The sequence below is a fragment of the Flavobacterium daemonense genome (assembly GCF_007341385.1).
Classification (GTDB): Bacteria; Bacteroidota; Bacteroidia; order Flavobacteriales; family Flavobacteriaceae; genus Flavobacterium; species Flavobacterium daemonense.
This window is the reverse complement of the sequence record NZ_VJYD01000003.1, coordinates 288,358-346,028: the sequence shown is the minus strand read 5'-3', so window position 1 is coordinate 346,028 and position 57,671 is coordinate 288,358. Positions and strand designations below refer to the sequence as shown.

Genomic DNA, 57,671 nt, shown 5'->3' with positions numbered 1-57,671 from the left:
TTTTTCTCTGTTTACCGAAATAGAATTTGCCGTCAAAGCTCTTCTAGCTTCTCCGTTAGATTTGAAGAAACCTGTTTTTTCGTTTAAAACAGTAATAATATCTAATCCGTTTTCTAAATCAGCTTTTGCGATTTCAGTCTGCGGAACTCCGTCAAAAACTTCTAAAAAAGTAGCTTCGTCTAATTTTTTCAAATCTTCAGAAGTCGAATTTCCAAATAAGATATTTGAAGCCTGAATCGCTTTTTCTAATTCTTCTTTGCTATGAACAAAAATCGTGATTTCTTCAGCCAATTTCTTCTGAAGAATTCTTAAATGCGGCGCCGCTTGGTGCTCAGCAATTAAAGCGTCAATTGTTTCTCTATCTAAAAAAGTAAAGATTTTGATATATTTTTCAGCATCAACATCGGTAGCATTTACCCAAAACTGGTAAAATTTGTAAACTGAAGTTTTGTCAGCATCTAACCAAACATTTCCACCTTCAGATTTACCGAATTTAGATCCGTCTGCTTTTGTGATCAAAGGTGTAGTCAACGCAAAAGCTTTCGCATTTTCACCACCCATTCTGCGAACTAATTCTGTACCAGTGGTAATATTTCCCCATTGATCAGAACCTCCCATTTGCAAAAGACAGTTGTTGTTTTTATATAAATGATAAAAATCGTAACCTTGAATTAATTGATATGTAAATTCAGTAAAAGACATTCCTTCACCTTCTCCACTCAATCTTTTCTTAACAGAGTCTTTCGCCATCATATAATTTACAGTGATTCGTTTTCCAACTTCACGTGCAAAATCAATAAACGAAAACTCTTTCATCCAGTCATAGTTGTTTACCATGATTGGAGAATTTGCTTCTTTTGAATTAAAGTCTAAAAAACGAGACAGAACACTCTTGATTCCCGCAACATTTTTAGCCAAAGTCTCTTCGTTCAACAGATTTCTTTCATCAGATTTTCCAGAAGGATCACCAATCATTCCGGTCGCACCGCCCACAAGGGCAATTGGCTGATGACCAAAATTCTTTAAATGAACCAATAAAATAATCTGAACCATACTGCCTATATGCAGTGAATCTGCCGTTGGATCAAAACCAATATAAGCCGATGTTACCTCTTTTAGCAATTGTTCTTCCGTTCCTGGCATGCTATCATGGTACAAACCGCGCCACTTTAATTCTTCAACTAGATTCTTCATTTTTAATAATATTTTGCGCAAATATAATCAATGGCAATGGCAATATCAAAAAGCAATACTAAATCGGATAGAATAAAGTAAAGAAAGTTTCAACCTCTAATTTTTTTTAGCAAAAAAAATCGAAAATGAGGAAACCCGTAAAAAAACAAATTTTCCTTTTTATACTTTCGGCAACCAAAACCATTTCTATGAAAAAATTTTTACTATTAACATTATTTCTTTATTTCTCAGCAATTAATGCTCAAATATCTTTCGAAAAAGGATATTTTATTTCGAATAATGGAACAAAAACAGCCTGTTTCATAAAAAATATTGACTGGTACAATAACCCTGTCGACTTCAAGTACAAAATTGCCGGCGATGACACTGATATTAAAACAGAAACTATTGCAACTGTAAAAGAATTTGGTGTCGAAAACGGTGCTACATTTAAAAGAGCGACCGTAAAAATCGACCAATCAGACAATCGATTAGAAAATATTTCAACAACAAAAAATCCTGTCTGGAAAGAAGACACCGTCTTTCTAAAAGTATTAGTACAAGGAAAAGCAACATTATACTATTATCTTACTAAAGATTTCGCCAGATTTTTTTATGAAACAGAGAATATTCCAACAGAACAGCTTGTTTTTAAAGAGTATCTTATGGTAGATGATCTAACTGGAGCCGGTACAACCGAAGAAAACAATTATTTCAAACAACAGTTATTTAATAACGTAAAGAATGAAAATACCAGCGAAAATGAAATCAAAAGGCTGGAATACAAAACAGAATCTCTAGTCAAATATTTTTTAAAGTATAACAATGTAGATGCCACTACTATTGAAAAAACCATAAATGATAAAAATAAAGGCATTTTTCACTTAAAAGCATCAGCAGGTGTAAGTTTCACTTCTCTAACAGTAAGTGGAGCAGAAAGTTCTGGATACCAAAGTGCCAAATACGACAACAAAACGCAACCTACATTTGGTGTTGAAGGCGAGTACGTTTTCCCTTTTAATAAAAATAAATGGAGCGCATTCATCGGCTTATTCTATCAAAAATATGAAGACAGCAAAGATTATGGTGTACTTTACAGCGTGAATAACAGCCAACATGTTGAGCATCCATCTACCGTAAAATATTCAGGTTTTAGTCTTCCAATAGGCGTGCGCCATTATTTGTTTTTAAATCAAAATTCAAAAATATTTGTAAATGTGGCTTATGCCGTTACTTTGGGCGGAAAATTTACTTATGAATCAAAATATGTGAATTTAGATGGAAAAGCGCAAGGCAACTTTGCACTTGGTCTTGGTTACAATTTTAAAAACAAAATCAGCACCGAAATTAGATACAATGCTGGCAAAAATCTAGCACACAACTACATGCCTTTTTCTACTGATTTCAGCAGTTTAGATTTGCTATTATCTTACAGCATTTTCTAGTTTTTTATTCTATTGAAAAAGCTGTCAAAATATTTAAACAATATTCTGACAGCTTTTTTATTCGCATTTGAATTCCGAAGAGAATTAAAAACTTTTATTTTTTCCTAAAAAAACCAAAAATGAGGAAACCCGTAAAAAAAATATTACTTTTTATCTAGCTTCGCCGGCATCAAAAAAACAAAAATGAAAAAATTATTACTATCTACTTTATTGCTTTGCTGCACTTTTATTAATGCTCAAATTTCTTTTGAAAAAGGTTACTTTATTTCTAATGACGGAACAAAAACAGAATGTTTTATAAAAAATCTTGACTGGAAAAATACTCCCAAAGACTTTAAGTACAAAACCGATCCGAACGAAAAAGAATTTAAAACTGAAAATATTTCAAATATTCAAGAATTTGGAATCACAAACGAAACAACGTTTAAACGATTTAAAATAAAAATAGATCGCTCAAGCAATGAGTTAAAACAAATGCGCACGCAAAAAGACCCGATTTGGAGTGAAGAAGTTATCTTTTTAAGAGTTCTAGCAAAAGGCGACGCGACTTTGTACAGTTACAGCGATGAAAGTATTACTCGTTATTTCTATGAAACAAAAACGATTCCGACGGAACAGTTTATTAATGTAAAATATATTGAATCTGATAATAACGAAGGAGCCGAAAAAGTTATTGAAAGCAATGAGTATAAAAATCAGCTTTTTAGAAATGTAAAATCGGACAATATCACTGAAAATGACATTCAAAAGCTAACATACAAAAAAGCAGATCTTGTTAAGTATTTCAACAAATACAACAATGCAGTAAACCCAAATGCGGTACAAAAAACCGAAGAAAGTACAACTAAAGGCGCTTTTCATCTAAAAATAGTTCCAGCTGCTAGTTTTGTTTCTTTATCTGCTGATAATGGTGGTAATCCAAATTACAATGTCGATTTTGATAGTAAAACTATTTTTAAAATTGGTTTTGAAGCAGAATATGTACTTCCTTATAATAAAAACAAATGGAGCATTTTTGCTAATCCTTCTTATCAAAAATATGAAAATGAAAAAACATATTTAGTACCAACAGGATTTATATCAATTCCCGATAAAGAGTACAAAGCAAAAGCAAACTATAATACAATTCAAATTCCATTAGGAATTAGACATTATATGTTTTTAAATGAAAAATCGAAACTTTTCATCAATGCCGCATATGTGATTGACTTGGGCGCTAAGGCAACTATAACTTATACTGAAGTTGCTACAAATACGGTAAACGAATTCAAAAGTAATACAGGAGCTAATTTTGCCTTTGGTTTAGGTTACAATTTTAAAGACAAATTTAGTGGTGAACTTCGATTAAACACAAAGAAACAGCTAATGCGTGATTATCTGAATTACACAACAAATTACAGTTCAATAGATTTTGTTTTAGCCTACACTATTTTCTAGATTTTTATCCTATTAAAAAAGCCGTCAGAATATTTAAACGATATTTTGACGGCTTTTTTTCGTTCAAATTCTACAAAAGCTTTGCAACTTTGAGCCTTTGCCTCTTTGCTCCTTTAACCAAAAAACTTATATTTACAAAATGGTATTAGTAACTGGAGGAACAGGTTTAGTAGGCTCGCATTTATTGCTTCATTTAGTTGAAAATGGAGAAAATGTTCGGGCTATTTACCGAAATCAAAGCAACATTCAGAAAACAAAATCGGTTTTTGAACTTTATAAAAAAGGCGATTTGTTTGCAAAAATAGAATGGCTTGAAGCCGATATTCTTGACGTTCCTTCGCTCGAAATTGCTTTTACCGATGTCGATTACGTTTATCACTGCGCCGCATTAATTTCATTCGATCCAAAAGATGAAGACGCACTCCGAAAAACAAATATTGAAGGAACGGCCAATATGGTTAATTTTTCAATTGCACGCGGAATAAAAAAATTCTGCTACGTAAGTTCGATTGCAGCTTTGGGCGATTTAGCTGCACACGAAACTTATATTACTGAAGAAACCGACTGGAATCCTGAAAAACCACACAGCGATTATGCTATTTCTAAATATGGTGCCGAAATGGAAGTTTGGCGCGCCGTTCAAGAAGGTTTGGATATTATCATTGTAAATCCGGGTGTGATTTTAGGTCCAATTCCGAAAACAAAAGAAGTACAACAAGGCAGCGCCGAATTGTATGTAAAAGTGAAAAACGGACTTCCATTCTACACTCTAGGAAGCACTGGCTTTATTACCGTTGATGATGTTGTAAAAATAGCATTCCAATTAATGAAAAGCGACATTAAAAATGAGCGTTTTACTTTGATTGCAGAAAATGTAGTTTTTAAAGACATTCTGGACACGATTGCAACTGTTTTAAAAGTAAAAAAACCGAGCATTCATGCAAAACCTTTTTTAATGAATTCTCTTTGGATGATTGATGCCGTTTTCTCGACTTTATTTTTTCAAAAAAGACGCTTGACAAAAGCAACAGCAAAATCTTCTTATTCAAAAGATCTCTATTCTAATGAAAAAATAAAAACCGCTCTAGGAACGGTTTTTCAAGATGTACATGAGTACATTGTAAATATTTCAAAACTTAATTATTGATCTAAAAGTTTTTCTCTGCTTCGTGGATTTGGAGTTGACGCTGGTGCACTTTTTATCGAATCTTTTGGTTTTTGCGCCGCTTCCTTCTTAGCTTTTTTTGCAGCCTTTTTTTCATCTATTTTAACCAGTGAATCTGCTGCTCTTTGCTGGACTGCCAATCGTTTTCCTAATTCATCAAACATATCTTTGTACGTTTCATAATCAGCAGCGTAATAAATATTGCTTTGCGCAAATTGCAGACTGTCCACTTTGTATTTCTTAAAGATAAATTTCTTCGGATCTGACTCAACAGAATCCAAAGAAAGCGGGTTTTGGTATTTTATTGCCTCCAAAAGAGACAAATCATACATAATATCAACCATTTTTCCTCTGTCAATAAGTCCTTTTGGCTCTTTTACAAGCTCTTTTTTACAGCTTACAGAAAGAAACAAAACCAATATTATAAATACAAAATTCTTCATTTCAGCTTTTTATCTGTCAAACAATAATCTTTTTCCGGCGCGAACATCTTTTACTTTGAAATTGTTGTAAACCATTTCTCCATTCACAAAAGTATGCGTAATTCTAGATTTGAAAGCCATATTTTCAAAAGGCGACCAACCGCATTTGTATAAAATATTATCCGAATTTACACTCCAAGGCAAACTTGGATTTATAATTACCAAATCGGCATAATAACCTTCTTTGATAAATCCTCTTTTTTCAATTTTGAAAAGTTTAGCTGGATTGTGGCACATTTTTTCCACAATTTTCTCCACGCTGATTTTCCCTTGATGATGCGCCTCAAACATTGCTACAACTGCATGTTGCACAAGCGGACCTCCAGAAGGCGCTTTCAAATATGATTGTTGTTTTTCTTCTTTAGTATGTGGCGCGTGATCTGTTGCGATAACATCGATTCGGCCGTCGTTTAATGCTTTCCAAAGTTCAGCACGATCTTCTGCCGTTTTCACAGCGGGATTCCATTTTATGAAATTCCCTTTTGTTTTATAATCTTCATCAGTAAACCAAAGGTGATGCACACAAACCTCAGCTGTAATTTTTTTCTCTTCTAATGGAATTTTATTGGTAAACAATTCCATTTCTTTTGCCGTTGAAAGGTGAAAAATATGAAGTCTTGCTCCGGTTTTTTTCGCTAGCGCAACAGCCTTTGAAGAAGAAATATAGCAAGCTTCAGCGCTTCTGATCAAGTTGTGCGCCGTTACTGGAACATCTTCGCCATATTGCCCTTTAAATTTTGCCAAATTATTCTGGATTGTCGTTTCATCTTCGCAGTGAACTGCAATTAGCATTGGTGTGCTTGAGAATATTTTTTCCAAAGTCGCTTCATTGTCAACCAACATATTTCCTGTTGAAGAACCTAGGAAAATCTTAATTCCAGCAACATTCTTTGGATTTGTTTTTAGAACTTCTTCTAAATTATCGTTTGTTGCTCCCATCATAAACGAATAATTCGCATATGATTTTTGAGAAGCAATCTGATATTTTTCTTCTAATATTTCTTGAGTAACGGCATTTGGAACCGTATTTGGCTGTTCGATATAAGAGGTAATTCCACCCGCAACAGCTGCTCTCGATTCCGATTCAATATCTCCTTTATGCGTTAAACCCGGTTCTCTAAAGTGAACTTGATCATCAATAGCGCCCGGAATCAAATAATTACCTTCGGCGTCGATCACTTTGCAGTCAGAGGTTTTAAGGCTGATGCTGTCTGAAACTTCAACAATTAAGTCATTTTCAATTAAAACATCACCTTCAAAAATTGATCCTTCGTTTACAATTTTAGCATTTTTAATTAAAATCCTGTTCATTGTCTTTTCTTTATAATGTATTGAATAATTTTTTTAATCGAAGAGAAATCACACCAAGAATAGCTTCTTTGATAATGGCATTGCTCATTTTCGAAACTCCTTTAGTCCTATCAGTAAAAATGATAGGCACTTCTGTTATCTCAAATTTACCACAATAAGTTCGATATTTCATCTCAATTTGAAAAGCATAACCAACAAATTTGATTTTGTTCAGATTAATTTTTTCCAAAACCTCTCTTTTATAGCAAACAAAACCGGCAGTTGCATCATGAATTTTCATTCCGGTAATAAACTTAACATAAACCGATGCAAAATACGACATCAATACACGGCTCAAAGGCCAGTTTACCACATTTACTCCTTTTACATAACGCGATCCGATAGCAAGATCAGCGCCTCCAAAATGACAGGCGTCAAACAACTTTTCAAGATCGTTGGGATTATGAGAAAAATCAGCATCCATTTCAAAAATAAAATCATACTGACGCTCCAAAGCCCATTTAAAACCATGAACATAAGCGGTTCCTAAACCTGATTTTTTTGCTCTTTTTTCCAAAAACAATCTCCCAGGATATTCTTCCTGCAAGGCAATCACTTTATTTGCGGTATGATCTGGAGAATTATCATCAATAATTAAAAGATGAAAAGGTTTGTGCTGCGAAAGGACAGCTCTTACAATACTTTCAATGTTTTCAATTTCGTTGTAAGTAGGAATTATGACAATACTATCACTCATTTTTTTCTCGGTAATTTCACCGCAAAAGTAAACTTTTTATAGCATTTGCTTCATAATAAATACATAATAAAACGGTTGAAATATAAAAATTACTAATTTTGTGACACTATGATTGAACACCTTCATCCACGAATTATTGAAAACAAAGATTGGGCAACTGCTTTATTTGTCGTGACCTTTGCTGTTGTTGCCATTACAAAGTCGGCTTACGAAAATAGATTCTCAGAATTCAGCAAGCTGATTTTCTCAGATAAATATGCTAAAATCTATCGTGACAACAACCATATGAAAAGCAGTTTTACTGTAGGATTGTTTTTTGTACAGATTATTTCGTTTGCGTTTTTTATTCAGCTGACGATGCATATTTTTTCGCAAAATTCAAAAAACGCCGCAGATATTGTATTAAAAACAGACTGGCTTTTATTTATTCAGATTGCAACATTTCTATTGTATTTTATTCTAGCAAAATATTTAGTTGAGAAAATTGTAGCAACTTCATTCAATATTGAAGAGTTTGTTGACCTTTTTAATTTGCAAAAAGTTACTTACAGAACGTATATAGGGGTTTTACTGCTTCCAATTAATGCTGTTTTGTTCTATTACGACAATATTCCAACTATTGTACCATTAGCATTGATAGGCATTTCGCTGTGTATTAGCCTATACGCCTATTTTATTTCAATTAAAACGTATCAAAATGCAATAATCAGCAAGTTATTTTATTTTATTTTATATCTTTGCGCTCTTGAAATAGCCCCTTATTATTTTCTCTATTATTGGATAACAAAAGGGAGTGCTTAGAAAATGTTTATAATATGAAAGTGAAAACAATTTTGGTGTCACAGCCTGAACCTAAAGTGGAGAATTCTCCTTACTTTGAGCTCCAACAAAAACACAAAATAAAAATTGATTTCAGACCATTTATTCATGTGGAAGGGGTTAGCGCAAAAGAGATTCGATTACAAAAAATCGATCTTAATCATTACACTGCGATCATTTTAACAAGTCGAAATGCTGTAGATCATTTTTTTAGAGTGGCTGATGAAATGCGTTACAAAGTTCCAGAAGGATTGAAGTATTTTTGTCAATCTGAAGCCGTAGCATTTTACCTGCAGAAGTATGTTGTGTACAGAAAACGTAAAATTTACGTTGGAGCAAAAGATTTTGCAGACTTATCTCCTCTTATCAAAAAGTACAAAGACGAGAAGTTTTTACTTCCTGCATCTGATCAATTAAATGCAGATGCTCCTGTAACGCTAAACAACTTAAAAGTGGATTGGGCACAGGCTATTTTTTACAGAACTGTAATGAGCGACCTTTCTGATCTTGCAGATGTTTATTACGATGTTTTGGCATTTTTTAGCCCAACGGGAATTAAATCATTGTTTAAAAACTTCCCAGATTTTAAACAAAACAATACGCGAATTGCAGTATTTGGAAGCACGACTCAAAAAGAAGCTTTAGACCACGGTTTAAGAATTGATATTCTTGCTCCAACTCCTGAAACTCCTTCTATGACAATGGCTTTAGAAAAATACATCGCCGAAGCAAACAAAGGAAAATAAACCTAAGAAATAAAATATTTAAAATCCAAATTCCAACTAATCACTGGGATTTGGATTTTTTGTTTTTACGAAAATCACTTGCTTGTGACTTCAAACGAAGCAATTTAAAAATTGGAATTTTATTTTCATTTCCTTTTAACTACATTTGATTTCTATTCAAAACCCAAACCACTAAAAATAGTTTCAAATTTTAAGTTATGAAAATTAATTCCCTATTAATTGAAATCGATGGTATCGACAAAGAGATTCTTCGTTATTTAATGGACGATGCCCGGAAACCCATATTACAAATTGCCAATAAAATTGGTATTTCTGGCGCCGCAATTCATCAACGATTAAAAAAACTCGAACAATCTGGCGTTATCTCAGGATCAAAATTTACTGTAAATCCAAAAGTTCTAGGCTACAACACAATGGCTTTTATTGGTGTTTATCTAGACAAAGCTTCACGAAACTCTGAAGCCGTAAAAGAATTAAGAAAAATCCCTGAAGTTTTAGAATGCCACTATACAACCGGCAACTGGTCGGTTTTGATTAAAATCATTTGTCGCGACAATGAGCATTTAATGACGCTTTTAAACAATAAAATTCAAGCTATTGAAGGTGTTTCAAGAACAGAGACTTTTATATCACTGGATCAACAGATTGATAGGCAAATTCAACTTTAGAATTAGAAAATGTGTCAATTTGATAATTAGATAATTTTAAAAATACTTCCAACAAAAAACCCGACAGGTTTTAAAAACCTGTCGGGTTTGATATGAATTATCTAATCGACTAATTTTTCTATTTTATTATACTAAACTGGACTGAAGTCCAGTTTAATTTATATTGATATGCAAAAACAAAACCCAACAGATTTTAAAAATCTATCGGGTTTGCTATAAATTATCTAATTGACTAATTATCTCAATTATCAAATTAGTTAGTTTCTTCTACTTCCAGAATAAATTGAGATATAATACAAAAGCGTTGCAATCGATCCAATTGCAGCAACAACATATGTTCTTGCAGCCCATTTTAAAGCATCTTTTGCTCCGGCTTGTTCTTGCTGTGTCAACATATGTTTATTTTCCAACCAAGCCAAGGCACGATTACTTGCATCATATTCAACCGGCAAAGTTATTATTGTAAATAATGTTGTTGCCGCAAAAATCACAATTCCGATTAATAGTAATTGCGGAAAAGTCCTGATCATTAAAATTCCGGCCAACAAAATCCATTGCACATAATTAGATGCAACGCTTACAATTGGCACTAATTTAGAACGCATTGTCAACCATTCATAACCAATAGAATGCTGTACTGCATGTCCGCATTCGTGTGCCGCAACTGCAGCAGCAGCAGCATTTCGATGATTGTAAACCGCCTCGCTCAAATTCACGGTTTTATCTGACGGATTATAATGATCTGTTAATTGACCTGGAGTTGAAATCACGCGAACGTCTGTAATTCCGTTATCAGCAAGCATTTTTTCTGCGATTTCTTTACCGCTCATTCCGTTTTGGAGTTGCAGTTTAGAATATAATTCGAATTTACTTTTTAGTTTTGAACTTACCAGCCAGCTGAACAACATTATAGCTCCGGCGATAATTAAATATCCACTTCCCATATTTTTATTTTTTTGATTGATTTTTAAAGTTACAAAACCAACCGCAAATTATGAACCATTTTAACAAAATGTCATTTTGACATCAGGTCTAAAGTTTCAAAATAAAAAAAATCCAAATTCCGATCTTGGTTGGAATTTGGATTTTGTTTTTTCAATTTAAACTTATACCAATTGATTATTTACTTCTTCAAATTTTTCAATTAGACTGTTTATTTTTTCCTGTTGTTTTTTAGTTTTTCTTGGATGAATATAAAACCAGTTAAACGCCATCCAAAATAAAGTTATGCCATAGGTTAAACTTGCTGCAAAAACAGTCATTCGACTAGCATATTCAAACATATACAAACAAATTCCAACTGCAAGTAAAGCAAAGTACAAATTCATCAATTTTGTCTGCATGAAATTCTGTTTCTTCTTAATCAAAATAAGGCTTTGCAGATATTCATGGTTAGTCTGATTTGCATCGATGTTTTTATAATTTCCTAATAATTTATTGTAGACCGTTAAATAAATCAACACCCCTAAAATCATCAAAACAATTCCGATTTTTGTCGAAATAAATTGTGGCTGACAATAAGACCATACAAAAATGATTAAAGCACTTGTTGCAAAAAGGAAAATATTTGTAAGCCATAAACAGCGAAGGTTTGTTTTCTTAAATTTACTAACTCGCGCTAGCAAATCGGTCATATCTGGCGGACTTACGGATTGTTTTTTCCATAAATCTTTAAAATCTATATTGTTATCGTTGTCCATTTTCTTTAAATTTTTGAGTCAATTTTTCTTTAATTCTGTGAATTTTCACCCTAACATTTGCTTCTGAAAGTCCCACAATTTTAGCGATTTCAGCTTGTTTCAGTTCTTCTAATTCCAGTGAAATAATAATACGATCCGTTTCGGGCAATTCGGCAATGCATTTGTATAAAAACTGAATTTGCGGTTCGATTGAATGTTGTTTTTCTTCAGAAAGATGAATTGGCAAATCTGATTTTGGGAAACGCTTTTCTTTTTCAATCTGCCTCAAGCAATTATTAGAAGCAATCCTAAAAATCCAAGTTCCAATCGCCGATTCGTTTCTAAAAGTATCCAGTTTCTGCCAGACAATTATAAATGTTTCCTGAGCGAGATCTTGCGCAATGTCATAATCATTGACAAAACCCATGCAAAGCCTGAATATTCGATCCCAATACGTTTTGTAGATTTGTTCAAATTCCATTCTTATTATTTTATAAAATTGCTCAACTGACTTAAATACCAATCTTTGTCATCGTACATTATAAAATGCAAACCTTTGCTCGCATACTGAAAATTGGCTGTTTTTAAGTTTTTATACTGCTCTTCAATAGCAGGTTTTAAATTTATAAAATAAGACTCTAATAAAATTAACGCTGGGCATTTTATCTGTGCGATTTTCGCTCTTAAATCGGTATTTGAGAAATCACAATACATTTGCCCAAATGTTTTTCTGTCTGATTTTACACTCCAATCCACGACCATATCCATTTTTGACGCATCAGCCAAAAGTCTTGGCATTGTTTTTTTCTGCATTTCAAGAAATTGAGCATCAGTCATTCCAGTCATTTGATTTACCATTGCCGTACAGTCATTATTTTCTTTTGATTTAAAAGACGGATCCATCAGCGCCACCATGCAAGGAAGCGCATCAACAACTACAATTTTCCCAATTAATTCTGGATAATCAGCTGCGATGGCAAGCGCCAGTCCGCCACCCATACTATGACCAACAAGAATTGGTTTTACGATTTTATTTTCTTTGATGAAATTGGCAATTTCTGTTTTCCAATTTTCAAATGACGGATTTGGTTGTGGTTTTACGCCGGCGAAACCGGCCATTGTAAGCGTATAACAAGTGAAATCTTTTTCGAATGTTGCTCTTGTTTCATTAAAGACATCTCCAGAAGACGCAAATCCCGGAATAAAATTATGGATTGTTTTCCTTTTCCGGTTTTAAGAACTTCAAAAGGATATTGTTTTGTTTGTGCAAAAACATTTAGACATAATGCTGAGAATAAGAATGCGATAATTAAGATGATATACTTTTTCATTTTTAATAGTTTTAAGTTGTTAATTAAATCGGATCCATGCTTTTGATACGACAACTATTAAAATGTTACAAAAGTTTTATTTTTTTTTATGAAAAAATTTAAAATCCTAGTGTTGGTGCGGTTTTTTAACCGCAAAGTACGCGAAGATTTTTCGCGAGGAACGCTATTTTTTGCTCGCAAAGGCACAAGGTCGCAAAGTTTGTCATTGCGAGGAACGAAGCAACCTCACTAAAATGAGACATAAAATTTGATTAAGCCAATGAGATTGCTTCGTTCCTCGCAAAGACTTATCTGTGCGCTTAAAAAATTTCGTGAAAATTCGTGCAATTCGTGGCAAAAAAAGCATAAAAAAAAATCCCAAACCCCAATCGTAAAATTGGAATTTGGGATTTTAAATATTTGGAATTTATTTGGCTATCCAACCAAATTGATAATTTTTCCGGGAACAATAATCACTTTATTTGGAGTTCTTCCATCTAATTGCTTTTGTGTTCTTTCGTCTTTCATTACGATCTCCTCGATTTGTTCTTTGGTTAAATCCAAAGGCAATTCGATTGTGAAACGCATTTTTCCGTTAAAAGAAACTGGATATTCTTTATTTGTTTCAATTAAGTGTTTCTCGTCAAAAATTGGGAAAGCAACTTCTGAAATTGAAGTTGTATGTCCTAACTGTGACCATAATTCTTCAGCAATATGTGGCGCGTAAGGTGAAACCAAAATCGCCAATGGCTCTAAAATTGCTCTTGAATGACAGTTTTGAGAAGACAATTCATTTACACAAATCATAAACTGAGAAACCGAAGTATTGAAAGAGAAATTCTCGATATCTTCTGCTACTTTTTTGATTGTTTTATGTAGTGATTTTAAGTTGTCTTTTGTTGGTTCGTCGTTGTTTACGATTAAACCATTATCATCAAAATACAATCTCCATAATTTTTTCAAGAAACCAAAAACTCCAGAAATTCCGGCAGTATTCCAAGGTTTTGCCTGCTCTAACGGACCTAAGAACATTTCGTACAAACGTAATGTATCAGCACCATATTCATTACAAATATCATCTGGCGTTACTACATTGTATTTCGATTTTGACATTTTTTCGACTTCGCGCCCAACAATATATTTTCCGTTTTCATCTAAAATAAATTCAGCGTCAGCATAATCTTCTCTCCAAGCTTTAAATTTTGCAACATCTAATTCATCAGAAGAATTAACCATTGAAACATCAGCGTGAATTGGCTGTACTTTCTGATCTGCAATTTTATTTTTAGAAACAAAAGTATTTGTGCCTTCCAATCTATAAACAAAAGCACTAGTTCCCAAAATCATTCCTTGATTAATCAGTTTTTTGAATGGTTCTTCCGTTGGAGCAAAACCTTTGTCTTTTAAGAATTTGTTCCAGAAACGTGAATACAATAAGTGACCCGTTGCGTGTTCGCTACCTCCAATGTATAAATCTACATTTTCCCAATAAGCCAATGCTTCTTTGCTTGCAAATTCATTTTCATTGTGTGCATCCATATAACGCATCCAGTACCATGAACTTCCCGCCCAACCCGGCATTGTGTTCAATTCTAAAGGAAAAACAGTCACATTGTCAATCAACTGAGTACTAACTACTGAACACTTAGCACTGTCCCAAGCCCAAACCGCTGCGTTTCCTAATGGAGGCAAACCGTCTTCTGTTGGCAAATATTTCTCTACTTCCGGCAAAATAATTGGCAAGTGCTGTGCATCAATCATTTTTGGTAATCCATTTACATAATAAACTGGAAACGGCTCACCCCAATAACGCTGACGAGAGAAAACTGCATCACGCAAACGGTAATTCGTTTTCCCAACTCCCTTGCCTATTTTTTGCAATTCGCTGATCGCCGCGTATGTTGCATTTTTATAATTTAATCCGTTTAAGAAATCAGAATTTGCGATTTCAACGTTGTCTTTTGATCCGTATGCAGCTTCAGAAATATCAACATTAGCGAAGATATTTTTGATTTCCTGCATTCCGTTTTGGCCTTTAAAGAAATTAGCAAAAGCATAATCTCTTTCGTCTCCGCAAGGAACCGCCATTACAGCGCCAGTTCCATAACCAGCCAAAACATAATCACCAATCCAAACCGGAATAGCTTCTTTTGTAAATGGATGTTCAGCATAAGCTCCCGTAAACACTCCTGAAATCGTTTTTACATCAGCCATACGCTCACGCTCAGAACGTTTTGCTGTTTTTTCGATATAGGCTTCAACTGCAGCTTTTTGTTCTGGAGTTGTAATTTTAGCTACCAAATCATGTTCCGGTGCCAAAGTCATAAAAGTAACTCCGAAAATAGTATCAGGACGAGTAGTGAAAACAGAAATAGTTTCTGGTTGTTGGTTGTTGGTTGTTGGCACTACATCAAAAGTAACCATTGCTCCCACACTTTTACCAATCCAGTTTCTTTGAGATTCTTTTATAGATTCACTCCAATCGATATCATTTAAACCTTGAAGCAAACGTTCGGCATAAGCAGAAATTCGCATACTCCATTGTGTCATTTTTTTTCTTATAACAGGAAAGCCTCCACGTTCTGAAACTCCGTTTACAATTTCGTCATTTGCCAAAACAGTTCCTAAGCCTGGACACCAGTTTACTTCGGTTTCTGCCAAATACGTCATTCTGTATTGCAACAAGATTTTCTCTTTTTGATCTTCAGAATAAGAGTTCCATTCCTCAGCAGTAAAAATTGCAACGTTGTCGTCGCAAACTGCTTCCACCAATTTATTCCCTTCTTCTTCAAAAACAGAAACAAGCTCTGAAATTTCAAAAGCTTTTCCTTGTTTTTTGCAATACCAAGAATTGAACAATTGGATAAAAATCCATTGTGTATGTTTGTAATAATCAGGATTTGACGTACGCACTTCACGCGCCCAATCAAATGAAAATCCGATTTTATCTAATTGTTTTCTGTAACCAGCAATATGTTTTCCTTCTTTATCAACTCCACCGTCAATATTTACGCGCGTCGTATCTTCTGGACGCTGTCCTGTCTGAATCGCATATTGTTCTGCCGGCAATCCGAAACTGTCGTAACCCATTGGGTGCAAAACATTGAAACCTTGATGTCTTTTGAAACGAGAATACACATCTGAAGCTATATAACCCAGCGGATGTCCAACGTGTAATCCTGCTCCAGAAGGATAAGGAAACATATCGAGAACATAATGCTTCGGTTTTTCAGAGTTGTTTTTTGCTGCAAAAGTTTGATTTTCTGCCCAATATTTTTGCCATTTGGCGTCAATTTCGTTTGGATTGTACTTCATTTCTAAGTGACTAAGATTCTAAGTTACTAAGGTTCTAAGCTTTTCACTAAATTAATTAAGCCGCAAATTTACATTTATTGCGGATTGTAGCAAAGCTATTTCACTGACAAACAAATAAAATAACAAAATACTTATTTTTAATTACGTAAAAATACTTATTTTTGCATTTTAATACTTAGAAAACAGATCACATTGACAGAATATTTTTATCAGAAAAGAATTATTTTTGAATAGTATTAAAAAAATTAAAATGGCTGAGAGTAAAAAATACAGTATCGAAGTCCGTGTTTGGATTGAGGAAACGGAAGGTGCTTTTCTTGGAATTGGCAAAATCTGGCTTTTAGAAAATATTCAAAAAACCGGATCGATTACCAATGCTGCCAAAGAAATGAAAATGGCCTACAGACAAGCCTGGCAATTGGTTGAAGAAATGAATCAGCGCGCTGAAAGTCCTTTGGTAGAAAAACTTCTTGGTGGAAAAGGCGGTGGCGGAGCTCGATTGACAGAAGCCGGCGAGAAAGCGATTTCTGTTTTTTATGAAATTGAAAAACGTATCAAAGAATTTGCTCAAAAAGAAACGCAGAATCTGAAATTTTAATTTAATTATTTAAACACATAGAAACATAGCCTTTAGCAGTTTAAAAAAGGCGTTTCACTAGCATTAATACACATAGCAAATCTATGTTTTAGAAACTAGTTTCTTTTTGTAATCTTTATCAAATCAAAAAAACTATGTTTCTATGTGTTTAAAAAAAACAAAAAACAAAAACATATTTTTTTAACCGTCAGTATTCATTTTAAAACATACTGAAATAACCAAACCAAAAATGAACCAAAAACTATATCTCCTTTTTATTTTTATAAGCCTAAAAAGTTTTTCTCAAACTGAAAATTCTAGAGCAAAACAAGACAGTATTAAAAAAGAAGAATTAAACGAAGTTGTCATAACAGCCTCTCGTCGTGCTGAAAATATTATGCGTTCTCCTATTAGCATCGAACAATTAAAATCGGCGGAAGCCAAAAAAATGGGTTCGCCAAGTATTTATGAAGCACTTAAAAATGTAAAAGGAGTTCAGATTATCACGCCAAGTTTGGGTTTTAAAGTTATCAATACCCGTGGTTTTGCAAATTCAACCAATGTTCGCTTTGCGCAATTAGTTGATGGAATCGACAATCAGGCTCCACATTTAGGCGCGCCAATTGCAAATGCTCTTGGAGCAAACGATCTGGATATTGACAAGATCGAAATTATTCCGGGAACTGCCGCCGCTTTATACGGAATGAACGCCATAAACGGTTTGGCAAATATTCAGACCAAAAATCCTTTTGAATATCAAGGCGCAAGCATTCAGCAATTAACTGGCGTAAATCATGTGGGTAATATTGATCGGTTTTCACCGAAGATTTATTCGCAATTTAATTTAAGATTTGCCAAAGCCTTCAATGAAAAATTCGCTTTTAAAGTAAATGCTTCAACAACCGGAGGAACCGATTGGGTTGCGGACGACAGAACTGATTTGGCTCCAAATGCAAATGCTTCGACAGGTTTGTTTGGTGCAGATAATCCGGCGTACGACGAAGTAAACGGTTACGGAAACGAATCGGCAAACCGAAAAACATTAAACTTAAATGGCAAAAATTATGTTGTTGCCAGAACAGGTTATCGTGAAACGGATATTTCTGATTATGAAATTAAAAATTACAAAGCAGATGTCGGACTTTATTTTCGTCCAAAAGCAGGAAACGAACTTTCTGTAACTTATAAAACAGCTTTAATCAATACGATTTATCAGCGTTCCAACCGTTTCCGACTTGACAATTATACTTTGAATCAATTTGCCGTTGATTTTCATAACCCTGTTTTCCAAGTAAAAGCTTATGCAACAACTGAAAATACTGGAGATTCATACAATATGCGTTCGCTTGCCGAAAATATGGACCGCGCATTTAAATCAGATGACAAATGGTTTGCCGATTATAGTGTCGCTTATAAAAATGCTGTTGCGGGCGGAGCAAGCGTTGCTGATGCACACAGAATTGCCCGAACACAATCTGATGCAGGAAGATTTTTGCCAGGAACTGAAGCTTACGAACAAAAGAAAAACGAATTGATCGATATCAACAATTGGGATATTGGCGCTGCATTGCGTGTGAAATCAACTTTAATTCATAGCGAAGGATTGATCAATTGGGATAAAGCTTTTACCAATTTCTTCGAAAAAATCGACGCAAAACTTTTAAGCGGAGTCGATTACAGAAATTACATTATTGTTCCAGACGGAAACTATTTTATTAATCCTGTTCATGCTGATGAAAATTTAACGTATCAAAAATTTGGCGGATTTACACAATTGACAAAAGATTTCTTTACTTCAAAATTACGATTGGGCGCAACTTTACGAGTTGACAAAGCAGATTATTTTGATGCGAAATTTACGCCTCAGTTTACAGCAGTTTATTCGCCAAAAGAGAGTTTAAACTTTAGAGCTTCGTACCAAAACGGATATCGTTTTCCCAGTATTTTCGAAGGTTTTTCCAATGTGAATTCCGGCGGTGTAAAGCGTGTTGGCGGACTCCGAATTATGTCTGATGGAATTTTTGAAAATTCATACACAAAAGCTTCAATCGATCAATTTCAAGCGCAAGTAAATACAGATGTCAATACAAATGGTTTAACTCAGGCACAAGCTATCGAAAAAAACAAAAACACAATTCAGAAAAACCCATATACGTATTTAGAACCTGAGTTTGTAAAGTCTTTTGAAGCTGGTTTTAGAGGAATTACATTAAATCGAAACCTTTTTATTGACGCCGATTTCTATTATAACTCCTATAAAAATTTCATTGCTCAGGTCGAAGCGAGTATTCCAAATACTACAGATCCTAATTTGATTCCGACAGCCTTATATTCAAAAAACAGCCAAAATCGCTACAGACTTTGGACAAACTCAAAAAGTAAAATCTACAATTACGGAGGAAGTTTAGGCTTAAAATATCGAATTAATGAAATGTTCACCGCTTTAACCAATTTGACGTACACCAAACTCGACAGAACCGATGATAAAGACGGTTTAGAAGACGGTTTCAACACTCCGGAATTTAACGTAAACGGAACTTTAATGGCGCAGAATATCTGGAAAAATCTTAGCACGAGTGTTACCGCGCGTTATCAAAACCATTTTGATTATGTTTCGTTTTTAGTAAGTGGTACCGTTCCTGCCTATTGGTCGATGGATGCGCAGGTTAATTATTACTTCAAAAAAAGTGGCATTACAACAAAACTCGGTGGAACCAATATTTTGAACAAACCGTATACATCAATTTTGGGTGGACCATCAATTGGTGGTTTATATTATTTATCTTTAGTTTGGGAAACGAAGAAACTTTAAATACATAATTAATTTTAACACATAGAAACATAGTTTTTGTTTGCGTAGAAAGGCGTTTCACTTATTTTAAATACATATAGTAATTCTATGTTTTAGAAACTAGTTTCTTTTTAAACTCTTTTGTACATATTAAACCTATGTTTCTATGTTTTTAAACAAAACAGACAACAACAGCTTAAATCATTTCTTAAATATGAAAACTAAAAATTATATTCTCATTCTCCTGATTGCATTTTCGTGTATCAAGTGTAATTCTTCTAAAAAAGAAGAAAAAATCTCAACTGAAAAAACTTCGCAAATCAAAAATCACAAACACGAAACTCTTACTGCAGAAGACAGTTTGAAATTAGTAAATCACGAAATTGAAGTAAAAGGTGATGTTGAATTTCCGCAAAAACTAACCGTAGATTCTCTTAAAAAAATGAAAGTTGTTGAAATTGACAATTTTAAAATAACCGGGAAAAACGGAGAAATCAAAAGAGAAATTAAAGCCTGCAAAGGAGTTCTTTTGAGAGATATTTTAGAAAAAGCAAAAATCAAACAAGAAGATCATAAAGACCGAAATTTTTATATCGTAGCAAGAGCTTCAGACGATTATAAAGCTACTTTTTCGTGGGCAGAAATTTTCAATAATCCAACAGGTGACAATGTTTTTATTCTTTTTGAAGAAAATGGAAAACCAGCTAAAAACGGCGAAATGATTGCTATTTGCAAAAACGATATTAAAACTGGACCAAGACATGTTTATTGGTTAAAAAGCGTAGAGGTTTATAAAGTTGAGTAAAGGTTCTGAGGGACTAAGTTTTTTTTCACGCAAAGTCGCAGAGTCGCAAAGTTTTAATATTGATTGAAAAAACTTTGCGACTCTGCGACATTGCGAGATTAAATCAGCTTTTTTGGAAACTTTGCTAAAAATTTGCGCGCTTTGAGGTTAAACACAAATTTATTCAATATGGAATTGTACATTTATAGTATAAAAGTTCGTTATTAACTTTAAATAAAGAAATACTTTATTATTTTTACCACATAATTTAAGCAAACTATGAGTTCTAACTTTGATAAATTTCAAAAACGCAGGTTAATTTCCTCTTATTTTTCGGTAGTATTAAGTGTATTCTTGGTTTTATTCCTTTTGGGAGTACTAGGATTATTCATCATTAATTCTAAAAAACTGGCCAACGATTTTAAAGAAAAAATCGCCATGACTGTTTTCTTTAAAAATGAAGCAAATGACAGCGTTATCAAAGCTTTTAATACTGAATTAAAAAGAGCTCCTTATGCAAAATCTTTTGTTTATGTTACAAAAGAAAGAGCCGCAAAAGAACATACCGATATTATTGGAGAAGATTTCCTTACCTTTTTGGGAGAAAACCCATTATTGAATTCATACGACATTCACCTAAAAGCAGATTATGTAGAAAGAGACAGCATTTCGAAAATCGAAAGCCGTTTACGTCAAAATACCATGATTGAAGATATAGTTTATGACAAACAATTGGTGAATTTGGTTAACGACAATATCAAAAAAGTAAGTATGTGGATTTTGATTATCAGTGGTTTCCTTGCGATAATCGCCGTTTTATTAATCAATAGTTCATTACGTTTATCAATACATTCAAATCGTTTTATCATCAAAACCATGCAAATGGTTGGAGCAACAAAATCGTTTATACGTAAACCATTTGTAATGCGCAGTGTAAAATTAGGAATGTTAGGAGCTGGATTAGCCATAGTTGCATTGATCGGACTTTTGATTTATGTCGAAACAAATTTCCCAGGTTTAGGAATTTTAGAAGACAAAGCCTTAATCGGATTGGTTTTATTGGCCGTTTTCGGATTGGGAGTTTTGATTACTTGGGTAAGTACGCATTTTGCAACACAACGTTTCTTAAACTTAAGAACAGACGATCTTTATTAATTTTATCCCGAAGCCTCGGGAGTAGACTTTAGATTTTAGATTTAAAAAAAAAAGCCTTTGACTTCGTTCAGGCTGATAAATAAAAAAAGATGAAAAACAATATTAAAAAAGGAAAACAAGACAATCACGAATTTCTTTTTGACGGCATCAACTACAAAATTCTATTGATTGGAATTGCTGTTATCGCATTAGGATTTATTTTAATGTCTGGCGGAGGAAGTACTGATCCGAATGTTTTTAATGAAGATATTTTTAGCTTTAGACGTATCCGTTTAGCTCCAACAACTGTTTTACTTGGTTTTGGAATCACGATTTATTCTATTTTCAAAAAATCTAAATAAATAGATTGTAGATTTAAATTGAAATCTTGAGTGCAGCGAAAGGGACAATCTGAAATCTAAAATCTAAAATCTAAAATTCTCCATGAATACATTACAAGCTATAGTTCTTGCCATTATCGAAGGAATTACTGAATTTTTACCTGTTTCTTCGACAGGCCACATGATTATTGCCTCTTCTTTTTTTGGAATCGCGCATGAAGATTTTACCAAACTTTTTACCATTGTTATTCAGCTTGGTGCTATTCTTTCAGTTGTCGTTTTATACTTTAAACGATTTTTTCAGACGCTTGATTTCTACTTTAAACTTTTAGTTGCTTTTATTCCTGCTGTAGTTTTGGGATTATTATTAAGCGATTTTATCGATGGTTTATTAGAAAACCCAGTAACAGTTGCAATTTCGCTTTTAATTGGAGGATTAATTCTATTAAAAGTTGACGATTGGTTCAACAACCCAAATACCGCTGAAACTTCACAAGAAATAACGTATTTGCAAGCACTAAAAATTGGATTGTTCCAATGTATTGCTATGATTCCGGGAGTTTCTAGAAGTGGCGCAAGTATTGTGGGAGGAATGTCTCAAAAATTATCAAGAACAACTGCAGCCGAATTTTCGTTTTTTCTTGCAGTTCCAACAATGCTTGGAGCGACAGTAAAAAAATGTTATGATTATTATAAAGCTGGCTTCGAATTATCGCACGATCAAACCACGATGTTAGTTATTGGAAATGTAGTTGCTTTTATCGTAGCACTTTTAGCGATTAAAACTTTCATTGGATTTTTGACTAAAAACGGTTTCAAAGTTTTTGGTTATTACCGAATCATCGCCGGAATCGTTTTATTACTGATTCACTTTTTCATTCACCCGCTTACCATAATATAATGACACCTGAAGAATATTTAAACGGACAAGTTTTATTGATTGACAAACCTTTAAAATGGAGTTCGTTTCAAGCTGTCAACAAATTAAAATACCTTTTAATTAATAAAGTCGGGCTTCCAAAAAAGTTCAAAATCGGCCATGCCGGAACTTTAGATCCTTTAGCAACAGGTTTGCTATTGATTTGTACCGGAAAATTCACCAAAAAGATTTCAGAGCTTCAAGGTCAGGCAAAAGAATATACGGGGACATTTTATATTGGAGCCACAACTCCATCATACGATCTAGAAACCGAAATTGATCAAACTTTTCCAACAGAGCATATTGATGAAGCTTTGATTCAGGAAACCGTAAAACAGTTTTTAGGAGAAATTGATCAAAAACCACCTATTTTTTCGGCTATCAAAAAAGATGGTGTTCGCTTGTACGAGCATGCACGAGCTGGAGAAACCGTTGAAATTGCCAGCAGAAAAACCACAATTCATGAATTTGAAATTACTCGCATCGCTTTGCCCGAAGTTGATTTTAGAGTAGTTTGTTCTAAAGGAACTTATATTCGTTCACTCGCTTATGATTTTGGAAAAGCAATGAACACAGGTTCGCATTTAACCGTTTTACGCCGAACAAAAATTGGCGACTACGATGTTAAAAATGCGATCGACATTACTTTATTTGAAGAAAGCTTAAAGTAACATGCATAAAAAAGCACATTACAAATTTTCGTAATGTGCCAAGCTCGTCAATCAAAGTACAGTTGTTCCATACTTATTTCCCTTGAGTTAATAGTGAGGCACATTTTTCCCTCCAAATAAAAATTGAGAAAAGAAATCATAGAATCTTTCGAATAACTTTTTCATAATAGTGTATTTTTTAATAGTTAAACATTAAATAAACACCAATAAAAAGAGTAAATCAGAAAGTTAATAATAGAAGTGGGATAGTGTCACTAAGTTACGAAATTTTGTACGAAATAAAAATTTAAAGCCTGTTTTTTAACATCTTATTTAGTTTATTATCAACACGTTATCAACAATTATTTTACTAAATACTTCCCCACGAAATGGTTATTACAATCGGTTATACTTAATGTTTTCCATGATTTCGACCAGTTCTTCCTGAACTGAAATTCCTTTATCCGCTAAATACCACAACTGAAGATCGGTTTTTATTTTTTCGTCGATTGGCCCAACTTCTCTTTTATGTTTCGCCATTAATTCGGTTGCTCCTTTTGGTCTTGGTCCCCAATCGGCTCTGACTATTCCGGCTTCTTTGCAAATCACGATCACTTTTGGGATTGCTCTTCCTCCGTTTGTCAAATAATGATTCATCAAATCATCGTTTTCATCACGAAAAACAATACGGAGATCGATTTTTTTATCCGAAGCATGCGCCATTTTATTTAAAATTGGAAGAATTTGAGCAGCATCTCCGCACCAGCCTTCAGAAATAACCAGCCAGATATAATGATTATTGAGCTGTCGCAGTTTTGAGATTAAATCTTCAGAAACCTGAATCGTTTTTTCCAGTCGATTCATTCTCGCTTCATTCAGTTTTGTATAATTTGTCAGACTATCCGACTGTTCACTTCCTGTCGATTTTCCTTCTGATAATAAATCGGTAACTATTTTTCGATATTCAGCATAGGAATGACTATTAAATAATGCTTTTGCTACGATGCTTTTCATAAATAATTATTTTGCTTAGCATAAATTTACGGATTTCTGAAGATTCATAACTGACTTTTATCACTTTTGATATAAAAAAATCCTAAAATCCTTTATAGATTTAAATTCAAGGCGCGATTATTTTTTTGTAAACATTATTTTAAAAAATCAGAATATGTCTATATTTGCACAAATTAACGCAACACAAACATGAAATATAAAAGAATTCTTCTGAAACTTAGCGGCGAGGCCTTAATGGGTGATTTACAATACGGTATTGACCCAAAAAGATTAGGCGAATATGCAGATGAAATCAAGCAGATTCACGACAAAGGAGTAGAAATTGCTATCGTAATTGGAGGAGGAAATATTTTTAGAGGAGTTGCTGGTGCAAGTTCTGGAATGGACAGAGTACAAGGTGACTACATGGGAATGCTTGCTACTGTTATTAACGGAATGGCTTTGCAAGGCGCACTTGAAGACAAAGGAATGAAAACGCGTTTGCAGACTGCTTTGAAAATGGAATCTATTGCAGAGCCATATATCAAAAGAAGAGCTGACCGTCACTTAGAAAAAGGAAGAATCGTAATTTTTGGTGCAGGAACCGGAAATCCATATTTTACAACGGATACCGCTGCAGTTTTAAGAGGAATAGAAATCAATGCTGATGTTATCCTGAAAGGAACTCGCGTTGATGGAGTTTATGATTCTGATCCAGAAAAGAATGCTTCAGCAGTAAAATTCGACTTCATCTCTTTTGATGATGTTCTAAAAAAAGGATTAAACGTAATGGACACAACCGCGTTTACTTTAAGCCAAGAAAACAAATTGCCAATCGTTGTTTTTGATATGAACAAAATTGGAAATCTTTTGAAAATCTGCGAAGGCGAAAACATCGGAACTGTCGTAAATATATAGTCATCAGTAACGGTTTACAGTCACACAATACGACTTTAACTGAAAACTGAGAATGAAAACTGAAAACTAAAAAAAATGAGTGAAGAAATAGATTTCATATTAGAAAGTACAGAAGAATCAATGAATGGTTCGATTGCGCACTTAGAAAAAGAATTTCTAAATATTCGTGCAGGAAAAGCTTCTCCAGCAATGCTTGGAGGTGTTTTTGTTGATTACTATGGCGCTGCAACACCACTTTCTCAAGTATCAAAAATCAGTGTTCCAGATGCGAGAACAATTACTTTGCAACCGTTTGAAAAAAACATGTTGTCAGCAATTGAAAAAGCAATTATGGTTGCAAATATTGGTTTCAACCCAATGAACAATGGTGATGTAATTATCATCAGCGTGCCACATTTGACAGAAGAACGTCGTCGTGATTTAGCAAAACAAGCAAAATCTGAGGCTGAAGATGCTAAAATTGGTATCCGTAATTCTCGTAAAGATGCCAACAATGACATCAAAAAATTAGAGAAAGAAGGAACTTCTGAAGACATCTGTAAATCTGCAGAAGAAGAAGTTCAGAACTTAACGAACGCTTTCACTAAAAAAATTGATGAGTTATTGGCTGCAAAAGAAGCCGAAATCATGAAAGTGTAATTCGATATAACAGAAAATAAAAAATCCGTTTGGTGTAATTTTGCCAAACGGATTTTTTTATTGCTATTTTTGCATACCAAATTGATATTCTTTTCGTTTTTGAAACTATAACCCGCTGTATGAAGCTATTTTGTTTATTGACTTTGTTTTTCACGCTTACTATTCAGGCGCAATTTCAAATAAACGGAATTGTAACAGATTCAAACAACAAACCACTTCCGTTTGCAACCATCACAACCGCCGACAATAGCAACACAATAACTGATGTTGACGGGAAATTTGAGTTTAAGCTCACTTCAAAAACCACCACTTTTGCAGTTTCGTACATTGGATTTCAAACCAAAATCGTTGCCGTAACAAGCAATAAAAAATTTTACGTCGTTTCGCTTTTGCAAAAAACAGACGATTTGCAAGAAGTTGTGGTTTCGGCAGAAAATCCGGCTTTGACAATCATTAAAAAAGTTATTGCGAATAAAAACAAAAACAATCCGCAGAAAAAACTCAGCAGTTTTGAGTACAAAACGTACAACAAGCTGATTGTAACGGCAAATCCAGATTCGATTGACGGCCGAATCGACACTTCGGCAGCCTACAAAGATTTCAATAAAAGAGTAATCAACGTTGATTCTTCTGATTATAAGTTTAAAGAAATCATCAGCAAACAACATTTGTTTCAAACGGAGAAAGTTTCGCAGTATCAATTTGGAAACAACAAATTAAAGGAGACCATTCTCGGAACAAAAATGGCAGGTTTTAAACAGCCTGTTTATGAAATTATTGCTTTCAATTTGCAGTCGATTTCGATTTATGATTCAAAATATGAATTATTCGAAACCAAACACCAAAGTCCGATTGCCGACAACGCATTTTCAGATTATAATTACAAACTTCTTGACACAGTACCAATCAAGGGTCGAAATACCTTTATGATTTACTTTAAAAACAAGAAAAGAAAAATAAATGCTTTAGAAGGTGTTCTGTATATTGACCAAGAAAATTTTGCTGTTGCGAAAGCGGTAATGCGAATTAAAGCGGTTTTGGACATTAGCGGTATTCACGAATTTGAATATGTGCCGGAGGAAAAAATCTGGTTTCAGAGCAATACTACTTTTAAAATTGTAAAAGGAAAGAACGACGATGATATTAAAATTCTAGGCGGAACCATTCAGTTTGATGGTGATGTTGAAGACAATTTTGAGCGAAGAAAAAAAGTAGCGTCTGATTTTACCTATCTGCTTTCTGAAAGCAATAATTTTGATATTCATTACAATACAAATCCGCCAATAAAAAACCCGTCGCTTTATATCGAAATTAAAGATGACGCCAATAAAAAACCGGAAGAGTTCTGGAATCAATACCGAAAAGAAGCTTTAGACTTAAAAGGACAGCGAACTTATCAATTAATAGACAGTTTATCGCTAAGCAAAAGGATTGAAAAACGCTTGGGTCTTGGTCGAAAAATCATAAACGGTTATCTTCCAATTGGGCCAATTGATTTGGATTTAAAAAAAATCGTCAGCTATAATAATTATGAAGGTTTCAGATTAGGATTGGGTGGCGTAACCAACGATCGATTTTCAAAACTTTTCAGAATTGAAGGTTATGGTGCATATGGAACAAAAGACGGCGTTTTTAAATACAATCTTGGAACAGGAGTTTTAGTAGACAAAAATACTAACACATGGTTAAACGGCTCTTATACAGATGATGTACGAGAGATTGCAAGTACCGTTTTTGCCGTGGATAAACGCGTTTTTAAAATTTATGATCCGAGGCCAATCAACATTAGTACTTTTTACAAATACATTGCTTGGAAAGCGAATATTCAAACCAAAATTATTCCGAAGACGGAAGCGGTTTTTGAATTGGCTAGAACTTATGTAGAACCAAAATTTGATTATTTATACAATATAAACGGAAGGCTTTATTCGAGTTACATAATGACAACTGCAATGGCTTCAATTGTTTGGGCGCCATTTAGTGATTTTATGCAAACGCCAACTGGAAGAACAGAATCAGAGAAAAGGTTTCCTCGATTTACTTTTCAATTCACGCAGTCTTTGCCAAATGTCTTAGACAATGATTTTACATTCAGCAAAATAGATTTTAAAACTGAGTATGAAAAAAAATACTTAAACGGACAAAAAACAAGTTTGCTGCTCCAAGGCGGTTATGCAATGGGCAACGTGCCGATTACACATTTGTACAACACTATGCCAAACAACTTGACAAAAGAAACCGTTATTCAGCGTATTACTTTTGCCGGAAGAAATAGTTTTGAAACCATGTATTTTAATGAGTTTTTCTCAAGTCAATACGTTTTCTTTCAAATAAAACATGGTTTTGACCGAATAAGGATCATGAAAAAAGTACGTCCTTCTTTAGTTTTAGTAACAAGAATGGCTTGGGGAAATATGGAAAAACCTGAACAGCATGTTGGCCCGGATTACAAAACTTTAGACAAAGGTTATTTCGAATCTGGAATTGAATTAAACCGTATTTTCAAAGGTTTTGGTCTTGGCGGATTTTATCGTTACGGACCTAACCAATTGTTAAAATTTGAAGATAATATTGCCGTTAAGATCTCTTATGTTATTGATTTGGGGCTTTAAGGATAAGCTCTAAATTTAAAATTCCAATTTACGTACTGCTTGTCATTTCGACCGAAGGGAGAAATCACACTTGTAACTCGACAAAGATTGGCGATTTTCTTTGCGGAATTTCTTGTGTGATTTCTCCCTTCGGTCGAAATGACAAAAAATAAAAAATCCCAAACCCCAATCAAAAAATTGGAATTTGGAATTTTTATATTGAGATTTTTAAAACTATTTACGGCTTCAAAATCAAAACAGATGGCGTATTGTTCAGCCAAGTGCTTTGAGATTCGATCAGTTTTTTCCAGCTGTCTAAACTTATAATCATTAAATTCTGGTTTTCTAAAAACTCTTTTTTAATCGTTCTGTCGTGCATAATCATAATGTGATTTGGCGCAATTTGCTCGATTGAGCGAATCGTTTCTTGAATTTCACGTGTATTTTTCACTTCTCCGCTTGCATCAAGAACTGTAATCTGCGAACCATTATTATTGATTAGTTTTTTGGCGTATTCAATTAAATAAGCATCTTCTTTGCTGAAAACCGGCATAAAAACCTGATCAACTTCTTCTAAATCTTTATCAATAAAAATCCCGACTGGCATTTTGCTTTTCGTAATAATATGGCGTGTTCTTTCATCAAAAGGCGAATTTTCAAACAAACCTTCTTTCCCAGTAAACTTATCAATCAAACGATCTGGATTTACAATTCGGGTTGTGAAACCAAGAATCTTTCCCAATAAAGTTCCTTCAAAAATAGATTGACCTAAACCAACCAGTAATAAATCATATTCACCTTGATTTGCAGTGTCAATAATATCAGCATCAATATCATTTGTTACTTTAAAAACACTCAACATGTTTTGATTCAGCTTTTTTGATTCTTCAATAACAGGAACTAGCATTTTACGTTCATGATCTTTAACATCAAATGAGTGAATTTCTGTACTTAAAGACAAATGCATTGCCGTTACAATCGAATTATCGCCTTGTTTTTTAACCAAACTGTTTGCAATTTTCAGCAGTTTTTTTCCTCTTTCGGGAGTTGCAAATGAAAGCAGAATCTTGTATTTGCTTTTTGTTCCAATTTCCTCTGGAACCGCCGTAACTTTATCTTTAAAAATAAAATTTATAAAGTCTAAGGCAGGTCCGGTCATGAAAGTCGTAATCAACGCCATGATCACCATCATGGTAAAAATCTCTGTCGATAAAACGCCTAAATCATAACCAATATTTAAAACGACTAACTCCATTAATCCACGTGTATTCATTAGAGCACCTATCGCCAAGCTATCTTTCCAGTTTTGACCAACGAATTTCGCTGCCAAAGCACTTCCAAAGAATTTACCAACAACAGCCACAATAATAATAAGACCCGTAATTTTCCACAAAGCAGGATCATTCAATAATCCAATTTGTGTACGCAAACCAGTAAACACAAAGAATAATGGCAGAAGAACAATTATGGCAACGTCTTCTACTTTTTCGATAAAAATATTTCTGAATTTACTGTTTTCCGGCATAATTGCTCCAGCCAAAAAAGCGCCAAATAATGCATGAATTCCAATTAATTCGGCAGCATATGCAGAAAACAAAAGTGTTAAAAAGAAAATTGCAACAACTGGTTTATTTAAACTTTCTCTTGTAGAATTTAAATCCCCGACACGTTTTAAGAATGGACGAACAATTTTCAACATGATAATCACATATAAAATTGCCAGACCAATTACATAAAGCGAACTTGCCAATGAGCCTGCTTTTACAATCGCAATTACTACAGCCAAAATACACCAAGCCGTAATATCATCTGCGGCGGCACAAGTAATAGCGATAGTTCCTAATTTTGTTTTTTGAAGACCTCGCTCCTGCACTATTCTTGCCAACACAGGAAATGCCGTTATACTCATCGCGATTCCCATAAACAATCCGAATGAAGAAAATGCAACGCCTTGAGGAGCAAAAGTTCCGTAAATAAAATAAGCCAGAGTCAAACCTAAAGCAAACGGAATAACAATACTCGCGTGACTTATTACAACTGCATCGTGCGCTTTATTTTTCAAAACCTTCAAATCCAATTCCATTCCGATCACGAACATGAAAAGAATTAAACCGATTTGGCTTAAAAACTGAAGATTTCCTAAAGATTCTTTTGGGAATAAAGCTGCTGAAAACTCCGGAAAATACATTCCTACCAAAGAAGGCCCAAGAACAATCCCGGCAATCATTTCTCCAATTACAGATGGCTGTCCGATTTTTCTAAAAAACCATCCAAACAAACGTGCAACCAAAATAATAGTTACAATTTGCGCCAATAATATAGCAAGCGGATGCTGTAAGTTTTCGACCATTGACTGGAGAAAATCGTTCCAATGGTTGCTTTCGATTTTTTTCGCTACTACATTTCGACCTGCTTCAAGCGAAGCTCCTTGCGAAATTATCCAATAAATCAAAGTAGTAAAACCGCCAATAACCGTAATGTAAAATAAGGAGTTTTTAAAGTTATTCATAACCCATTTTTTAAAATTATGGAACAAATATCAGAAGTCAATTTTACGTGAAAAAGCAATTTTGCAGCTAATTTTAAATCTATGTAATAAGTCCGTAAAACTTTGTAATAAGTTATAATTTCACCTTTTTCAAAAAGTCAGAACGGTACGTTTCGCTTAAAATCAAGCTTGCGTTTTTATTGTTTTCTTCCAGATGATGGAGCACAATTTCGTTGTGATTAAAAAATTTTATCGCTTTTACGGCAACAATTTCTTTTTTATTAACTCGGCAAAAATCAGCTTCTGGTAATTCCTTTAAAAGCGTATCGAATTTTATGTTTTTTAAATTCAGAAAACTTCCATCCGTCAATAAAACTGTTTTATCACGGCTATCACTGATTGCCGTTTTTATGTACTGAATCTGATTAAAATAAAGCAATATTTTACCTTTATCCGTATTCAGCTGCAGGAATTTTTTTCCTGTTTCTGGTTTAACAAAACGTTCCAAAGCTTTAGAAATTGCTTTTTGCAGACGTTCTAATTTTACTGGTTTTGTAATATAATCAACAGCGTCGATATTAAAAGCGTCAGCAGCATATTCCTTGTAAGCTGTGCAGAAAATAACGAGTTTATTTTGCAGCATTTCTGCTAAATGCAGACCATCGATTCCCGGCATTTCAATATCTGAAATTAACAAATCAAATTCGAGATCTGGAATATCAGAAAGAAACTTTTCAGGATTATTGTACGTTTTCACGATTTCCAATTCAGGAATTTGCTCGCAAAGCATTTTTAGGTACGTCAATCCCGGAAGTTCATCGTCCAGAAGCAAGCATTTCAGTTTTGTATCCAAGTAAATCTATTTTTAAATGAGCAATATAAACATCGTTTTCAACAAACTTATCGAGTTTAAAATTGTTCTTGTAAATAATACGCAATCGATGCTCTAAAGTTGCGTGGCCGAAACCGCTTCGTTCCTTTTTTAATACTTTCTTGTCTGAAATTTTATTCGAAACCGTCATAAAAAAAGCATTGTCTTTAAACTCAAAAACAACCGAAATAAAAGCATCGGCACTTTGCAAATCGGCATGTTTGAAGGCATTTTCAATCAAATCAATTGAAATCAATGGAGCCAATAATGGCTGATCATATAATTTGTCTTCTTTGTTGATATTCGTTTTGATCTTTAATTCAAAAAGCGGACTGATTTTGATTTTATTGATTTCGATTAAATTCAGCGCAAAATCAATTTCTTCTTTGGCTGTGACGAATTTCTTTTTGCTTTCGTATAAAATATAATCCAAAACGTTCGCCAATTTATCCAACGCAAAATAAGTTTGATACGCGTGCGACTGAATCGAATTTAAAATATTCTTAAACAAATGCGGATTCAATTTTGACTCTAAAGTTTCCAGCTGCAAATCATTGACTTTTACTTCGAGCGCATAAAAACTTTTTTCGGCGTCATCTTTTGCCTTTTTTGCCTGCATCAACAAATAAACCATAAAACAAATTATGACAACAAGCATTAAAAGAATGGCTAAAAAAATAAAAGTCGTGGTATTGTTTTGCTGCATTTTTTAAGAATTAAAAAAATGATTTGATTTCCCTAACATCATTCGATTTGAATAATCCATACATGGTATCTAACTCAGTTTCTGTCATTAACCTTTTATCAACTACTAATATTGCTCGAGCAAGTGTTTTTTCGCCTATAAAAACAAAATTCTTGCTAACTTTATAATTTGAAAATTTTATCCAATTTATTCTCATGTAAAGGTCATAGCTTTTATATTCCACATTATCTTTATCAAACTGAATCGCGTATTCATTTCCTGTTTCTAGAAATCTATTGGCAACTTCCATCGACTTTCTAAAAAAAACTCTTTTTGTAATAAAATGAAAACGGAATAAAAGAAACACAACTACAAACATTACAACTCCAATAGATTCCGAAATATGACGGTTTGAATATGTATTGAATGTAAGTATCTGAACATTTGATTCAGAATGAATAGACTCTCCTTTAGTAAATTCTTTAGAATGCACAGCACCATAAACTGATAGAAAAATACTAAACACAAGCAAAATAGTGAGAATAATCATTCTCCTCTTTGATGTCATTTTCCAAAAAACTTTGTTCGATTCTAGAGTACTTTCATACGCATTTTGGCATTTTATCTCCATTTAAACAAATTATAAATTAATGACTAGAAACAAATTTCAACCCAATAATTGAAGCAATCAAAGTCGTCAGGAAAAATATTCTCCAGAAAGCTGCCGGTTCTTTAAAAACAAAAATTCCGACTAAAACAGTTCCAACGGCTCCAATTCCTGTCCAAACTGCGTAAGCCGTTCCAATTGGCAAAACCTGTGTCGCTTTATATAATAAAATCATACTGATTGAAAGACATACAAAAAAACCAATCATCCAATACGTTGATACAATTCCTGTTGTTTCTTTTGCTTTACCAAGACATGATGCAAATCCTACTTCAAAAAGTCCGGCAATAATCAATAAAATCCAATTCATTTTCTTTTTCCTTTTAAATTAACTGCAAATATGAGAAAAGCTTACGACTAAACCTTAGAAAATAAGAAATTTATCACAAGTAAACAATTGCAAAATTGTGTTAACATTGCGTAAAATACAATCGATTGTTTACGATTTTGAGGCATTTTCACTACATTTGCAACCATTTTTAAAGAATTTATGAAAAACGCTATTCAAGTTGGCTTTTGGGAAAAACTTGCCCGAATCATACTTAAAAACCGAATTACGATTTTAGTTATTGTTGCGGCCTTGACAATTTTCCTTGGTTTTCAATGGAAAAACCTTTCTATGACGTACACCGAAGCTAACTTGCTTCCTAAAAACCATATTGCAAATAAGAATTATCAAAAATTCTTGGACAAATTTGGTGAAGAAGGAAATCTAGTTGTAATTGGTTTTCAGGATCCAAAATTCTTCACGCCGAAAAACTATGCGGCTTGGAATGAATTGATGACAGGTTTGAAAAAATCGAAAGAAGTTGATTTGGTTGTTTCGCTAAATGATTTGAAAAAACTTGAAAAAGATACAGTAAATGAAAAGTTTGTTCTCACGCCTTTTATCGATCAAAGCAAAGCTGTTGATCCAGAATATCTAAAAAAAATAGAATACGATTTATTTCACAATCTTCCTTTTTATGAAGGATTGCTTTTTAATAAAGAAACCAAAAGTATTCGTTCGGCAATTTACATCAACAAAGCACTTGTAAATACACCAGAAAGAAAAACATTTATTCTTGAAAATCTGGTTCCGAAAATCAATAAATTCGAACAAACAACCGGAATTGACTTGAAAGTTTCTGGAATGCCATACATCAGAACAATTAATGCAGATGATATGAAAGGCGAAATTGGATTGTTCATTGGAGCAGCTTTATTGACTGTTTCTCTGATTTTCTTTTTCTTTTTCCGTTCGTTCCGCGCGACATTTATTTCGATTTGTATTTTGATTGTTGGTGTAATCTGGTCCTTCGGAACATTGGGATTATTCCATTATAAAATCACGATTTTAACGGCTATTATTCCGCCATTAATTATCGTAATCGGAATCACGAATTGTATTTTCCTGATCAATAAATATCAGCAAGAAATCAAATTGCACAATAATCAGGCAAAAGCGTTGCAACGTATTATTTCAAAAATTGGAGTTTCGACTTTAATGACGAATTTAACTACGGCAATTGGTTTTGCAACGTTTATGATTACCGGAAATGATTTGCTTTTTGAATTTGGTTTGGTGACTTCAATCAACGTAATTTCCGTTTATTTATTGACGCTTTTAATTGTGCCAATTGTGTACAGTTTCATGTCGGTTCCAGGAGAAAAACACCTTTATCATTTGACCAAAACGTACATTTCGACATTGTTGAATGTTGTTGAAGACTTGGTTAAAACAAAACGTAAATTCGTTTATATTGTTTATGGCGTACTTTTGATTTTCAGCGTTATCGGTGTTTCGCAAATGAAAGTTTCGGGAAGTTTGATTGGTGAAATGCCAAAAAGCGCTTCTTTCTTTAAAGATATTTTATTTTACGAAAAAGAGTTCAACGGTGTAATGCCACTTGAAATCATGATTGACACCAAACATAAAAAAGGTGTCATGAAAGCGTCGACGATTCGTAAAATGGATGAACTGCAAACTACCATTGCAGAAATTCCAGAATTGGCAAAACCGGTTTCGATTGTGAATTTGGTTAAATATTCAAAACAGGCTTTCTATAATGGAAATCCTGAATATTACCAATTACCGACATCACAAGAGCAGACTTTTATTTTGAGTTACGCTAAAAACGCGACCAAAAACAGCAAAGAAAACTTAATGAAAGCTTACGTTGATTCGACTGGACAATATGCTCGAATCACAACTTTCATGAAAGATATTGGAACAGATGAAATGGCGAAAGTCGAGAAAAAACTAAACTCTAAAATTGCCGAAATTTTCCCGAAAGATCGCTACGAAGTTACCGTTACCGGAAAAGCATTGGTTTTCCAAAAAGGAACATCTTACTTGGTTGACAACTTAATTGAATCATTGATTTTTGCGATTGTTGTTATTGCGATTTTGATGTTGTATTTATTCCGTTCGTTCAAAATGGTTTTGGCGTCGGTAATTACGAATATTTTACCGCTTTGCATTACGTCTGGATTAATGGGTTATTTCGGAATTCCTTTAAAACCTTCAACTATTTTGGTATTTAGTATTGCGTTTGGAATTTCGGTAGATAATGCGATTCAGTTCATGGCGAAATACAAACATGATTTGATTCAAAGCAACGGAAAAGTAAAAAGATCGGTTTTCAGTGCCTTGAGAGAAACTGGAATTAGTACTTTTTATACTTCTGTGGTTTTGATTTTAGGTTTTGCGACTTTTACGTTGTCAAGCTTCAGCGGAACGATTGCACTTGGAGGATTAATTTCATGCACTTTGGCTTTTGCGATGTTTGCGAATTTGGTTGTATTGCCTTCATTAGTTTTGACTTTTGAGAAGAAGAAAACTAAGAAAGAGGAATTGGAGAATTTGGATAAGTAAAATATCAAATATGCTAGGTCTATTTACAGCAATAATTCCAATTGTCTTTGGAATAATTTTAAAATCCTCAAACAGAGAAGATTTAAAATCTCTAAAAAAGTATTGGCTATTTTTAATTATTGCGGGAAGCATATTATTTATTTTAAGATTATATGATTTCTTAAAATAACTATTTTCACAATATTGTCATTTCGACGAAGGAGAAATCTTCGCAAGTAGCTCCGCACTGCAATTCCAAACTTTGTCGAGTTTCTTATGAAGATTTCTCCTTCGTCGAAATGACAAAAATGAGAGAAAAACTAAATTTATAAAATGGTTCTCCTGAAAACTAGTGCCCTAGCCCTGATCGAAGCGGCATCCTTTCTATTTTTTCTTTAAAAATAGAAAGATACAGCGGAGAGCAGGAATCAGCTTCAAAAATTAATTATTATCGTTTATATTTGCAATTCGATATAAAAAAAACTGGTTTTATTAAATCTAAAATCAGCAATCTATAAATCTAAAATTAAAATGAGACACACAAAGGTTAAAGACTTATTAAACAGTACGACGACGCTACAGGAAGTGAATGCAAAAGGATGGGTGAGAACTTTTAGAAATAATCAGTTCATCGCGCTTAATGACGGTTCTACAATTAATAATATTCAATGTGTTGTTGATTTTGAAAATACACCGGAAGAGACTTTAAAAAGAATCACCACTGGAGCTGCAGTTTCTGTAATTGGAACTTTGGTTGAAAGCAAAGGTGCAGGTCAGAAATACGAAATTCAGGTTACAAAACTTGAAATCCTTGGAGATTCTGATGCTGAGAAATTCCCAATGCAACCTAAAAAACACTCTTTAGAATTTTTACGTGAAAACGCTCACTTGCGTGTACGTACAAATGCTTTTGGTGCGATTATGCGTGTGCGTTCGGTTTTATCTTATGCGGTTCACAGCTATTTCCAACAAAAAGGTTTCGTATATGTAAACACACCAATTATCACTGGAGCTGATGCTGAAGGCGCTGGAGAAATGTTCCAAGTTACTTCTTTGCCATTGGATAATCTTCCAAAAAATGAAGAAGGAAACATCGATTTCAAAAAAGATTTCTTTGGAAAACACACGAACTTAACGGTTTCTGGACAATTAGAAGGGGAAACTTTTGCAATGGCTTTGGGTCAGATTTATACTTTTGGACCAACGTTTAGAGCAGAAAATTCAAACACTTCTCGTCACTTGGCAGAATTCTGGATGATCGAACCTGAAGTTGCTTTCAACGATCTTGACGACAACATGGATTTAGCTGAAGATTTTATTCAGTATGTAATTAAATATGCTTTAGACAACTGTCAGGATGATTTGAAATTCTTAGAAGGAAGACTTCTTGAAGAAGAAAAATCAAAACCACAGGCTGAAAGAAGCGAAATGGCTTTGTTAGAAAAATTGAACTTCGTTTTGGAGAACAACTTCAAACGCGTTTCTTATACAGAAGCAATTGATATTTTAAGAGATTCAACTCCAAATAAAAAGAAGAAATTCCAATATTTAATCAACGAATGGGGAGCTGATTTACAATCAGAACACGAACGTTTCTTGGTTGAAAAACACTTTAAATGTCCGGTAATTTTATACGATTACCCAGCAAACATCAAAGCGTTTTACATGCGTTTGAACGACGATACAGAACCAGGTAGAGAAACGGTTCGCGCAATGGACATCCTTTTCCCTGGAATTGGAGAAATCGTTGGTGGTTCTGAAAGAGAAGAGCGTTACGATGTTCTAGTTGAGAAAATGGAAAAACTAGGAATTGATAAAGAAGAATTATACTGGTATTTAGACACCAGAAGATTTGGATCAGCAACTCACGCAGGTTTCGGTTTAGGATTTGAGCGTTTGGTATTGTTTGTAACAGGAATGACAAACATTAGAGACGTAATTCCTTTCCCAAGAACTCCTGGAAGTGCGGAATTCTAAAAAAGTTTAATCGGTTAATCGTTCATTCGGTTAACCGATTTTCACAAAGAAACGAATTGACGATTAAACAAATAAACGATTAAACAGTATAAATGCTAAAGCAATTTTTAAATTTAAAATTATCACAAAAATTATCTCCACAGCAAATTCAGCTGATGAAGTTAATTCAATTGCCTACGCAAGCTTTTGAACAGCGTTTATTAGAAGAAATGAACGAAAATCCGGCTCTGGAAGCTGGAAAAGAAGATGAATACGAAGCCGATGAATTTGCCAATGAAGACTACGACGATTATGATGATGCAGAATCAGACAGAATCGAAGCAGACGACATTAATATTGATGAATATCTAAGCGACGACGACACGCCTGATTATAAAACTCAGGTTAATAATTATAGTGATGATGAAGAACGCGAAACGCCTTTTGCTTCGCCAATCAGTTTTCATCAGGATTTGATCAATCAACTGAATACTTTTATTTTAAACGATGAAGAGCGCGAAATCGCCGAATTCCTTGTTGGAAGTATTGATGATATGGGTTACATCCGAAGAAGCGTTCCAGACATTGTAGACGATATGGCTTTTACTCAGGGAATTTATACTGATGAAGCAATGGTCGAAAAAATGTTGACTGTAATTCATGAACTTGAACCTTCAGGAGTTGGAGCGCGTGATTTGCAAGAATGTTTATTATTGCAATTGAAGCACAAAACACCAACAGAATATGTTGACTTAGCGATTGATATAATCGAAAATCAGTTTGATGCTTTTACGAAGAAACACTACGATAAACTTTTACAGAAATACAGTGTTTCGAACGAACAGCTTAAAAAAGCGATTCACGAAATTGAAAGATTAAACCCAAAACCGGGCGGTTCTTTCACTGGAAATAATAAAGTTACCGAAAATGTTGTTCCAGATTTCGCTATCAGAATTGTAGACGGCGAATTGGAATTGACTTTAAACGGAAGAAATGCTCCTTCCCTGCACGTTTCTAAAGATTATCAGGAAATGATGCAGACGTATAAAGATTCTCGCGACAAATCTACTGCGCAGAAAGATGCAGTTCAATTTATCAAACAAAAACTGGATTCGGCTAAATGGTTTATTGATGCGATCAGACAGCGTCAGGAAACTCTTTTTGTAACCATGAATGCGATTATGCATTATCAGGAAGAATATTTCTTAGATGGCGATGAAACCAAACTAAAACCAATGATCTTAAAAGATATTGCGGATATGGTTGGTTTGGATATTTCGACGATTTCACGTGTGGCAAACAGTAAATATGTTGAAACGCCATACGGAACCAAATTGATTAAAGAATTTTTCTCTGAAGCGATGAAAAATGATCAGGGCGAAGATGTTTCGACTTTGGAAATCAAGAAGATTCTTAAGAATACTATTGAAGAAGAAGATAAAAAGAAACCGCTTCCAGACGATCAATTGGCCGAAATCTTAAAAGAAAAAGGCTATCCAATTGCGAGAAGAACGATTGCAAAATATAGAGAACAACTAGACATTCCAGTAGCGAGAATGAGAAAGAAGATTTAGGTTTTTCATTTTAAACCATATGAGAAATATAAGTTCATTTAAAAAAGAATGCCCGATAAACTTTGATTTATCGGGCATTTTATTTTTTGCTTTTATTAGTAAACTGGACTGAAGTCCAGCTCTAAAATATAGATCGAACCTTTGGCTCTTTTGTAGTTCCGAAGGAACGAACTATTTTGCAGGGCTGGACTTCAGTCCAGTTTACGTTTAGGTTTAGGTATAGAAGAGTTTATAAAAACAACAAACCCGACAGGTTTTAAAACCTGTCGGGTTTACCAACGTATATTGTTTTTTTTATTATTTATATTGATCTGGCAATATTTTCACATTAAACAAAAACATCTTCTTTTTGTCGCTGTAATTATAAACCAAAGTATAATCATTATCTCTAAAAACCTGAAGTCCGGGATTTGCTTTTGCAGTACTTAAAAGACTTTTTTGAATTTCGACTTGAATTACATTTACCTCAGCGGTCGCCTTTTCAACATTCAGCAATGTCAAATTATATTGAACCGTGCGGTCTTCATTCAAACTCACACTATCCAGACGAATTCCATCTTGAATTGTAAGCGGACAGTTTTTATTATATTTTGAAACTAAATCTACGATTTCAGTTTTTACTTCACTTCGATTTTCAGAAAGATAAAATTGAAAAAAAACAGCCAAAAGAGTGGCAATTCCAATACCTGCAAATAATAAAATATTTTGTTTTTTACGACTTTCTTTTTCCTGCATAACTTATAAATCTTAGTAAAATTGAAGTTTATTTTTCTTGTATTTTCTTCATTGCATTAAAATAGGCCGCTCTGCTTAGCGGTTCATATTCTTCGGTTTCGCCAAGCATAACCAACTTGTCATTATCCGTTTTTCTGAAACTGTAATTCGCCAGATTTCCTGTTCTCGTACAAACCGCGTGAACTTTGGTAACATACTCGGCCGTTGCCATAAGTCCCGGCATTGGCCCAAAAGGATTTCCTTTAAAATCCATATCCAATCCGGCAACAATTACACGAATTCCCTGATTAGCCAGATCATTACAAACCGTAATAATTTCATCATCAAAAAACTGAGCTTCGTCAATTCCTATCACATCACAACCTTGGGCAAGAATGGCAATATTAGCTGCTGCTGGAACGGGCGTTGAACGAATTTCGTTGGCATCATGAGATACCACCATTTCGTCATGATAGCGGGTATCAATAGCGGGTTTGAAGATTTCGACTCTTTGTTTGGCAAATTGGGCGCGTTTTAATCTGCGGATTAACTCCTCGGTCTTACCCGAAAACATTGATCCACAAATAACTTCAATCCAACCAAATTGTTCTTTGTGATTTACTGTATTTTCGAGAAACATTTTGTATTTTTCTACCTTTAAAAATGAATAGTTTTTATTACTTTGTACTGGCAATAAATTGACGCAAAAAATCGCTGTTTTACGTTTTTTCAAAAGTAGAAAATTTTTATCAAATCGGAGATTGGTAAATGCTTATTAACAGAAATAAAAAGATATCGTGTCGATTTCGTCCTGCAATAAAGACATTCAGTTACAAAATATATTAAAATACCCCTATTCACTATAATTTCAACAGTTATGAAAAAAAAATTGGAAGCCGATTTAATCAGCATTGCACATCGAATTTTAAAGCTTAAAAACAAATCCGATATCAATCAATTGTATCTTGAAACGCAGAAATTATACGAGAAATTAGCGGTCTTAAAATTTGTAGAAGAAAATTTCGACGGAGCAAAGCCCACAATCAGCCACAGCGAAATCAATTCTGAAATCGAGAGTATTTTCGAAAAAGAAGAAACTGCTCCTGCAGAAATCAAAGCTGAAACTCCAGTTGCAATTGAAGAAACACCTGAACCAGCAATTGTTGAAGAAATAACGGCAGAAGCTCCAGAGGAAACAACTCCAGAACCAATTGAAGAAGAAATTCAGGAATCAATTGAAGAACCTGTTGTTGAAAAAGAAGAAGAAACGGAAGCCGTTAAAGAAACTGAAAGTACAGAAAGTGATGAAGATCTAATTATTGAAAAAATCAAAGAAGCTGTTTTTGAAGCCAAAAAAACAATCGAAGCAAATGATCTTTCATTTAAAACAATCAGCGATACAAACCCAATTCCGGATTTCAAGCCCGCTTTTGAATTAGAAAAACCAGCAGAAAAAGAAGAACCAAAAATTGAAACTTCATCAAAAGCAACTCCAATTCCGATTGCCTTTGAGGATTTCGGAATCAATTATGCCGATGCTCAGTTTGTAAAAGTGGATAGTTTTGAAGCCGTTTCTCCAACTCCAACGCCAACATTTGATTTTGAAGAAAAGAAAATTGTTGAAACTGCCGTTTTAGAAACGCAAGCAGAACCAAAAGTGGTTACTTTAAATGAAAAACTGGCAAAAGGTTTTCATATTGATTTGAATGATAGAATTGCTTTTACAAAAAATCTTTTTGGAAACAGCACTGAAGATTACAGCCGAGTTTTAAATCAGTTACTGACTTTTGACACTTATGGTGAGGCGCAGGAATTTATCGAAAACATGGTAAAACCTGATTATAACAATTGGGAAGGAAAAGACGATTACGCTGAACGTTTCCTTGGAATTATAGAGAAGAAATTCTCATAAACACGAATTTCACAGATTTACACTAATTTATATTCGTGAAATTTTAGCACTTTAATTATTCGTGTTAATTCGTGAAATTAGTGTTATAAATAAATAACTATGTCAAAATTATATATCGTTCCAACGCCAATTGGCAATCTTGAAGACATGACATTCAGAGCCATTCGGGTTTTGAAAGAAGTCGACTTGATTTTGGCTGAAGATACTAGAACAAGCGGAAAATTATTGAAGCATTTTGAAATTGGCACGCACATGCACAGCCATCATATGCACAATGAGCACAAAACCACCGAAAATTTAATTGCACGTTTAAAAGCTGGTGAAACTATCGCTTTAATTTCAGACGCAGGAACTCCAGCAATTTCAGATCCTGGTTTTTTATTGACACGCGCCTGTGTTGAAAATAAAATTGAAGTCGAGTGTCTTCCAGGCGCAACGGCTTTTGTCCCTGCACTTGTAAACAGCGGACTACCAAATGACAAATTTGTTTTTGAAGGATTCTTGCCTGATAAAAAAGGACGTCAAACCCGATTTTTGGCTTTAGCTGAAGAAACCAGAACAATGATTTTATACGTTTCTCCACATAAACTCGTTAAGACTTTAAGTGAATTTATTCAATATTTTGGAGAGGACAGACAAGTTTGTGTTTCGAGAGAATTATCAAAATTACATGAGGAAAATGTACGCGGAACGGCAAAAGAAGTTTTAGCACATTTTGAAAAAACAGCACCGCGCGGTGAAATTGTAGTAGTCGTTGCAGGGAAAACAATAACAAAAGAACCTAAGAAAAGTAAATTTTCTAAGGATGAAGAAGAATAAAAAAAATCTTGACAGTTTTCACCATTTGTCACATCGAGCGGAGTCGAGATGCGCAATTGGTTCTCGACTCCGCTCGAACTGACAATAGAATATATTATAAAAAATCAAACAATAACATGAGCATTCAAGCCTTTTTAGAAAAAGTAAAACAAACTCCAACACAAATCACATTTCCTGAAACTATCGCAGTAATTGAAGAAAATTACAACTTTACTCCAACCGCTTTTCAAAACGGAACACAGCACAATGCTGCCGGAGAAAATTCAGGTTCTTGTAAATTGTTTTCATTCGCAAAATTGCAGAATTTAAGCAAAGAAGAAACTTTAGCCTGTTTCGGCGCTTTTTATTTTGAAGAAGTATTAGGAGATCCAAACGGAACAAATCACCAAAATATTAGAAACTTCATCAACTTAGGCTGGGATGGAATTCAGTTTGAAGGAAATGCTTTGGAAGCGAAATAATTTTAGATTTTAGAGTGTAGATTTTAGATTGCTGAAATCTACACTCTTAAAAACTTTGTCAAAGTTTGAAACTTTGACAAAGTTAAAAACCAAATATTTCTACTGATCACACTATTTATCAGGATTGAACAGAAAAAACAAACACATAGAAACATAGATTTTTGTTTGTGAATAAAAGAAATTAGAAAGAAACTCGTTTCTAACACATAGAAAACTATGTGAATTTATACAAGTGAAACGCCTTTTTTAAGTTTCCAATAAGCTATGATTCTATGTGTTTAAAAAAAATTACCTATCCAGATTAAACGATTTTTGGTTTTTCCAATCTAAAATCTAAAATCTAAGATCTAAAATCTACAATTAAAAAAATGCGTTGGACCTTAAAACCAAAACCTTCTGAAGAGAAAATCAAACATTTGGCGCAAGCCTTGAATGTAGAAGATTTTGTAGCAACACTTTTGATTCAGCGTGGCATTGAAACTTTTGAAGATGCCAAAAATTTCTTTCGCCCTTCATTAGAACATCTTCACGATCCATATTTAATGAAAGATATGGACAAAGCAGTTTCACGAATAGAACTGGCGATTGAAAATCAAGAAAATATTCTGGTTTTTGGTGATTATGATGTTGACGGAACAACTGCGGTTTCCTTGGTTTCGGCCTATTTAAAATCACATTATCCAAATATTGCAACTTACATCCCGGATCGATATGACGAAGGTTACGGAATATCCTATAAAGGAATTGACTACGCAGACGATAACGGAATTTCGTTAATTATCACACTAGATTGTGGCATCAAATCCATTGATCACATTGCTTACGCGAAAGCGAAAAATATTGATTTTATTATTTGCGATCACCACCGTCCAGGAGAATTTCTTCCTGATGCTGTCGCGATTCTCGACCCAAAAAGAGAAGATTGCTCCTACCCTTATGATGAATTATGCGGTTGTGGCGTTGGTTTTAAATTAATTCAGGCTTTAGGTAAAAATCGAAATGAAACTATTCACGATTTGGTTCCGTATTTGGACTTAGTCGCGACAGCAATTGCCGCCGATATTGTTCCGATCACGGGAGAAAACCGAGTTTTGGCTTATTTTGGACTACAAGTAATTAACAGTGAACCAAGACCGGGAATCAAAGCACTTGTTCATCAGGTAAAAAAGAAAGTTTTAGACATTACCGATGTTGTTTTTATTATTTCTCCAAGAATTAATGCTGCCGGAAGAATCAAACACGGAAATCATGCTGTTGAATTATTGACGGAATTTAATTTTGAACAAGCACAGCAATTTGCTTCAGAAATTGAACAATATAATGCCGACAGGAAAGATTTAGATAAAAAAATTACCAAAGAGGCTTTTCAGCAAATTGTAGAAAATAATGAAGAAGAACGTTTTTCTACCGTCGTTTTTCAAGAAGATTGGCACAAAGGCGTTATCGGAATTGTGGCTTCACGATTAATTGAAACTTATTATCGTCCGACTTTGGTCTTTACTAAAAGCGGCGATAAATATGCAGCTTCGGCTAGATCTGTAAAGGGATTTGATGTTTATAATGCTTTAGACGCTTGTGCAGAACACTTGGAACAATTTGGAGGTCATATGTACGCAGCCGGAATGACGCTGAAAGCAGAAAATTATCAGACATTTAAAGACGCTTTTGAAAAACAGGTTTCAGAAACAATTTCTCCAGAAATGCGAACTCCGGAAATCGAAATTGATGCCGAGATTAATTTCTCTGATATTACTCCAAAACTCATTCGGATTTTAAAACAATTCGAGCCTTTTGGCCCACAGAACATGACGCCAGTTTTTATGACTTCGGATGTAAAAGATACGGGTTATGCCAAAACTTTAGGCTCTGAAGATGAACATTTACGACTTTTCGCTAAACAATCTTCGACTGACGGAATTGCAGCAATTGGCTTTGGACTCGGAAAAAAATTAGATATAACAAAAAACCAAAATTCGTTTCAGTTGGCTTACACAATTGCCGAAAATGAATGGAACGGAAATATTTCAACACAGCTTATGCTGAAAGACATTAGAACAAATGGAAGATAAATCAAGCAAGCCAGATCCATATCAAGCGCTTCGTTACAGAGAATTCAAAGTTTATTTATTACTGCGTTTCGCCATGGTTTTTGCCTGGGCAATGCAGTTCATCGTAATCGAATGGGAAGTTTACAGCTTAACCAAAAACCCACTTTCGTTAGGAATTATTGGTTTAATGGAAGTTATTCCTGCTGTAGGAATGGCATTATTTGCCGGACATATTGTCGATCAAAAAGAAAAGAAAGGGTTATTGGTAAAATGTATTCTTGGATTTTCGGTAATTAGTTTCGGATTATTTTTATTGACTTGGCCAAAAATCGTTGGTGATCTAGCTCCAACAGTTGTTTTATATTCCATTTATGCTTTGGTCTTTTTAGGTGGACTGGTTAGAGCATTTTTAGGTCCAACTACTTTCGCTCTTCAATCCCTGATTATTCCTAAAAAAGCATATCCCAATGCTTCTACTTGGAGCAGTTCGGTTTGGCAAATTGGAGCCGTTATGGGACCAGCACTGGCTGGATTTTCAATTAATTGGATTGGTGTTCACTGGTCAATGTGTCTCGTTTTCGGGTTCTCACTTTTGGCATTAGTTGCTTTATCGCAAATCAGTGCAAAACCAATTATTAATCCGAAGATCGGAGAATCAATTAAAGACAGTCTTACAGAAGGTTTAAATTTTGTATTTAAGAACCAAATTGTCTTGGGTGCTTTATCGCTTGACATGATTGCAGTGCTTTTTGGAGGTGCTGTAGCGTTATTGCCCGTTTTTGCTCAGGATATTTTAAAAGTCGGTTCTGAAGGATTTGGAATATTAAGAGCCGCGCCAGCCGTTGGATCTTTTATTACAATGCTTGTTTCTGCTTATGTGCCTTTATATAAAAATGCGGGGAAAAAACTTTTAGTCGCCATATTCGTTTTCGGATTATCAATCATTTTATTTGGTCTTTCAACATCATTCTGGCTTTCGGTTTTTGCTTTATTCTTAAGCGGACTTGCTGACGGAATTTCGGTAGTAATTCGCCAAACCATTTTACAACTCAAAACTCCCGATCATATGCGTGGGCGTGTTGGCGCTGTAAATTCAATTTTTGTTGGATCTTCTAATGAATTAGGTGCTTTTGAAAGTGGAGCAACTGCCAAATTAATGGGAACTGTAACATCAGTCGTTTTTGGCGGAAGCGTTACACTTTTGACTGTTTTAGGCTTTGGTTTCATCTCTCCTACTTTTAGAAATTTAGATCTTAAAAAAGATATGGAAGAACACCATAATCAGGAGTAATGAAACAATTACTTCTGATTACCACTTTGATTACATCCATTTTCCTAAATGGACAAAATCTTTATATCAAAACCTATGGAAATGAAAAGAATAAACCACTAATTTTCATTCATGGTGGTCCCAGCAGCAATTCAACATTATTTGAAGCAACAACAGCTCAAAATTTGGCTGATCAAGGCTTTTATGTAATTGCTTATGATCGTCGAGGCGAAGGAAGATCTAGCGATCCTAATGCAAAGTTTACTTATGAAGAAGCTTTTCAGGATCTAAATTCTATCTATGAAAAATATCACTTAAAAAAAGCAGTTTTGCTTAGTCATAGTTTTGGTGGCTTAGTTGCAACACTTTACACAAATAAATATCCGCAAAATGTTAGCGCCTTAGTTTTGGCTGGAGCGTTATTTTCTCAACAGGAAACTTACGATCATATTTTAGAAACGCTGAAGAAAAAATACAACAATGATTCTCAGGAATTAAAGAAAATAAATATCGTAGAAAATCTGAATAAAAATTCTGCCGAATATAGAAAAGGCTGTTTTGATTTGGCAAGTGAAAACAACTTTTTTAAGATGCCGAATCCGACTTTAGATTCTAAAAAATTATATGCTGATTATGAGGCTGGGGAATTTTTCAAAACTAATATTCGGAATAAAAATGCGCCTTTGCTTTTCTATCAAAATGAAAAACAAAACAACATTGACACTCAACCTATCTTAAAGAAAATTAAAGCTGCCGGAGTTCCAATTTTTGCTATTTACGGAAAAGAAGATGGTATTTTTTCACCAAAACAAATTACTTCCATTAGAAATTTAGTTGGTGAAAACAATTTTTCTCTTCTCGAAAATTGTTCGCATTATTTATTTGTCGACCAACAAAAAGAATTTCTTTCCAACCTAAAACAATGGTTAAAATAATTTTTAACAAAGACCATCAAAAACCAATCTAAACAGCTAAAAATCAATTATTAACAGGATTTTTTAGCTTTTTTTTATGCTTTTATTAGTCATATATTAATAGAAACAGTGCGTATCTTTGCCGTCTAAAAAAATTGCCATGAACGACATCGAACAGATATACCGAAACGATTTTGGAATTTCATTTTATTGGAAAGAAGGCAACGAAGTAATATCAGATAAAATCCAGTTGCTTTTTAAACAAATGGGATTTTATTTTTCAGTTGAAGAATTAAATGAGTTTCACGACATAATTGAAGACTGTGTAACAGATCACAGTGATAAAAATACGCAAGGTTTAAAACACGCCTTCGATAAATTTTTATTGAGAACACCCTATGTTGCAATAGATTTAGAAATATCATCAAATGAATTAAGCTCAATTAAAGACTTAGTTGATGGTTCATTATTTCGACTTAATCTTAATGAATATATTTACGGTTCTGGCATGAACTAGCATATTTCAACCTCTCTTACTTAACAAATCCAAGCTTTTTTCTACATGTTGATTATGTGATCTGAATGAAAATATTTCTCAAATTTTTATGATTTTTTTATTTAGAATTAATATAAATAATATTTATATTTGTCTGAATAAAAAGATTTACGATGAGAGAAATAGAACAGATATATCATAATAATTTTGGGATAGCTTTTTATTGGAAACAAAATAATCAAACCATTCTGGACAAAATACAACTGGTTTTTAAGGAAACAGGTTTTTATTTTACAATTGCCGAAATGAATCAGTTTTGCGATTTGATTGAAGACAGCTTAATCGAAAACGCTTGTTGTGAAGCCTGCGAATTAAAATATTCCTGCCACAAATTTTTATTAAAAACACCTTGCCCTTCTATAGATTTAGCCGTTTCTATGACCGAATTAAAATCGATTAAAGATTTAGTCGAAGGTTCTCTTTTCCGAATTGAATTAGATGAATATGTTTACGGCCCAGGCTTAAATTAAGAAACATTCTAAATATTTTAACAGCATTTTTTCATTATTGAAATATATTTTGATTTTCTTCAAAAAAAAGTATATTTACGGCAATGAAAAAAACACGCATTCTTTTTGCCCTACTCTTTTTGGCAGTTTGTTTTACCAGCTGCAAAAATTCATCTGACGACTATATTGATCCGCGAGGTACTGATTATGCGGGTTCTGAAAGTTGTATTCAATGCCATCAAACACAATATGATATGGCTTTTAAAAGTTCGCATTTTAAAGCTACTGCTCCCGCAATTTCAGGAAATGTTTTAGGAGAATTTGATAAAGGCGACCACACTTTTATTTATGATAAAGACACCAAATTGGTGATGGAAAAACACGGTGACAGCCTTTTTCAGGTTTTGTATAAAAACGGAAAAAAAGTCGAGGCACATAGTTTTGATATTGTTTTTGGAATTAAACATGCCCAAACTTCGGTTTATTGGCGAAATAACAATACGTATGAACTACCGCTTTCTTACTACAGTGCAATTCATAATTGGGCTACTAGTCCGGGATTCCCAGCTGACAAACCTTATTTTGACAGAATGGTAGTAAAAGATTGCTATTCCTGCCACGCCTCAAATGCGAGCAGCCGAAGCGTGAATCAAAATTCTACCGAAAGAAACATGATGTCTATGGATGTGGAAGATATCATAAGAAAGGAAACAATTGTTTACGGAATTGACTGCGAAAAATGTCATGGTCCGGCAAAAAAACATGTTGAATTTCATTTAAAAAACCCAAATGTAAAAGTTGCCAATAGCATTACTAGTTTTAAAAACTTAAACAGACAGCAAAGATTGGATGCTTGCGCTCTTTGCCACGCAGGAAATGACGGAATGAAATTGAAATCGCGTTTTGATTTCAAACCCGGAGATAATTTAACAGATTATTACAGAGCAACCAGAAGCGTTACAGACACCGCACAATTTGATGTTCACGGAAATCAGTTTCGATTGATGGCGCAAAGCAAATGTTTCATGAATAGCGAAAAAATGGATTGCATCACCTGTCATAACCCACACGAAAATGCGTCAAAAAATATGGCTTCATACTCAAAAATATGCATGAGCTGTCATCAGGATTTGAAACATACTGATAAAACCTTAAAAACAATGTCGGGAAGTTTATTAGCCGAAAATTGTGTGGAATGTCATATGCCTAAAAAAGCATCGGGAGCAATTAAATTTCAGCTTTCAAACAGCAAACAATTAGGAAATTACATCTTGAGAACGCACAAAATCGGAATATATCCGGCAAGCGTTAAATAAAATTTTTTCTTTAAAATTTGGAGAAAGGCAGTTTTAACTAATTTCAGCAGTATTATTTGCCTTTCCAACTTTGGATTTGTGACTTTGGACTTTGGACTTGTGACTTTCGACTAACCTCTATTTCTCGAATTTCTTAAGTTCAAAATTTTCGCCGTCAAAAACGCCATATGTAAAATAACCAATCCAATCGCCTAGATTTACGTAATTAGAATCTTCGCCAACCGGAATAATCATTGGTAAATGACGATGTCCAAAAATGAAATAATTGTAGTGTTTGGTTTCGAGTTTTCGTTTGGCATATAAAACCAACCATTCGTTTTCTTCGCCAAGAAATTTTACATCTTCATCACCAGAAATCAATTTGTTTTTAACCGATAAGTATTGTGCTAAACTTACGCCAACATCTGGATGAAGCCAGCGGAAAAGCCATTTTGAAAACGGATTAGTAAATACCTTTTTCATTCTTTTATAACCTTTGTCGCCAGGACCTTTTCCATCTCCGTGGCCAATTAGAAAGGTTTTTCCGTTAAAAGTAAATTCTTTATTATCATGATAAACCGGAATATTCAATTCGGTTTCAAAATAATCATTCATCCAAAGATCATGATTTCCGACAAAGAAATAAATCGGAATCCCGCTGTCGCGAATTTCAGCCAGTTTGCCTAAAATTCGAACAAAACCTTTAGGGACAACTGTTTTATATTCAAACCAAAAATCAAATAAATCTCCCAGTAAAAAAATCGCTTCCGCATCTTCTTTAACCTCATCAAGCCACGCCACAAATTTCTTTTCGCGCGGTAAACTTAATTCTGGAGTAGGCGCACCAAAATGCTGATCTGAAGCAAAATATATTTTTTTCATTTAATGTGAGATGTGAATTGTGAGATGTAAGATGTGAAATGAAAAAGCATTTTACAATTTACTTTTCACATTTCACTTTTAACTTTTTTACAAATTATCAGAAGCGTACCATTCGGCAAAAGATGACTCAGTTTCTTGAAGTTTTAGTGAGAAAAGAGAAATTCCTTTTGGAAGTCTTGCCACAATTCTTTCCGCAAAATCAACCACCATATTTTCGCTTGTTGGCTGATAATCTACTAAAATTACGTGGTGTCCACGGTCTTTCAATTCGTTTGCCAATTCGATATGCGGTGTTGTTTGATTAAAAACCGTTGCATGATCAAACTGATCGACGATTTCTTCTTTTACAATTTTCTTTAGATCCGAAAAGTCAATCACCATTCCGAATTTCACATTCGATCGATCTGTAATTGGCGAACCAATAACTGTTACCGACAATTTATAACTGTGTCCGTGAACGTTCTTGCATTTTCCGTCGTAACCGTACAAAGCGTGCCCGGTTTCGAAACTAAATTGTTTTGTAATTCTGATATTACTCATCGATGTTTAATTTTAAGCTTGCAAATTTACAAATTAATAACCGTTTTCGTCTCTTTTTTTAGCGCGCATATACATCCACAAAGCAATTCCGCCCAAAATCAAGAACGGAATAAAAGATCCAATCACCACACCAATCTGATAAGCACTGTCTGGCGCGTTTTTAATTTTCTCAGCAACATCGACTTTTTGAAATAATGAAATGATATACATATTCTAAAATTTGATTTAAACACATAGAAACATAGATTTTAGCTTTGTAAAAAGGCGTTTCACTAGCATTAACAAACATAGCTATGTGTGAAAACTTGTTTTTTAATTTTCTATTTTCAGAATTTAAAAGCTATGTTTCTATGTGTTTAAATTTATTAGTAAACCTTATTTTTTAAACTGCATCAAAGCATTTCTGCTGAAATCCGACAAAACAAGTTTTCCTGTAATTGTCGCGCGTTCAAACAGAAGCGATTCCCAATTTTCAGTGCCTTCCCAAATGATTTTTTTCATTTCGTATAAAGCTTCAGGATTATAGGAACTCAATTTTTCAGCAAAATTATTAACCTCCCAGTCAAGATTAGCAGCATCACATAAAACAGAATATAAGCCTTTATTAAAAGCCCATTCAGCAGTTTTCCATTTTTCAGGAGCCAATGTCATTTCTGCCATAGCTGTTTTACCGATTTTTCGAGAAACAGCAGGTTCAATCACAAACGGTCCAATTCCGATAGCGAGTTCAGATAATTTTACATCACTCAATATTGTCGCAAAAGTGTAATCGCAAGCCGAGATAATTCCGACTCCGCCTCCAACTGCTTTTCCTTGAACGCGTCCAATAATTAATTTATTGCAATTGCGCATCGCATTCAGCAAATGAGCAAAACCAGAGAAAAATTCTGTCCCCTGTTCTTCATTTTCTACTTGCAAAAGTTCATCAAACGAGGCACCAGAACAAAATGCTTTTGCTCCTTCGCTTTTTAAAATTATAACCGAAACATTTTCATTTCGGCTCAACGAATTAATTTCAGCCGTAAGGCGATCCAGCAATTGACGCGGAAAAGAATTACTGGCAGGATGACCAAATTGAACGGTTGCAATAGCATTATTAAAAGAAGTTTCCAGACTTCCGTTAGTATTTTCTAAACTCATAAAAAACAGATTTAAAAGTAAAGTTACGCTTTTGCAAAATAATACTCCAGAAACTCCCCGAAATTTGTTTTTTGAAATTTATTTGACTTTATTTGTTAACGCTTTGGGGGATTAGCTCATTTGGCTAGAGTACTTGCCTGGCAGGCAAGGGGTGACCGGTTCGAATCCGGTATTCTCCACAAAAATAAAAACCCTTGTAAATTAAACTTACAAGGGTTTTCATTTTTATACAATCTTGTCATTTCGAGGAACGAGAAATCACACTAGAAACTCCGCAAAGTATGTCGCCAATCTTTGTCGATTCCCGAGTGTGATTTCTCGTCCCTCGAAATGACAGACCTATCTTTACTTTTCATTCGCCGCATCATCTGCATCCACTCTATCTTTCTCAGCTTTCTTGAAATCGTTATTCAGCAAATTTTCCAATTTTTTCTTTTCTCTTAGATTTTTTCTGATTGTGAACACAACCAAAACAACGACCAAAATCGCTACAATTCCTATTATGTTCCAATTAACATCCATAATTTAAATTTTACCCAAATATAAGAAATTAAATCATCACCTACATTATCAGAATGTTAAGCGTTATTTTTTAGGAATTTGCAGCAGAAATTTTGTTTTCAAAACACCTTTTCTCCCGCTGTCCACTTTATCTTTTCCCTGCTAAAGAAGCAGGAAAAAGGATGCCGTTCCCATCGGGGCTAGAATAGACTTTTTTGTTTTTTGAAGACCTTTTTTTGATTTAGATTGTAGAATTACTTAGCACAAATTATAAATCTGCGATATCAAGATGGGGCGCATTAATTTGAAAGTTTTTTTGCCCTAAATTAACTATTAAGCAATTTTCATGGTGTTTCAGAATCCTATTTTAAATAAAAAACAAAAATTTAACCTTAAATTGACAATTAATCAAAATACTGTTATTACTTTTGCAAAAAATTTAAATACAATAAGAGTCTAAAGAAGACTGAAGCACATTAAAATCTTTACAAAACAATAAGTATCTGTTTTTGAATTAAGTATCCTTTTTAAATATTTCTGAATTAGTAACCCGAAATTATAAGATAGAAAATTCATATTATAGATAAACACCAAAAAAGCTATAACTTTTGTTATAGCTTTTTTCATTTAAAACCTTACCTAATCAAAAACCCCATCCTAATACTTCCATAAAAATACCCTGAATTCGTATCAATTCCAGGATCTTTCAATTCTCGACCTCGGTATAAAAAAGAATATGAAATATTGAATTTGTTGTGGCGGTATTTTAAGCCAAATTCAGCATTGAAACGAAGTGGTTCCAGATCAAAAGTAATTGGACTAGTATTGCTGAACATGCTTCCTTGAATCGTGGCATCATAAAACTGATAATTCACGCTCGGCATGGCGTAAAAATAGAATTCTCTAATTTCATACTGCGGTTCTGAACTTACGGAAGCATCATGTAAATTGGAATCATAAATAGGAAGCAATTTCTTAAATCCAATTCTAGTAAGAAATCCGGTCGAAACTCCCGTAAAAATAGTTCCTAAATTAGCTTCGGACTGAAAGTGTAGATCTATAAAATCATTGTGTTTGCTCAGAAACAATTTCTTCGAATACATAACATGCGCCTGAACAGCAAAAGCATTATGGAGCTGATTTTCCCAACCATATACTTTTTTATAGCCAACAAGATGATGAAAACTTTCCTGAGTTTCGCGTCCAAAAGCATTTGGACCCATATAGCCCATCTGAAAATCAGTTTTTAAAACCGATTCGCTTTGGTAAAAAAAACTGCGTCCAGCTTCTGCAAAAAGATACCCCGTAAACGGACGGTCGTTAATATCAACAGCCGTTTCATTGATAAACCTCGGATTGTAAATATATTGTCCGAGGCGAAATTCGGTTATTTTTTTATTGATTTTTTCGTTTTCATTCTTTGATAAATAACGGTAAAAAAGTTCTAAACCGTTCGTGTAATACATATCATTTTTAGACGATGTGTATAAATCATTATCAGAAATAAATCCAAATTCTTTTGTATTTCCCTGTCCGAAAACCAAAGTTGTTGCCAGCAGAAAAACCGCAAAAAGGACAATTTTATTTCCCATCATAATTCAGTTTGCCAACATAACGCATTTCGCGAACAATTCGTTCTTTTCGTCTGTTGATATAGCTAGAAGAACCTGTAGCTTTAAATTTCCTAGGATTTGGAAGGATTGCAGCAATTCCCGCGGCTTGCATTGGCGTTAAACTCGAAGCGTCGCGTCGGTACCAATGTTCTGTTGCCGCATAAGCGCCATAAACACCGTCACCCATTTCGATACTGTTCAAATACACTTCCATGATTCTTTCTTTACCCCAAATTATTTCGATCAAAACAGTAAAATAAGCTTCTAAACCTTTTCGCAAATAGCTTTTCCCTTGCCATAAAAAAACGTTTTTAGCAGTTTGTTGCGAAATGGTGCTTCCACCGCGAATTCGGCGACCACGTTCATTGCTTTTATATGCTTTTTGAAGTGCTTTAAAATCAAACCCGTTGTGCGTCAAAAAAGTTCCATCTTCACTGGCGATTACCGCTTTTTGAAGATTCTTCGAAATTTTGTCAATTGGTTCCCAATCATGGTCGAAATAAACTTCTTTTCCGCCCAATTTATTTTCAATCGCACGAATCACCATCAAAGGGGTAAAAGGTACCGGCACATATTTAAAAACAATAACCGATCCGATTGATAATCCAAAAAACCACAACATTGCTTTAATGAAAAACCATTTGACTTTTTCGCCAAAGGTTCTGTTCGTTTTCTTTTTTGTTGCTGGTTTAGCTTTGCCCGCTGCCGGTTTTTTTGGTGCTGGTTTTTTGGTTACTGCCATTATATTAAATCTGCTAATTCTGTTCCTATTAAACTTCCTATCGCCACTCCCATTCCGCCTAAACGCACGCCGCAGCACACATTTTCAGAAAGCTGCGTCACAACAGGATTCTTACTATTCCCGACTCCCATGATACCGCTCCAACGATGCGCAATCTGGAAATCCTGATTTGGTAAAATTACATTTTTCAGCAAATCTTCCAATTTATTTTGAATAATTTTCGTCTGTCCAAATTCAGTTGTCGTTTCTTCTTCAAAATCAAGATTTCGGCCCCCGCCAAGTAAAATTCGGTCGCCAATATTTCTAAAATAATAATAACCTTTATCTAAGTGAAACGTTCCTTTAATGTCTAAATTGTGAATGGGTTCGGTAATTAAAACCTGCGCTCTAGCCGGTTTTACAGCTCCATTTGTCAAAGATCCGGCAAAACCGTTTGTTGCAAAAAGCAGTTTTTTGGTTCTAAAACTAAAATCGTTTAAAACAACTTCGACATCATTTCCTGAATCTAAATAAGAAGTTACGGTTTGCTGATTTAAAATTAAAATATCTGCCGAAATTGCTTGCTTCAATAATTCCTGCATCATATTTCCGGTATCGATCTGCGCTTCAAACGGATTAAAAATTAGATATTCCTGAATGTTTTCAAAACCAAAACGATCCACTTCTTTCGAAAAAACATCAGCCTTAAAAAGTGGTTTTAAAACTTCATTTATAAACGGAATTTTCGAAATACATTCTGAAAAACCAGATTCATCATCTTTTAAAAATAATTCATAACCTCCATATGGTTTAAAATCAATTGTCGCATCTCCAAGTCTTTTCCTTAGCAATTGCAAACCTTTCCACCGTTTTTCGATAAGTGTCACAACATCAACTTCAGAATGCGTTTTTAAATCATCCATAATTTCCGAAAGGCTTCCGAAACAAGCAAAACCAGCATTTTTTGTACTTGCACCTTGTGGCAACATTCCGCGTTCTAAAACCAGAATTTTAGCCGCAGGAAATCTTTCGCGCAAGCGCAATGCTGCTTGAAGACCAACAATGCCACTTCCAACAATGGTGTAATCCACATTGGTAAACCAATTTTTTATTTCCCAATAACTTAATTCCATCGATCAAATTTTTATAAAAATAATGATTTTTTACTCACCACGACTCGAGCGATAGCGAACAGACGAAGTAATTCATGAATTTTTTATTTTCAAAGTTTATCAAAAAAATTCGTGAATTCGTGGCGGAAAAACGGCATAGAATTTTAACAATAAATTGGAATTTGGAATTTAACAGATTGGAATTTAAATGTTGTATTTTTAGCTCCACAAAAAATAGAATTTTTATTATGAAAAAAGTAGTAGTAACAACCTTAATAATGATGAGTTTAAACGCTATCGGACAGAATGTGATGTCACCGGAATTGTTATGGAAATTGGGAAGAGTGACACCACTCGGACTTTCGAAAGATGAAAAAAATGTTGTTTTCAAGGTTTCAATACCTTCCATAGAAGAAAACAAATCGAATTCTAAACTTTACACAATCCCTGTAAATGGTGGAACAGCGACTGAAATCAAAGACACAAAAGAGATTTTAAAAGACAAAAATATTTCGCCAGACGGGAAATTTTTAGTCTATAATGACGAAGTAAAAATCGAAAGCGTTTTAGGAAAAGATTTTTATCCAAATCTGACAAAATCAGATGCTCAAATTTATAATGGTTTAGATTACCGTCATTGGGACACTTGGAACGAAGGAAAATTTAACCATGTTTTTTATAAAGAAAACAAAGATGGCGCTAAAGGAATTGATATTTTAAAAGGTGAAACTTTTGATTCTCCACAAAAGCCTTTTGGTGGTGACGAAGATTATATCTGGTCGCCAGACGGAAAAAGCATTTTGTATGTGTGCAAGAAAAAAGCCGGAACTGACTATGCAATTTCTACAAACACAAACATTTATGAGTACAATTTAGAAACTCAAAAAACGATAAACAGAACCGAAGATAATTTAGGTTACGATACTGCGCCGCAATTTTCTCCAACAGGAAATTTAACTTGGTTGCAAATGAAACGTGATGGTTATGAAGCTGATAAAAACGACATTATTGTTGATTTTAAGGG

At 34.1% G+C, this 57,671-nt stretch carries 55 protein-coding genes and 1 tRNA gene (2 of these 56 only partly in view); 30 read left to right on the top strand and 26 right to left on the bottom strand.

Annotated features, from left to right (window positions below):
* Positions 1–1,194 carry the 5' portion of a tyrosine--tRNA ligase gene (tyrS, locus tag FND99_RS05990; protein WP_144337060.1) on the bottom strand. The gene continues 102 nt to the left of window position 1, outside the view, so the window shows 1,194 of its 1,296 coding nt (coding positions 1–1,194); it begins with the start codon at positions 1,192–1,194; its stop codon lies beyond the left edge, outside the window.
* Between the two features lie 188 nt (positions 1,195–1,382).
* On the opposite strand from tyrS, the gene FND99_RS05985 reads away from it, so the two are divergent.
* The 3 genes from FND99_RS05985 to FND99_RS05975 all read left to right on the top strand — a co-directional run bounded on the left by FND99_RS05985 (position 1,383) and on the right by FND99_RS05975 (position 5,202).
* The gene (locus FND99_RS05985) at positions 1,383–2,618 is read left to right on the top strand and encodes a porin family protein (RefSeq protein WP_144337059.1); all 1,236 of its coding nucleotides are present in this window, start codon (positions 1,383–1,385) and stop codon (positions 2,616–2,618) included.
* A gap of 183 nt (positions 2,619–2,801) precedes the next feature.
* Complete coding sequence (locus FND99_RS05980) at positions 2,802–4,055, top strand: PorT family protein (protein WP_144337058.1); 1,254 nt, start codon at positions 2,802–2,804, stop codon at positions 4,053–4,055.
* Positions 4,056–4,194: 139 nt separating this feature from the next.
* Positions 4,195–5,202 (top strand): NAD-dependent epimerase/dehydratase family protein, encoded by a 1,008-nt coding sequence (locus FND99_RS05975; RefSeq protein ID WP_144337057.1) that lies wholly within the window; start codon positions 4,195–4,197, stop codon positions 5,200–5,202.
* Here the strand turns inward: FND99_RS05975 and FND99_RS05970 are convergent.
* Genes FND99_RS05970 through FND99_RS05960 form a run of 3 tightly spaced genes read right to left on the bottom strand, consistent with a single transcriptional unit; the run spans position 5,196 to position 7,749 of the window.
* Positions 5,196–5,663 (bottom strand): DUF4296 domain-containing protein, encoded by a 468-nt coding sequence (locus FND99_RS05970; RefSeq protein ID WP_144337056.1) that lies wholly within the window; start codon positions 5,661–5,663, stop codon positions 5,196–5,198. The two genes, FND99_RS05975 and FND99_RS05970, sit on opposite strands and share 7 nt — an antisense overlap.
* 9 nt (positions 5,664–5,672) lie before the next feature.
* Entirely contained in the window at positions 5,673–7,013 is a 1,341-nt protein-coding gene (locus tag FND99_RS05965) for a dihydroorotase (RefSeq protein WP_144337055.1), read from the bottom strand.
* Between the two features lie 10 nt (positions 7,014–7,023).
* Positions 7,024–7,749: a polyprenol monophosphomannose synthase gene (locus FND99_RS05960; RefSeq protein ID WP_144337054.1), complete on the bottom strand. Its 726-nt coding sequence runs from the start codon at positions 7,747–7,749 to the stop codon at positions 7,024–7,026.
* Between the two features lie 108 nt (positions 7,750–7,857).
* On the opposite strand from FND99_RS05960, the gene FND99_RS05955 reads away from it, so the two are divergent.
* From FND99_RS05955 to FND99_RS05945, 3 genes are all read left to right on the top strand, one after another.
* Complete coding sequence (locus tag FND99_RS05955) at positions 7,858–8,550, top strand: DUF4271 domain-containing protein (protein ID WP_144337053.1); 693 nt, start codon at positions 7,858–7,860, stop codon at positions 8,548–8,550.
* 14 nt (positions 8,551–8,564) lie between these two features.
* Positions 8,565–9,314 carry a uroporphyrinogen-III synthase gene (locus FND99_RS05950; protein ID WP_035653304.1) on the top strand — a complete coding sequence of 250 codons (750 nt, stop codon included), beginning with the start codon at positions 8,565–8,567 and terminating at the stop codon, positions 9,312–9,314.
* Between the two features lie 197 nt (positions 9,315–9,511).
* A complete protein-coding gene (locus FND99_RS05945) occupies positions 9,512–9,982 on the top strand; it encodes an Lrp/AsnC family transcriptional regulator (RefSeq protein ID WP_144337052.1) in 471 nt (156 codons plus the stop codon).
* A 257-nt stretch (positions 9,983–10,239) separates the two neighbouring features.
* On the opposite strand, the gene FND99_RS05940 is transcribed toward FND99_RS05945, so the two are convergent.
* The 6 genes from FND99_RS05940 to leuS form a co-directional block, all read right to left on the bottom strand.
* The gene (locus FND99_RS05940) at positions 10,240–10,926 is read right to left on the bottom strand and encodes a zinc metallopeptidase (protein ID WP_144337051.1); all 687 of its coding nucleotides are present in this window, start codon (positions 10,924–10,926) and stop codon (positions 10,240–10,242) included.
* Between the two features lie 162 nt (positions 10,927–11,088).
* Entirely contained in the window at positions 11,089–11,682 is a 594-nt protein-coding gene (locus FND99_RS05935; RefSeq protein WP_144337050.1) for a hypothetical protein, read from the bottom strand.
* The gene (locus FND99_RS05930; RefSeq protein WP_144337049.1) at positions 11,669–12,142 is read right to left on the bottom strand and encodes an RNA polymerase sigma factor; all 474 of its coding nucleotides are present in this window, start codon (positions 12,140–12,142) and stop codon (positions 11,669–11,671) included. Before FND99_RS05930 ends, FND99_RS05935 begins: the two co-directional genes overlap by 14 nt.
* A gap of 5 nt (positions 12,143–12,147) precedes the next feature.
* Positions 12,148–12,864 (bottom strand): alpha/beta fold hydrolase, encoded by a 717-nt coding sequence (locus FND99_RS05925; protein ID WP_246074185.1) that lies wholly within the window; start codon positions 12,862–12,864, stop codon positions 12,148–12,150.
* Positions 12,759–12,992, bottom strand: coding sequence for a hypothetical protein (locus FND99_RS20285; RefSeq protein WP_246074181.1), 234 nt, complete (start codon positions 12,990–12,992; stop codon positions 12,759–12,761). The genes FND99_RS05925 and FND99_RS20285 overlap by 106 nt, the downstream gene beginning before the upstream one ends.
* A gap of 414 nt (positions 12,993–13,406) precedes the next feature.
* Positions 13,407–16,286: a leucine--tRNA ligase gene (gene leuS / locus FND99_RS05920; protein WP_144337048.1), complete on the bottom strand. Its 2,880-nt coding sequence runs from the start codon at positions 16,284–16,286 to the stop codon at positions 13,407–13,409.
* Between the two features lie 250 nt (positions 16,287–16,536).
* Here leuS and FND99_RS05915 point away from each other — a divergent pair, with 250 nt between their 5' ends.
* The 7 genes from FND99_RS05915 (at position 16,537) to truB (ending at position 23,503) form a co-directional block, all read left to right on the top strand.
* Positions 16,537–16,884: a winged helix-turn-helix domain-containing protein gene (locus FND99_RS05915; RefSeq protein ID WP_144337047.1), complete on the top strand. Its 348-nt coding sequence runs from the start codon at positions 16,537–16,539 to the stop codon at positions 16,882–16,884.
* Between the two features lie 229 nt (positions 16,885–17,113).
* Positions 17,114–19,675: a TonB-dependent receptor plug domain-containing protein gene (locus FND99_RS05910; protein ID WP_144337046.1), complete on the top strand. Its 2,562-nt coding sequence runs from the start codon at positions 17,114–17,116 to the stop codon at positions 19,673–19,675.
* Positions 19,676–19,820: 145 nt separating this feature from the next.
* The gene (locus tag FND99_RS05905; RefSeq protein ID WP_246074180.1) at positions 19,821–20,459 is read left to right on the top strand and encodes a molybdopterin-dependent oxidoreductase; all 639 of its coding nucleotides are present in this window, start codon (positions 19,821–19,823) and stop codon (positions 20,457–20,459) included.
* 258 nt (positions 20,460–20,717) lie between these two features.
* Positions 20,718–21,593: a cell division protein FtsX gene (locus FND99_RS05900; RefSeq protein WP_144337045.1), complete on the top strand. Its 876-nt coding sequence runs from the start codon at positions 20,718–20,720 to the stop codon at positions 21,591–21,593.
* Between the two features lie 89 nt (positions 21,594–21,682).
* Positions 21,683–21,934: a DUF3098 domain-containing protein gene (locus FND99_RS05895; protein ID WP_144337044.1), complete on the top strand. Its 252-nt coding sequence runs from the start codon at positions 21,683–21,685 to the stop codon at positions 21,932–21,934.
* A gap of 82 nt (positions 21,935–22,016) precedes the next feature.
* Entirely contained in the window at positions 22,017–22,814 is a 798-nt protein-coding gene (locus FND99_RS05890) for an undecaprenyl-diphosphate phosphatase (RefSeq protein WP_144337043.1), read from the top strand.
* Positions 22,814–23,503: a tRNA pseudouridine(55) synthase TruB gene (truB, locus tag FND99_RS05885; RefSeq protein WP_144337042.1), complete on the top strand. Its 690-nt coding sequence runs from the start codon at positions 22,814–22,816 to the stop codon at positions 23,501–23,503. Before FND99_RS05890 ends, truB begins: the two co-directional genes overlap by 1 nt.
* A gap of 375 nt (positions 23,504–23,878) precedes the next feature.
* Here truB and FND99_RS05880 read toward each other — a convergent pair whose 3' ends face one another.
* Complete coding sequence (locus FND99_RS05880) at positions 23,879–24,496, bottom strand: thioredoxin family protein (protein ID WP_144337041.1); 618 nt, start codon at positions 24,494–24,496, stop codon at positions 23,879–23,881.
* A 189-nt stretch (positions 24,497–24,685) separates the two neighbouring features.
* Here FND99_RS05880 and pyrH point away from each other — a divergent pair, with 189 nt between their 5' ends.
* The 3 genes from pyrH (at position 24,686) to FND99_RS05865 (ending at position 28,644) form a co-directional block, all read left to right on the top strand.
* Complete coding sequence (pyrH, locus tag FND99_RS05875) at positions 24,686–25,393, top strand: UMP kinase (RefSeq protein WP_111425130.1); 708 nt, start codon at positions 24,686–24,688, stop codon at positions 25,391–25,393.
* A 75-nt stretch (positions 25,394–25,468) separates the two neighbouring features.
* Complete coding sequence (frr, locus tag FND99_RS05870; RefSeq protein WP_144337040.1) at positions 25,469–26,032, top strand: ribosome recycling factor; 564 nt, start codon at positions 25,469–25,471, stop codon at positions 26,030–26,032.
* Positions 26,033–26,151: 119 nt separating this feature from the next.
* On the top strand, positions 26,152–28,644 hold the full coding sequence (locus FND99_RS05865; protein ID WP_144337039.1) for a DUF5686 family protein: 2,493 nt from the start codon (positions 26,152–26,154) through the stop codon (positions 28,642–28,644).
* Between the two features lie 217 nt (positions 28,645–28,861).
* Here FND99_RS05865 and FND99_RS05860 read toward each other — a convergent pair whose 3' ends face one another.
* The 5 genes from FND99_RS05860 to FND99_RS05840 form a co-directional block, all read right to left on the bottom strand.
* Entirely contained in the window at positions 28,862–31,132 is a 2,271-nt protein-coding gene (locus tag FND99_RS05860) for a cation:proton antiporter (protein ID WP_144337038.1), read from the bottom strand.
* A gap of 112 nt (positions 31,133–31,244) precedes the next feature.
* Positions 31,245–31,964 carry a LytR/AlgR family response regulator transcription factor gene (locus tag FND99_RS05855; RefSeq protein WP_144337037.1) on the bottom strand — a complete coding sequence of 240 codons (720 nt, stop codon included), beginning with the start codon at positions 31,962–31,964 and terminating at the stop codon, positions 31,245–31,247.
* The gene (locus FND99_RS05850) at positions 31,927–32,688 is read right to left on the bottom strand and encodes a sensor histidine kinase (protein WP_144337036.1); all 762 of its coding nucleotides are present in this window, start codon (positions 32,686–32,688) and stop codon (positions 31,927–31,929) included. The genes FND99_RS05855 and FND99_RS05850 overlap by 38 nt, the downstream gene beginning before the upstream one ends.
* Before the next feature lie 10 nt (positions 32,689–32,698).
* Positions 32,699–33,217, bottom strand: coding sequence for a hypothetical protein (locus FND99_RS05845; protein WP_144337035.1), 519 nt, complete (start codon positions 33,215–33,217; stop codon positions 32,699–32,701).
* A 97-nt stretch (positions 33,218–33,314) separates the two neighbouring features.
* A complete protein-coding gene (locus FND99_RS05840) occupies positions 33,315–33,644 on the bottom strand; it encodes a DMT family transporter (RefSeq protein ID WP_144337034.1) in 330 nt (109 codons plus the stop codon).
* Positions 33,645–33,824: 180 nt separating this feature from the next.
* On the opposite strand from FND99_RS05840, the gene FND99_RS05835 reads away from it, so the two are divergent.
* From FND99_RS05835 to rpoN, 3 genes are all read left to right on the top strand, one after another.
* Entirely contained in the window at positions 33,825–36,191 is a 2,367-nt protein-coding gene (locus FND99_RS05835; RefSeq protein ID WP_144337033.1) for an efflux RND transporter permease subunit, read from the top strand.
* Positions 36,192–36,701: 510 nt separating this feature from the next.
* Complete coding sequence (asnS, locus tag FND99_RS05830; protein ID WP_144337032.1) at positions 36,702–38,147, top strand: asparagine--tRNA ligase; 1,446 nt, start codon at positions 36,702–36,704, stop codon at positions 38,145–38,147.
* A 92-nt stretch (positions 38,148–38,239) separates the two neighbouring features.
* Positions 38,240–39,700 carry an RNA polymerase factor sigma-54 gene (gene rpoN / locus FND99_RS05825; RefSeq protein WP_057122222.1) on the top strand — a complete coding sequence of 487 codons (1,461 nt, stop codon included), beginning with the start codon at positions 38,240–38,242 and terminating at the stop codon, positions 39,698–39,700.
* A gap of 297 nt (positions 39,701–39,997) precedes the next feature.
* Here rpoN and FND99_RS05820 read toward each other — a convergent pair whose 3' ends face one another.
* Together FND99_RS05820 and FND99_RS05815 are read right to left on the bottom strand one after the other, a co-directional pair.
* Complete coding sequence (locus tag FND99_RS05820; protein WP_144337031.1) at positions 39,998–40,435, bottom strand: hypothetical protein; 438 nt, start codon at positions 40,433–40,435, stop codon at positions 39,998–40,000.
* A 28-nt stretch (positions 40,436–40,463) separates the two neighbouring features.
* A complete protein-coding gene (locus tag FND99_RS05815; protein ID WP_144337108.1) occupies positions 40,464–41,054 on the bottom strand; it encodes a thymidine kinase in 591 nt (196 codons plus the stop codon).
* A gap of 237 nt (positions 41,055–41,291) precedes the next feature.
* Here FND99_RS05815 and FND99_RS05810 point away from each other — a divergent pair, with 237 nt between their 5' ends.
* The 9 genes from FND99_RS05810 (at position 41,292) to FND99_RS05770 (ending at position 50,159) form a co-directional block, all read left to right on the top strand.
* On the top strand, positions 41,292–42,326 hold the full coding sequence (locus FND99_RS05810; protein ID WP_144337030.1) for a hypothetical protein: 1,035 nt from the start codon (positions 41,292–41,294) through the stop codon (positions 42,324–42,326).
* 99 nt (positions 42,327–42,425) lie between these two features.
* Positions 42,426–43,145 (top strand): 16S rRNA (cytidine(1402)-2'-O)-methyltransferase, encoded by a 720-nt coding sequence (gene rsmI, locus FND99_RS05805; RefSeq protein WP_144337029.1) that lies wholly within the window; start codon positions 42,426–42,428, stop codon positions 43,143–43,145.
* A 116-nt stretch (positions 43,146–43,261) separates the two neighbouring features.
* On the top strand, positions 43,262–43,606 hold the full coding sequence (locus tag FND99_RS05800) for a HopJ type III effector protein (RefSeq protein WP_008465164.1): 345 nt from the start codon (positions 43,262–43,264) through the stop codon (positions 43,604–43,606).
* 368 nt (positions 43,607–43,974) lie between these two features.
* Positions 43,975–45,675 (top strand): single-stranded-DNA-specific exonuclease RecJ, encoded by a 1,701-nt coding sequence (gene recJ, locus FND99_RS05795; RefSeq protein ID WP_144337028.1) that lies wholly within the window; start codon positions 43,975–43,977, stop codon positions 45,673–45,675.
* A complete protein-coding gene (locus tag FND99_RS05790) occupies positions 45,665–46,945 on the top strand; it encodes an MFS transporter (RefSeq protein WP_144337027.1) in 1,281 nt (426 codons plus the stop codon). Before recJ ends, FND99_RS05790 begins: the two co-directional genes overlap by 11 nt.
* Positions 46,945–47,859 carry an alpha/beta fold hydrolase gene (locus tag FND99_RS05785; protein ID WP_144337026.1) on the top strand — a complete coding sequence of 305 codons (915 nt, stop codon included), beginning with the start codon at positions 46,945–46,947 and terminating at the stop codon, positions 47,857–47,859. The genes FND99_RS05790 and FND99_RS05785 overlap by 1 nt, the downstream gene beginning before the upstream one ends.
* 139 nt (positions 47,860–47,998) lie before the next feature.
* Entirely contained in the window at positions 47,999–48,355 is a 357-nt protein-coding gene (locus FND99_RS05780; RefSeq protein WP_144337025.1) for a hypothetical protein, read from the top strand.
* Positions 48,356–48,507: 152 nt separating this feature from the next.
* A complete protein-coding gene (locus tag FND99_RS05775) occupies positions 48,508–48,864 on the top strand; it encodes a hypothetical protein (RefSeq protein WP_144337024.1) in 357 nt (118 codons plus the stop codon).
* Positions 48,865–48,947: 83 nt separating this feature from the next.
* On the top strand, positions 48,948–50,159 hold the full coding sequence (locus tag FND99_RS05770) for a cytochrome c3 family protein (protein ID WP_144337023.1): 1,212 nt from the start codon (positions 48,948–48,950) through the stop codon (positions 50,157–50,159).
* A gap of 117 nt (positions 50,160–50,276) precedes the next feature.
* On the opposite strand, the gene FND99_RS05765 is transcribed toward FND99_RS05770, so the two are convergent.
* The 4 genes from FND99_RS05765 to FND99_RS05755 form a co-directional block, all read right to left on the bottom strand.
* The gene (locus FND99_RS05765) at positions 50,277–51,020 is read right to left on the bottom strand and encodes a UDP-2,3-diacylglucosamine diphosphatase (protein ID WP_026728343.1); all 744 of its coding nucleotides are present in this window, start codon (positions 51,018–51,020) and stop codon (positions 50,277–50,279) included.
* A gap of 87 nt (positions 51,021–51,107) precedes the next feature.
* Entirely contained in the window at positions 51,108–51,560 is a 453-nt protein-coding gene (locus FND99_RS05760) for a 6-pyruvoyl trahydropterin synthase family protein (RefSeq protein WP_144337022.1), read from the bottom strand.
* 33 nt (positions 51,561–51,593) lie between these two features.
* Positions 51,594–51,770 carry a hypothetical protein gene (locus tag FND99_RS20235; RefSeq protein ID WP_170245698.1) on the bottom strand — a complete coding sequence of 59 codons (177 nt, stop codon included), beginning with the start codon at positions 51,768–51,770 and terminating at the stop codon, positions 51,594–51,596.
* Between the two features lie 165 nt (positions 51,771–51,935).
* A complete protein-coding gene (locus FND99_RS05755; RefSeq protein WP_144337021.1) occupies positions 51,936–52,700 on the bottom strand; it encodes an enoyl-CoA hydratase/isomerase family protein in 765 nt (254 codons plus the stop codon).
* 105 nt (positions 52,701–52,805) lie between these two features.
* Here FND99_RS05755 and FND99_RS05750 point away from each other — a divergent pair.
* Positions 52,806–52,879: transfer RNA gene (locus tag FND99_RS05750), tRNA-Ala, on the top strand.
* Between the two features lie 166 nt (positions 52,880–53,045).
* On the opposite strand, the gene FND99_RS20230 is transcribed toward FND99_RS05750, so the two are convergent.
* The 4 genes from FND99_RS20230 to FND99_RS05735 all read right to left on the bottom strand — a co-directional run bounded on the left by FND99_RS20230 (position 53,046) and on the right by FND99_RS05735 (position 56,668).
* On the bottom strand, positions 53,046–53,222 hold the full coding sequence (locus FND99_RS20230; RefSeq protein ID WP_170245697.1) for a hypothetical protein: 177 nt from the start codon (positions 53,220–53,222) through the stop codon (positions 53,046–53,048).
* Positions 53,223–53,836: 614 nt separating this feature from the next.
* On the bottom strand, positions 53,837–54,793 hold the full coding sequence (locus FND99_RS05745) for a lipid A deacylase LpxR family protein (RefSeq protein WP_246074179.1): 957 nt from the start codon (positions 54,791–54,793) through the stop codon (positions 53,837–53,839).
* Positions 54,783–55,556, bottom strand: a complete 774-nt coding sequence (mtgA, locus tag FND99_RS05740; protein WP_144337019.1) for a monofunctional biosynthetic peptidoglycan transglycosylase — start codon at positions 55,554–55,556, stop codon at positions 54,783–54,785. Before mtgA ends, FND99_RS05745 begins: the two co-directional genes overlap by 11 nt.
* Positions 55,556–56,668 carry an NAD(P)/FAD-dependent oxidoreductase gene (locus tag FND99_RS05735; protein ID WP_144337018.1) on the bottom strand — a complete coding sequence of 371 codons (1,113 nt, stop codon included), beginning with the start codon at positions 56,666–56,668 and terminating at the stop codon, positions 55,556–55,558. Before FND99_RS05735 ends, mtgA begins: the two co-directional genes overlap by 1 nt.
* 227 nt (positions 56,669–56,895) lie before the next feature.
* On the opposite strand from FND99_RS05735, the gene FND99_RS05730 reads away from it, so the two are divergent.
* Positions 56,896–57,671, top strand: partial view of a S9 family peptidase gene (locus FND99_RS05730; RefSeq protein ID WP_144337017.1) — the beginning only. The gene runs 1,126 nt beyond the window's last position; only the first 776 of its 1,902 coding nucleotides appear in the window; the start codon lies at positions 56,896–56,898; its stop codon lies beyond the right edge, outside the window.

Excerpts from the sequence above, each read along its gene's own strand:
- FND99_RS05820 (WP_144337031.1), bottom strand. The coding sequence starts at position 40,435 with ATGCAGGAAAAAGAAAGTCGTAAAAAACAAAATATTTTATTATTTGCA.
- FND99_RS05930 (WP_144337049.1), bottom strand. The coding sequence starts at position 12,142 with ATGGAATTTGAACAAATCTACAAAACGTATTGGGATCGAATATTCAGG.
- FND99_RS05895 (WP_144337044.1), top strand. The coding sequence starts at position 21,683 with ATGAAAAACAATATTAAAAAAGGAAAACAAGACAATCACGAATTTCTT.
- FND99_RS05975 (WP_144337057.1), top strand. The coding sequence starts at position 4,195 with ATGGTATTAGTAACTGGAGGAACAGGTTTAGTAGGCTCGCATTTATTG.
- FND99_RS05945 (WP_144337052.1), top strand. The coding sequence starts at position 9,512 with ATGAAAATTAATTCCCTATTAATTGAAATCGATGGTATCGACAAAGAG.
- FND99_RS05765 (WP_026728343.1), bottom strand. The coding sequence starts at position 51,020 with ATGAAAAAAATATATTTTGCTTCAGATCAGCATTTTGGTGCGCCTACT.
- FND99_RS05950 (WP_035653304.1), top strand. The coding sequence starts at position 8,565 with ATGAAAGTGAAAACAATTTTGGTGTCACAGCCTGAACCTAAAGTGGAG.
- FND99_RS05775 (WP_144337024.1), top strand. The coding sequence starts at position 48,508 with ATGAGAGAAATAGAACAGATATATCATAATAATTTTGGGATAGCTTTT.
- FND99_RS05835 (WP_144337033.1), top strand. The coding sequence starts at position 33,825 with ATGAAAAACGCTATTCAAGTTGGCTTTTGGGAAAAACTTGCCCGAATC.
- FND99_RS20230 (WP_170245697.1), bottom strand. The coding sequence starts at position 53,222 with ATGGATGTTAATTGGAACATAATAGGAATTGTAGCGATTTTGGTCGTT.
- FND99_RS05755 (WP_144337021.1), bottom strand. The coding sequence starts at position 52,700 with ATGAGTTTAGAAAATACTAACGGAAGTCTGGAAACTTCTTTTAATAAT.
- FND99_RS05845 (WP_144337035.1), bottom strand. The coding sequence starts at position 33,217 with ATGATTATTCTCACTATTTTGCTTGTGTTTAGTATTTTTCTATCAGTT.
- FND99_RS20285 (WP_246074181.1), bottom strand. The coding sequence starts at position 12,992 with ATGAAAAAGTATATCATCTTAATTATCGCATTCTTATTCTCAGCATTA.
- FND99_RS05760 (WP_144337022.1), bottom strand. The coding sequence starts at position 51,560 with ATGAGTAATATCAGAATTACAAAACAATTTAGTTTCGAAACCGGGCAC.
- FND99_RS05910 (WP_144337046.1), top strand. The coding sequence starts at position 17,114 with ATGAACCAAAAACTATATCTCCTTTTTATTTTTATAAGCCTAAAAAGT.
- leuS (WP_144337048.1), bottom strand. The coding sequence starts at position 16,286 with ATGAAGTACAATCCAAACGAAATTGACGCCAAATGGCAAAAATATTGG.
- FND99_RS05840 (WP_144337034.1), bottom strand. The coding sequence starts at position 33,644 with ATGAATTGGATTTTATTGATTATTGCCGGACTTTTTGAAGTAGGATTT.
- FND99_RS05890 (WP_144337043.1), top strand. The coding sequence starts at position 22,017 with ATGAATACATTACAAGCTATAGTTCTTGCCATTATCGAAGGAATTACT.
- rsmI (WP_144337029.1), top strand. The coding sequence starts at position 42,426 with ATGTCAAAATTATATATCGTTCCAACGCCAATTGGCAATCTTGAAGAC.
- rpoN (WP_057122222.1), top strand. The coding sequence starts at position 38,240 with ATGCTAAAGCAATTTTTAAATTTAAAATTATCACAAAAATTATCTCCA.
- FND99_RS05815 (WP_144337108.1), bottom strand. The coding sequence starts at position 41,054 with ATGTTTCTCGAAAATACAGTAAATCACAAAGAACAATTTGGTTGGATT.
- FND99_RS05735 (WP_144337018.1), bottom strand. The coding sequence starts at position 56,668 with ATGGAATTAAGTTATTGGGAAATAAAAAATTGGTTTACCAATGTGGAT.
- recJ (WP_144337028.1), top strand. The coding sequence starts at position 43,975 with ATGCGTTGGACCTTAAAACCAAAACCTTCTGAAGAGAAAATCAAACAT.
- FND99_RS05935 (WP_144337050.1), bottom strand. The coding sequence starts at position 11,682 with ATGGACAACGATAACAATATAGATTTTAAAGATTTATGGAAAAAACAA.
- FND99_RS05745 (WP_246074179.1), bottom strand. The coding sequence starts at position 54,793 with ATGGGAAATAAAATTGTCCTTTTTGCGGTTTTTCTGCTGGCAACAACT.
- FND99_RS05800 (WP_008465164.1), top strand. The coding sequence starts at position 43,262 with ATGAGCATTCAAGCCTTTTTAGAAAAAGTAAAACAAACTCCAACACAA.
- FND99_RS05860 (WP_144337038.1), bottom strand. The coding sequence starts at position 31,132 with ATGAATAACTTTAAAAACTCCTTATTTTACATTACGGTTATTGGCGGT.
- FND99_RS05810 (WP_144337030.1), top strand. The coding sequence starts at position 41,292 with ATGAAAAAAAAATTGGAAGCCGATTTAATCAGCATTGCACATCGAATT.
- FND99_RS05965 (WP_144337055.1), bottom strand. The coding sequence starts at position 7,013 with ATGAACAGGATTTTAATTAAAAATGCTAAAATTGTAAACGAAGGATCA.
- FND99_RS05915 (WP_144337047.1), top strand. The coding sequence starts at position 16,537 with ATGGCTGAGAGTAAAAAATACAGTATCGAAGTCCGTGTTTGGATTGAG.
- FND99_RS05905 (WP_246074180.1), top strand. The coding sequence starts at position 19,821 with ATGTTTTTAAACAAAACAGACAACAACAGCTTAAATCATTTCTTAAAT.
- FND99_RS05960 (WP_144337054.1), bottom strand. The coding sequence starts at position 7,749 with ATGAGTGATAGTATTGTCATAATTCCTACTTACAACGAAATTGAAAAC.
- FND99_RS05980 (WP_144337058.1), top strand. The coding sequence starts at position 2,802 with ATGAAAAAATTATTACTATCTACTTTATTGCTTTGCTGCACTTTTATT.
- FND99_RS05770 (WP_144337023.1), top strand. The coding sequence starts at position 48,948 with ATGAAAAAAACACGCATTCTTTTTGCCCTACTCTTTTTGGCAGTTTGT.
- FND99_RS05955 (WP_144337053.1), top strand. The coding sequence starts at position 7,858 with ATGATTGAACACCTTCATCCACGAATTATTGAAAACAAAGATTGGGCA.
- FND99_RS05985 (WP_144337059.1), top strand. The coding sequence starts at position 1,383 with ATGAAAAAATTTTTACTATTAACATTATTTCTTTATTTCTCAGCAATT.
- frr (WP_144337040.1), top strand. The coding sequence starts at position 25,469 with ATGAGTGAAGAAATAGATTTCATATTAGAAAGTACAGAAGAATCAATG.
- truB (WP_144337042.1), top strand. The coding sequence starts at position 22,814 with ATGACACCTGAAGAATATTTAAACGGACAAGTTTTATTGATTGACAAA.
- FND99_RS05865 (WP_144337039.1), top strand. The coding sequence starts at position 26,152 with ATGAAGCTATTTTGTTTATTGACTTTGTTTTTCACGCTTACTATTCAG.
- FND99_RS05785 (WP_144337026.1), top strand. The coding sequence starts at position 46,945 with ATGAAACAATTACTTCTGATTACCACTTTGATTACATCCATTTTCCTA.
- mtgA (WP_144337019.1), bottom strand. The coding sequence starts at position 55,556 with ATGGCAGTAACCAAAAAACCAGCACCAAAAAAACCGGCAGCGGGCAAA.
- FND99_RS05850 (WP_144337036.1), bottom strand. The coding sequence starts at position 32,688 with ATGCAGCAAAACAATACCACGACTTTTATTTTTTTAGCCATTCTTTTA.
- pyrH (WP_111425130.1), top strand. The coding sequence starts at position 24,686 with ATGAAATATAAAAGAATTCTTCTGAAACTTAGCGGCGAGGCCTTAATG.
- FND99_RS05900 (WP_144337045.1), top strand. The coding sequence starts at position 20,718 with ATGAGTTCTAACTTTGATAAATTTCAAAAACGCAGGTTAATTTCCTCT.
- FND99_RS05880 (WP_144337041.1), bottom strand. The coding sequence starts at position 24,496 with ATGAAAAGCATCGTAGCAAAAGCATTATTTAATAGTCATTCCTATGCT.
- FND99_RS05790 (WP_144337027.1), top strand. The coding sequence starts at position 45,665 with ATGGAAGATAAATCAAGCAAGCCAGATCCATATCAAGCGCTTCGTTAC.
- FND99_RS05940 (WP_144337051.1), bottom strand. The coding sequence starts at position 10,926 with ATGGGAAGTGGATATTTAATTATCGCCGGAGCTATAATGTTGTTCAGC.
- asnS (WP_144337032.1), top strand. The coding sequence starts at position 36,702 with ATGAGACACACAAAGGTTAAAGACTTATTAAACAGTACGACGACGCTA.
- FND99_RS05970 (WP_144337056.1), bottom strand. The coding sequence starts at position 5,663 with ATGAAGAATTTTGTATTTATAATATTGGTTTTGTTTCTTTCTGTAAGC.
- FND99_RS20235 (WP_170245698.1), bottom strand. The coding sequence starts at position 51,770 with ATGTATATCATTTCATTATTTCAAAAAGTCGATGTTGCTGAGAAAATT.
- FND99_RS05780 (WP_144337025.1), top strand. The coding sequence starts at position 47,999 with ATGAACGACATCGAACAGATATACCGAAACGATTTTGGAATTTCATTT.